The 57,671-nt window shown below is 52.2% G+C and carries 49 protein-coding genes and 1 pseudogene (1 of these 50 running past the window's edge); 20 read left to right on the top strand and 30 right to left on the bottom strand.

The window, feature by feature from the left end; all coding sequences use genetic code 11:
* Both BIY29_RS10270 and galR read right to left on the bottom strand, forming a co-directional pair.
* On the bottom strand, window positions 1-55 hold the start of the coding sequence (locus BIY29_RS10270; protein WP_121575040.1) for a NupC/NupG family nucleoside CNT transporter. The gene continues 1,136 nt to the left of window position 1, outside the view; 55 of the gene's 1,191 nt are visible here — the first part of the coding sequence; the start codon lies at window positions 53-55; its stop codon lies off the left edge, out of view.
* Between the two features lie 617 nt (window positions 56-672).
* On the bottom strand, window positions 673-1,683 hold the full coding sequence (gene galR / locus BIY29_RS10265; RefSeq protein ID WP_121575030.1) for an HTH-type transcriptional regulator GalR: 1,011 nt from the start codon (window positions 1,681-1,683) through the stop codon (window positions 673-675).
* A 252-nt stretch (window positions 1,684-1,935) separates the two neighbouring features.
* On the opposite strand from galR, the gene galT reads away from it, so the two are divergent.
* Both galT and galK read left to right on the top strand, forming a co-directional pair.
* On the top strand, window positions 1,936-2,985 hold the full coding sequence (gene galT, locus BIY29_RS10260; protein ID WP_121575029.1) for a galactose-1-phosphate uridylyltransferase: 1,050 nt from the start codon (window positions 1,936-1,938) through the stop codon (window positions 2,983-2,985).
* A gap of 10 nt (window positions 2,986-2,995) precedes the next feature.
* Complete coding sequence (galK, locus tag BIY29_RS10255; protein ID WP_121575028.1) at window positions 2,996-4,171, top strand: galactokinase; 1,176 nt, start codon at window positions 2,996-2,998, stop codon at window positions 4,169-4,171.
* 21 nt (window positions 4,172-4,192) lie between these two features.
* On the opposite strand, the gene mgtE is transcribed toward galK, so the two are convergent.
* The 4 genes from mgtE to ppk1 form a co-directional block, all read right to left on the bottom strand.
* Window positions 4,193-5,617, bottom strand: coding sequence for a magnesium transporter (gene mgtE / locus BIY29_RS10250; RefSeq protein ID WP_121575039.1), 1,425 nt, complete (start codon window positions 5,615-5,617; stop codon window positions 4,193-4,195).
* A 235-nt stretch (window positions 5,618-5,852) separates the two neighbouring features.
* A complete protein-coding gene (locus tag BIY29_RS10245) occupies window positions 5,853-6,068 on the bottom strand; it encodes a YfgG family protein (protein WP_121575027.1) in 216 nt (71 codons plus the stop codon).
* A 225-nt stretch (window positions 6,069-6,293) separates the two neighbouring features.
* On the bottom strand, window positions 6,294-7,829 hold the full coding sequence (ppx, locus tag BIY29_RS10240) for an exopolyphosphatase (RefSeq protein WP_121575026.1): 1,536 nt from the start codon (window positions 7,827-7,829) through the stop codon (window positions 6,294-6,296).
* The gene (gene ppk1, locus BIY29_RS10235) at window positions 7,829-9,901 is read right to left on the bottom strand and encodes a polyphosphate kinase 1 (protein ID WP_121575025.1); all 2,073 of its coding nucleotides are present in this window, start codon (window positions 9,899-9,901) and stop codon (window positions 7,829-7,831) included. The genes ppx and ppk1 overlap by 1 nt, the downstream gene beginning before the upstream one ends.
* A 188-nt stretch (window positions 9,902-10,089) precedes the next feature.
* Here ppk1 and BIY29_RS10230 point away from each other — a divergent pair, with 188 nt between their 5' ends.
* From BIY29_RS10230 to BIY29_RS10215, 4 genes are all read left to right on the top strand, one after another.
* Window positions 10,090-12,258 (top strand): ABC transporter permease subunit, encoded by a 2,169-nt coding sequence (locus BIY29_RS10230; protein WP_121575024.1) that lies wholly within the window; start codon window positions 10,090-10,092, stop codon window positions 12,256-12,258.
* Window positions 12,255-13,937 carry a phosphate ABC transporter permease PstA gene (gene pstA, locus BIY29_RS10225; RefSeq protein ID WP_121575023.1) on the top strand — a complete coding sequence of 561 codons (1,683 nt, stop codon included), beginning with the start codon at window positions 12,255-12,257 and terminating at the stop codon, window positions 13,935-13,937. The genes BIY29_RS10230 and pstA overlap by 4 nt, the downstream gene beginning before the upstream one ends.
* Before the next feature lie 24 nt (window positions 13,938-13,961).
* Complete coding sequence (gene pstB, locus BIY29_RS10220; RefSeq protein WP_420808415.1) at window positions 13,962-14,768, top strand: phosphate ABC transporter ATP-binding protein PstB; 807 nt, start codon at window positions 13,962-13,964, stop codon at window positions 14,766-14,768.
* 132 nt (window positions 14,769-14,900) lie between these two features.
* Complete coding sequence (locus BIY29_RS10215) at window positions 14,901-15,338, top strand: helix-turn-helix domain-containing protein (protein ID WP_121575038.1); 438 nt, start codon at window positions 14,901-14,903, stop codon at window positions 15,336-15,338.
* A gap of 123 nt (window positions 15,339-15,461) precedes the next feature.
* Here BIY29_RS10215 and BIY29_RS10210 read toward each other — a convergent pair whose 3' ends face one another.
* The 6 genes from BIY29_RS10210 to ppiB all read right to left on the bottom strand — a co-directional run bounded on the left by BIY29_RS10210 (window position 15,462) and on the right by ppiB (window position 21,749).
* Window positions 15,462-16,829: an L-serine ammonia-lyase gene (locus BIY29_RS10210; protein WP_121575021.1), complete on the bottom strand. Its 1,368-nt coding sequence runs from the start codon at window positions 16,827-16,829 to the stop codon at window positions 15,462-15,464.
* 79 nt (window positions 16,830-16,908) lie between these two features.
* Window positions 16,909-18,192, bottom strand: coding sequence for an HAAAP family serine/threonine permease (locus tag BIY29_RS10205; RefSeq protein ID WP_121575020.1), 1,284 nt, complete (start codon window positions 18,190-18,192; stop codon window positions 16,909-16,911).
* A gap of 587 nt (window positions 18,193-18,779) precedes the next feature.
* Window positions 18,780-19,850 carry a 5-(carboxyamino)imidazole ribonucleotide synthase gene (purK, locus tag BIY29_RS10200; RefSeq protein WP_121575019.1) on the bottom strand — a complete coding sequence of 357 codons (1,071 nt, stop codon included), beginning with the start codon at window positions 19,848-19,850 and terminating at the stop codon, window positions 18,780-18,782.
* Window positions 19,847-20,356, bottom strand: coding sequence for a 5-(carboxyamino)imidazole ribonucleotide mutase (purE, locus tag BIY29_RS10195; RefSeq protein WP_121575018.1), 510 nt, complete (start codon window positions 20,354-20,356; stop codon window positions 19,847-19,849). Before purE ends, purK begins: the two co-directional genes overlap by 4 nt.
* Before the next feature lie 165 nt (window positions 20,357-20,521).
* Complete coding sequence (gene lpxH / locus BIY29_RS10190; RefSeq protein WP_121575017.1) at window positions 20,522-21,244, bottom strand: UDP-2,3-diacylglucosamine diphosphatase; 723 nt, start codon at window positions 21,242-21,244, stop codon at window positions 20,522-20,524.
* Window positions 21,245-21,254: 10 nt separating this feature from the next.
* A complete protein-coding gene (gene ppiB, locus BIY29_RS10185) occupies window positions 21,255-21,749 on the bottom strand; it encodes a peptidylprolyl isomerase B (protein WP_121575016.1) in 495 nt (164 codons plus the stop codon).
* A 293-nt stretch (window positions 21,750-22,042) separates the two neighbouring features.
* Between ppiB and BIY29_RS10180 the strand changes: the two are divergent.
* Window positions 22,043-22,445, top strand: a pseudogene (locus tag BIY29_RS10180) (DoxX family protein).
* Between the two features lie 238 nt (window positions 22,446-22,683).
* Window positions 22,684-24,069, top strand: a complete 1,386-nt coding sequence (gene cysS / locus BIY29_RS10175; protein WP_121575015.1) for a cysteine--tRNA ligase — start codon at window positions 22,684-22,686, stop codon at window positions 24,067-24,069.
* A 154-nt stretch (window positions 24,070-24,223) separates the two neighbouring features.
* Here the strand turns inward: cysS and fdhF are convergent, their stop codons facing one another.
* Together fdhF and BIY29_RS10165 are read right to left on the bottom strand one after the other, a co-directional pair.
* A complete protein-coding gene (fdhF, locus tag BIY29_RS10170; RefSeq protein ID WP_121575014.1) occupies window positions 24,224-26,374 on the bottom strand; it encodes a formate dehydrogenase subunit alpha in 2,151 nt (716 codons plus the stop codon).
* 39 nt (window positions 26,375-26,413) lie between these two features.
* Window positions 26,414-26,956 (bottom strand): 4Fe-4S dicluster domain-containing protein, encoded by a 543-nt coding sequence (locus tag BIY29_RS10165; RefSeq protein ID WP_121575013.1) that lies wholly within the window; start codon window positions 26,954-26,956, stop codon window positions 26,414-26,416.
* Window positions 26,957-27,298: 342 nt separating this feature from the next.
* On the opposite strand from BIY29_RS10165, the gene BIY29_RS10160 reads away from it, so the two are divergent.
* Window positions 27,299-28,024 carry a lipopolysaccharide core heptose(II) kinase RfaY gene (locus BIY29_RS10160; RefSeq protein WP_121575012.1) on the top strand — a complete coding sequence of 242 codons (726 nt, stop codon included), beginning with the start codon at window positions 27,299-27,301 and terminating at the stop codon, window positions 28,022-28,024.
* A gap of 341 nt (window positions 28,025-28,365) precedes the next feature.
* A complete protein-coding gene (locus BIY29_RS10155) occupies window positions 28,366-30,048 on the top strand; it encodes a methyl-accepting chemotaxis protein (protein WP_121575011.1) in 1,683 nt (560 codons plus the stop codon).
* Window positions 30,049-30,107: 59 nt separating this feature from the next.
* On the opposite strand, the gene hycI is transcribed toward BIY29_RS10155, so the two are convergent.
* The 11 genes from hycI to BIY29_RS10100 all read right to left on the bottom strand — a co-directional run bounded on the left by hycI (window position 30,108) and on the right by BIY29_RS10100 (window position 41,506).
* Window positions 30,108-30,602 (bottom strand): hydrogenase maturation peptidase HycI, encoded by a 495-nt coding sequence (gene hycI / locus BIY29_RS10150; protein ID WP_121575010.1) that lies wholly within the window; start codon window positions 30,600-30,602, stop codon window positions 30,108-30,110.
* The gene (locus BIY29_RS10145; RefSeq protein WP_121575009.1) at window positions 30,595-30,999 is read right to left on the bottom strand and encodes a formate hydrogenlyase maturation HycH family protein; all 405 of its coding nucleotides are present in this window, start codon (window positions 30,997-30,999) and stop codon (window positions 30,595-30,597) included. The genes hycI and BIY29_RS10145 overlap by 8 nt, the downstream gene beginning before the upstream one ends.
* Entirely contained in the window at window positions 30,996-31,787 is a 792-nt protein-coding gene (locus tag BIY29_RS10140) for an NADH-quinone oxidoreductase subunit B family protein (protein ID WP_121575008.1), read from the bottom strand. Before BIY29_RS10140 ends, BIY29_RS10145 begins: the two co-directional genes overlap by 4 nt.
* Window positions 31,784-32,359, bottom strand: coding sequence for a hydrogenase 4 subunit H (gene hyfH / locus BIY29_RS10135; protein WP_121575007.1), 576 nt, complete (start codon window positions 32,357-32,359; stop codon window positions 31,784-31,786). The genes BIY29_RS10140 and hyfH overlap by 4 nt, the downstream gene beginning before the upstream one ends.
* 11 nt (window positions 32,360-32,370) lie before the next feature.
* Window positions 32,371-34,071 (bottom strand): hydrogenase large subunit, encoded by a 1,701-nt coding sequence (locus BIY29_RS10130; protein WP_170158915.1) that lies wholly within the window; start codon window positions 34,069-34,071, stop codon window positions 32,371-32,373.
* 31 nt (window positions 34,072-34,102) lie between these two features.
* The gene (locus tag BIY29_RS10125; RefSeq protein WP_121575005.1) at window positions 34,103-35,734 is read right to left on the bottom strand and encodes a hydrogenase 4 subunit F; all 1,632 of its coding nucleotides are present in this window, start codon (window positions 35,732-35,734) and stop codon (window positions 34,103-34,105) included.
* Between the two features lie 5 nt (window positions 35,735-35,739).
* Complete coding sequence (gene hyfE, locus BIY29_RS10120) at window positions 35,740-36,390, bottom strand: hydrogenase 4 membrane subunit (RefSeq protein ID WP_121575004.1); 651 nt, start codon at window positions 36,388-36,390, stop codon at window positions 35,740-35,742.
* A gap of 12 nt (window positions 36,391-36,402) precedes the next feature.
* A complete protein-coding gene (locus tag BIY29_RS10115) occupies window positions 36,403-37,857 on the bottom strand; it encodes a hydrogenase 4 subunit D (protein WP_121575003.1) in 1,455 nt (484 codons plus the stop codon).
* A gap of 16 nt (window positions 37,858-37,873) precedes the next feature.
* On the bottom strand, window positions 37,874-38,743 hold the full coding sequence (locus BIY29_RS10110) for a respiratory chain complex I subunit 1 family protein (RefSeq protein ID WP_240630077.1): 870 nt from the start codon (window positions 38,741-38,743) through the stop codon (window positions 37,874-37,876).
* 121 nt (window positions 38,744-38,864) lie between these two features.
* Entirely contained in the window at window positions 38,865-40,883 is a 2,019-nt protein-coding gene (gene hyfB, locus BIY29_RS10105; RefSeq protein ID WP_121575001.1) for a hydrogenase 4 subunit B, read from the bottom strand.
* On the bottom strand, window positions 40,880-41,506 hold the full coding sequence (locus tag BIY29_RS10100; protein ID WP_121575000.1) for a 4Fe-4S dicluster domain-containing protein: 627 nt from the start codon (window positions 41,504-41,506) through the stop codon (window positions 40,880-40,882). The genes hyfB and BIY29_RS10100 overlap by 4 nt, the downstream gene beginning before the upstream one ends.
* Window positions 41,507-41,891: 385 nt before the next feature.
* On the opposite strand from BIY29_RS10100, the gene hybG reads away from it, so the two are divergent.
* From hybG to BIY29_RS10060, 8 genes are all read left to right on the top strand, one after another.
* Complete coding sequence (gene hybG, locus BIY29_RS10095) at window positions 41,892-42,161, top strand: hydrogenase maturation factor HybG (protein ID WP_121575037.1); 270 nt, start codon at window positions 41,892-41,894, stop codon at window positions 42,159-42,161.
* An 84-nt stretch (window positions 42,162-42,245) separates the two neighbouring features.
* Window positions 42,246-44,156 (top strand): FTR1 family iron permease, encoded by a 1,911-nt coding sequence (locus BIY29_RS10090; protein ID WP_121574999.1) that lies wholly within the window; start codon window positions 42,246-42,248, stop codon window positions 44,154-44,156.
* Between the two features lie 68 nt (window positions 44,157-44,224).
* Entirely contained in the window at window positions 44,225-44,752 is a 528-nt protein-coding gene (locus BIY29_RS10085; RefSeq protein ID WP_121574998.1) for an iron transporter, read from the top strand.
* Window positions 44,753-44,862: 110 nt separating this feature from the next.
* Window positions 44,863-46,260: a Fe-S-containing protein gene (locus tag BIY29_RS10080; RefSeq protein WP_121574997.1), complete on the top strand. Its 1,398-nt coding sequence runs from the start codon at window positions 44,863-44,865 to the stop codon at window positions 46,258-46,260.
* A gap of 2 nt (window positions 46,261-46,262) precedes the next feature.
* The gene (locus BIY29_RS10075; RefSeq protein WP_121574996.1) at window positions 46,263-47,552 is read left to right on the top strand and encodes an ABC transporter permease; all 1,290 of its coding nucleotides are present in this window, start codon (window positions 46,263-46,265) and stop codon (window positions 47,550-47,552) included.
* 16 nt (window positions 47,553-47,568) lie between these two features.
* Window positions 47,569-48,681: an ABC transporter permease gene (locus BIY29_RS10070; protein ID WP_205680326.1), complete on the top strand. Its 1,113-nt coding sequence runs from the start codon at window positions 47,569-47,571 to the stop codon at window positions 48,679-48,681.
* 2 nt (window positions 48,682-48,683) lie between these two features.
* A complete protein-coding gene (locus BIY29_RS10065) occupies window positions 48,684-49,400 on the top strand; it encodes an ABC transporter ATP-binding protein (RefSeq protein WP_121574995.1) in 717 nt (238 codons plus the stop codon).
* Window positions 49,387-49,893, top strand: coding sequence for a TlpA family protein disulfide reductase (locus BIY29_RS10060; RefSeq protein ID WP_121574994.1), 507 nt, complete (start codon window positions 49,387-49,389; stop codon window positions 49,891-49,893). Before BIY29_RS10065 ends, BIY29_RS10060 begins: the two co-directional genes overlap by 14 nt.
* Before the next feature lie 18 nt (window positions 49,894-49,911).
* Here BIY29_RS10060 and BIY29_RS10055 read toward each other — a convergent pair whose 3' ends face one another.
* The gene (locus tag BIY29_RS10055) at window positions 49,912-50,889 is read right to left on the bottom strand and encodes a DMT family transporter (RefSeq protein WP_121574993.1); all 978 of its coding nucleotides are present in this window, start codon (window positions 50,887-50,889) and stop codon (window positions 49,912-49,914) included.
* 388 nt (window positions 50,890-51,277) lie between these two features.
* Between BIY29_RS10055 and cbl the strand changes: the two genes are divergently transcribed.
* On the top strand, window positions 51,278-52,231 hold the full coding sequence (gene cbl, locus BIY29_RS10050; RefSeq protein WP_121574992.1) for an HTH-type transcriptional regulator Cbl: 954 nt from the start codon (window positions 51,278-51,280) through the stop codon (window positions 52,229-52,231).
* An 88-nt stretch (window positions 52,232-52,319) separates the two neighbouring features.
* Here the strand turns inward: cbl and BIY29_RS10045 are convergent, their stop codons facing one another.
* The 4 genes from BIY29_RS10045 to BIY29_RS10030 form a co-directional block, all read right to left on the bottom strand.
* Complete coding sequence (locus BIY29_RS10045; RefSeq protein WP_121574991.1) at window positions 52,320-53,423, bottom strand: iron-containing alcohol dehydrogenase family protein; 1,104 nt, start codon at window positions 53,421-53,423, stop codon at window positions 52,320-52,322.
* A gap of 115 nt (window positions 53,424-53,538) precedes the next feature.
* Window positions 53,539-54,405, bottom strand: a complete 867-nt coding sequence (locus BIY29_RS10040) for an ABC transporter permease (RefSeq protein ID WP_121574990.1) — start codon at window positions 54,403-54,405, stop codon at window positions 53,539-53,541.
* Window positions 54,365-55,231, bottom strand: coding sequence for an ABC transporter ATP-binding protein (locus BIY29_RS10035; RefSeq protein ID WP_121574989.1), 867 nt, complete (start codon window positions 55,229-55,231; stop codon window positions 54,365-54,367). The genes BIY29_RS10040 and BIY29_RS10035 overlap by 41 nt, the downstream gene beginning before the upstream one ends.
* A 114-nt stretch (window positions 55,232-55,345) precedes the next feature.
* Window positions 55,346-56,365, bottom strand: a complete 1,020-nt coding sequence (locus BIY29_RS10030) for an ABC transporter substrate-binding protein (RefSeq protein ID WP_240630074.1) — start codon at window positions 56,363-56,365, stop codon at window positions 55,346-55,348.
* A 318-nt stretch (window positions 56,366-56,683) separates the two neighbouring features.
* On the opposite strand from BIY29_RS10030, the gene BIY29_RS10025 reads away from it, so the two are divergent.
* Window positions 56,684-57,671: malate/lactate/ureidoglycolate dehydrogenase (locus tag BIY29_RS10025; protein WP_121574988.1), on the top strand; the 988-nt coding region annotated here is incomplete at its 3' end.

Below are 57,671 nucleotides of genomic sequence, written 5' to 3'. Positions count from 1 at the left end.
ACGCCAGAACCGCAACAACAACCAACGCTAACGCAAATTGCGCAATATGTGACAGGGACATGAGTGCTCCAAATATGAGGCTGGCCAAGTTTTCCACGTCATTCTATGTAACAAGCGCACTAAAAATGAGATGAAGAACACAAAAGCGCAATTATATCTTGGAATAATGCCTAAACTAAATGGCGCATCTTGTTATTTCCCCCTTTTATCCATTCATTATTTTGATACCACCTTTTAACGGCGGTATTTTCATCAATGGGTATTTGGGGGGACGCATGATTTTGCCAGGCGTAGTCCTGGTATATATAAAAACGCCTTTCATTGCGCCGTCCGGCGGGCCACGTTAGCTGAATAATATTCGCCTCTATATACGAATAATGTTCATATTCGCTTCTATGTGCGAATTTTTTCTTTCCTATCGTTGCCTGAGGGCGATAAAAAATGAAGGCACGAATCAGCGTTATTACCGGTGATCTGGTAGATTCCCGGCGGGGTGACACCGTGCAATGGATGGCTTACATCTGCGGCGAGTATGCTGTGTAATCGGTTTCACTGGCGGCAGGAAAATGATGGATGATAAAAGACGGTATGGCGGAGTAAGGGAAGTACAAGAAAGCAACCAGATGAATCAATGCCGCGCCCGACGTGTCGGGCGGAGGAAAGATAAAAGCGTCATTTTTTTGGAGCCGGGGGGCTGACGGAGTGACGGCGAACCAGCGTCGGGCTGAACATATTTGTCGTTTCTTTTAATGGCTTACCATGAGACAAGGCTATGGCCAGTTCGGCCGCCTGTATCGCCATGGCTGAAACGGGGTAATGCACCGTGGTGAGGCGGGGACGAAGATAACGGGCGATCAACACATCATCAAACCCAACTACCGACATATCCTGAGGGACATGAATACTGTTATCGCTGAGAACAGACAGCGCGCCCGCCGCCATAGGGTCATTGTAACAAACGATGGCCGTCATACCGCCGCCGCGGCTCAGTAGTTCGGTCATGGCCGATTCGCCACCCACTTCATCCGGGGATGCTCGGGCAATCAGTCTCTCATTGACCGACAGTCCGTATTCATTCAATGCATCAATGTAGCCTTGCAGACGATCGAACGCGTCAGAAATCGGGTGATTCGAGCAGAGAAAACCGATCTTCTTATGGCCTTCCTGAATCAGGTGCCGGGTCGCCAGCCAGGAGCCATAGCGGTCGTCCAGCGCCACACAGCGGGTTTCATAGCCCGGCAGCGTGCGGTTAATCAGCACCATATCGGGAATGTGGCTCATCAACGCGGCCAGATCCTGATCTGAAATCATTTTGGCATGAACCACCAGCCCGGCGCAGCGGTGACGAATTAACTGCTCAATCGCTTTTTTCTCTTGTTCAGCATTATGGTAACCGTTGCCGATGAGTAAAAAATTTCCTGTCGCCTGGGCTATTTGCTCCACCGATTTCACCATCGTTCCGAAGAAAGGATCGGAAACATCGGCAACCACCAGACCCAGCGTTTCCGCACTCTGATGAGCAAGGGCTCTGGCGTTGGCATTAGGATGATACTGCAATTCAGCCATTGCCTTATGCACGGCTTTACGTGACGCACTGCTGGCTTTAGGCGAATCGTTGATGACTCGTGAAACCGTCGCGACCGATACACCTGACAAACGAGCGACATCCTTTATTGTAGCCATGTAGGGTTCCTGAAAACGGTGTTACTGAGTGACACAAAAGTTTTATGTTTTCTCGGTTAACGTATGGGTTATTTAGATTCATAAATCTACAGGTTTTCTGCAAATGTTACCTATTCATCCTTTCATCAGCGCTATGCAGACGGCGCTTATGTGATCGATATCACTATCAAGGATAACGGAGCGCTTCCCAAAGGTCATCTTGCGGTTTAGATTTAGGGTAACCGGTTACACTAAAATAGTAAGCTGAAAAAAATGACCCCTATACTATTTGAACCAACAGAGCATCCGCACCGCCGTTTCAACCCGCTGAAAGGGGAATGGGTGCTGGTTTCCCCGCATCGGGCCAGGCGACCGTGGCAAGGACAAAAGGAAGAACCCGACCACGATACGCCGCCATCGCATGATCCAACCTGTTATCTGTGTGCCGGTAATAAGCGCATTACCGGGGATGTGAATCCGTCATATCAGGGAACCTTTGTGTTCACCAATGACTTTTCAGCACTGATGGAAGATACCCCGGCGGTATCGCCCAGTGCAGATCCGCTGTTTCGGATACAAAGCGCCAGAGGGATCAGCCGGGTGATCTGTTTTTCGCCCGATCATAGCAAGAGCCTGCCTGAATTGCCGTTGTCCACGCTGAAAATGGTGATCGACACCTGGAGTGAGCAGACTTCGGATTTGGGGCAACGCTACCCCTGGATACAGGTTTTTGAAAACAAAGGCGCCATGATGGGGTGTTCCAATCCACACCCGCATGGGCAGGTATGGGCCAACGATTTTTTACCGAATGAAATACAGCGTGAAGACCGCGAACAGCAGGCCTATTTTGAACGTTATGGTGCTTCTTTACTGCTTGATTATGTGCAGCGTGAGCAGGCGGACGGTAGCCGGTTGGTAGTGGAAACCGAGCATTGGCTGGCCGTGGTGCCCTATTGGGCATCCTGGCCGTTTGAAACACTGCTGTTGCCAAAGTTTGCCGTCCGGCAGTTGCCGCAACTGAGTGATCCTCAACGCGAAGATTTGGCTCTGGCCCTGAAAAAATTGACCAGCCGTTACGACAACCTGTTTCGCTGTTCGTTTCCCTATTCTATGGGGTGGCATGGTGCGCCGTTTAACGGTGAAGAGAATCCCCATTGGCAACTGCACGCCCACTTCTATCCGCCGCTACTACGCTCTGCCAGCGTTCGCAAGTTTATGGTTGGTTACGAAATGTTGGCGGAAGCCCAGCGTGACCTGACGGCAGAGCAGGCCGCCGAACGCCTGCGGGGCGTCAGTGATATCCATTTTCTTGAGCAAATTTGAGGGCATTTTTATGAGCCGTATTGATGACTTGCGACAGTCTGCCGGGTCGATATTTAAAGGTGAATTTGGCTACGCGCCGCAGGCAGCGATTCAATCACCGGGACGGGTGAATCTGATCGGTGAGCACACCGACTATAACGATGGTTTTGTCTTACCCTGTGCTATTGATTACCAGACGGTGATCAGCGCTGCGACCCGGCAAGACAGTCTGGTTCGGGTGGTGGCGGCAAATTTCGACAACCAGCAGGATGAGTTTGATCTGACGAAGGCGATTGAACCGCACCCTGAATACGCCTGGGCCAACTATGTGCGCGGCACGGTAACGTTTTTGCTGGCGCGTGGGTTGCCTCTCAGCGGTATGAACATGGTGATTTCGGGCAATGTGCCGTCTGGCGCGGGGTTAAGCTCATCGGCCTCCCTTGAGGTTGCTATCGGACAAACCTTCAAGACGCTTAATCGTCTGGATATCAGCCAGTTGGATTTGGCGCTCGTCGGCCAGCAGGCCGAGAATGACTTTGTCGGCTGTCGCTGCGGCATCATGGATCAGTTTATTGCGGCGCAGGGTCAAGCAGGTCACGCGTTGTTGATTGATTGCCGATCACTGGAGGGACGTGCGGTGCGTATGCTGGCAGGGTTCGATATCTTGATTGTGAATTCCAATGTTCGCCGGGGGCTGGTGGACAGTGAGTACAATATTCGCCGTCTTCAGTGTGAAGCGGCGGCACGCCATTTTGGCGTCAAGGCGTTGCGCGATCTTTCATTGCCACAGTTTGAAGCGGGCATGGCGGGATTGGATTCGCTGGTGGTAAGGCGCGCCCGCCACGTCATTACGGAAAACAGCCGTACGCTGGAAGCGGCGGATGCCCTTGCCCGGCAGGATGCCAAGCGCCTGTTTACCCTGATGGCCGAGTCTCATGTTTCGATGCGTGACGATTTCGAGATCACTGTTGCTCAGATTGATACGCTGGTGGACCTGATCCAGACATACGTGGGTGAGCAAGGCGGCGCCAGAATGACGGGCGGCGGCTTTGGCGGTTGCGTGGTGTCTTTGATCCCTACCGCGCTAACCGACAACGTTTGCCGGATGCTTGAACGTGAATACCCGGTCCGCAGCGGATTGCAGCCGTCAATATATCTCTGTCAACCGTCCGATGGCGCAGGGCAACTGAACGACCAGATCCTGTAGGTGGGCGCAACAACTGGCTGACTACGGCAGCAAAAACAGCGTCGCCAGCCCCAGGAAGATAAAAAATCCGCCGGTATCGGTGATGGAAGTAATCATCACGCTGGAACCAATGGCGGGATCGCGGCCAAACTGTACCATGACCAGCGGGATCAACACCCCCATCAGCGCCGCCAGCAGCAGGTTCAGCAGTATGGCCAGCATCATGACGCCGCCCATCGCCGGGCTGCCATACAGCGCGAAGGTGATAAGGCCCATAACGGTGCCCCATATCAGGCCGTTGACCAGCGCCACCCCCAGTTCTTTCAACAGCAGATAGGATTTCCTGCCGTGTTCCAACTGATGTAACGCCAGCGCACGTACAATCATGGTAATGGTCTGGTTGCCGGTATTCCCGCCAATTCCCGCCACTATCGGCATCAGGGTGGCCAGCGCGACCAGGTGTGACAGCGTATTTTCGAACAGACCGATGACGCGTGACGCGATCAGCGCAGTACATAGGTTGATAGCCAGCCAGGCCCAGCGGTTACGCACAGCTTTATAGACCGGCGCATAGACATCTTCAGAGGGCGTTAACCCGCCGGAACGACGCAGATGGTTATCGCTTTCTTTATTGACGACATTCACGATATCTTCCACCGTCAGGCGGCCCATTAACTTGCCTTTGCTGTCGACCACGGCGGCGGAGATCAGATTATAACGTTCAAAAGCGCCCGCGGCGTCTGCTACCTGATCTTCCGGCTGAAACATCGTTGGCTGTTTATCCATAATGGCTGCCACCGACGTTCCCGGCGCATTAAGCAATATGTCGGCCAGAGATAGCTCCCCAATCAGCGTGTTTTTGCGATCGGTGACGAACAGCTTATCGGTGGAGTCAGGAATGACTTTTCGATAGCGCAGGTAACGTTGTACGGTGGCGAGGGTAACATCAGCACGTATCGTGATGAGTTTGAAATCCATGATGTGGCCGATGCAATCTTCGTCATAATTGATCGCCCCACGCAACTGTGCCCGTTGTTTCGGCTCCAGCGAGGTCAGTATCCGGCCCAGCAGATGGCGGGGCAGCAATCGGGAAAGCTGGGCCTGTTCGTCAACGTCCAACACGCGAACCGCTTTCAGAATCTCTTTATCCCGCATATCGCTAATGAGATCGTCTGAAATGCTGTCGGAGACTTCGATCAGCACGCGTCCACGCTTACTGATGGGGATCAGCCGCCAGAGCGCCAGACGTTCATCATGAGGCAGTGACTCCAGCAGATCGGCCAGGTCGGCAGCGTGCAGATCGGTGATTAACTGGCTGATTTCAGCGGTCTGGTCGAGCAGGTTTTTCTTGCCTGTTTCGCTATCACGTGGTTGCGTGTTAATAATGTCGGCAACCAATTCCTTGTTTTCTAAAAGTAAAAGAGAAATACGACGCCTAATGGCGGTGAGTGTTTTGACATTCGACATGGGTTTCTTATGCTCGATATGGTTTCGTTCCCGCAGTGTTTTATCCTGATGATGCGTAACGACTTGGTGCTGGATGTCCATCACTCAACATAGCGCAAAATCAGTGAATTAAGAATAGGACGGTTTACGGAACAATGCCCGAGTGTGTTGAAAAGAGGGAATAAAATACGACAAAACACCTATGACCTGGAATCAACGGCATAAAATAGACGGCAATAAAAATAATAAGCCAGCGCTATTCTTTCTTATTGATCTGCACATCGGATGCGGTGAGGGATTGCTCAACAAGCTGTAGCTGTTTGTTCTGATGATAGGCAAATGCGCTAATTGTGGAGTAGGCGAAACGGCCTAAGAGGATAATAAAACTGATCAGTAAAACGGCACGGGCAATGCGTGAACTACTTCGTCGCGGGCGCATTGATAATCGTCGTTTATGGGTAAGCGTGGACATTACCGTAAAATCTCCTGTGGAAGCGAACATTCGCTGTTGTTTATTTAGGCACAAGCGTCAGGGTAGGTCAATCTATCGGGATGAAAAAGATGAAATGCGGAGGCCGTTTTCGCACCATCAGTAAAAGAATTGCGTCTTTTTTCAATCGGCGCCAGCGTCCGTGATGGGGTCGGTAAGCCGATAACGGGGAGGCGTTATATTTCCTCAGCGTTATCGGCACAGGGATCAGGCTTTCTCTTCTTCGATATTCAGTTTCCAGCCCGTGACATCATGCCAGTACTCCTGCTCCCGCTCTAAATCGAGCTGAACAAGGGTATTCTGGGCGAAAAAGCCCTGTGGGAATACCAGCGTCCACTGATTATCGTCAGTGAGCAACCGCAGTGTTGCGGGGGATGTGGTGGCCTGCCGCTGATTATTCAGCAGGGTGGCAAGGCGCAATAGCTGAACCATAGGTAAATACTGTTTCTTTTTGAACAGGTTCAGACGCGGAAACTCTTCCAGCCTGATGGCCTTGCGATGTAAACGCACTATCAGGGCAAGCAGCAACTGTTGTTCCTGATTGAAACCGGGCAGGTTGGTGTTTTGCAGAATATAGGCCGAGTGGCGGTGCATACCGCTGTGGTTTATCCCCAGCCCGACCTCATGCAGCATAGAGGCCCAATTCAGAATCGCTTCAAGCTGCGGGTGAACCAGATTGGGATTTTTCTCTGCCCATTGGGCATACAGCAACGCGGTGGTTTCCCGCACCCGGCGAGCCTGTTCGCGATCGATATTGTAATGGCTGGCAAGGCTTAGGGCAGTGCGGATACGGATATCCTGATGGCGGAAACGCCCTTCCATTTCATACAACACCCCTTCACGCAGCGCACCGTCAGACAGGCGAAGTTCTTTGATCGCCAGCACATCGAAAATGCCGCACAGAATCGCGACGCCGGGTACCAGCACCGACTGCCTGTCTTCCGGCAGCCCCGGCAGACTCAGCGATTTGAAAGACTTAAACCGCAGAATTTGCTCGCGCAACATTTCCAGGCGTTCCGGGGTAATCAGGCCATCTTTCTCACCCATTTCCACCAGAATTTCATGGGTGGCTTTAATGGTGCCGGACGCCCCCAGTGCATATTTCCAGCCGTAGATACGGTATTCCCAGGCCAGTGTTTCCAGTTTCTGGGCCGCAGCCAGCCGGGCGCGTTTAAAATTGATCTCGCTGATTTCGCCATTGGGAAAAAACTGCTGGGCGAAGCTGACGCAGCCCATACGGCGGCTTTCGACCAGCATCGGCTCAAAGTCTTCACCGATAACCAGCTCGGTGGAGCCGCCGCCAATGTCGATCACCAGCTTACGGCCCTTTTCCGGCTGCGTGTGCTCTACCCCCATGAAAATTAAGCGTGCCTCTTCATGACCGGAAATGATTTCAATCGGATAGGGAATGATTTCAGCCGCCCGGCGCAGAAACTCCTCTGCGTTGACCGCCTGACGCAGAGCATGGGTGCCGACAATGGAGACGTTCGGCGCAGAGAACCCCTGTAACCGTTCAGCAAACAACGCCAGGCAACTCAAACCACGCTCCATTGATTCTTCACTGAGCATGTTGCGGCTGTCCAGTCCGTCTGCCAGATGAACACGCTGCTTTAAACGACTAAGCACCTGAAGCGCGCCGTTTACCACACGGGCTATCACCATATGAAAGCTATTGGACCCCAGGTCGACAGCGGCGAATTCCTGGGGTTTTACTACTTCGTCATCTTTGTTGATTAGTGGCATTATTCAGGTCTATCTCCGGGTTGCTCAAGCACCTTGATATAATCATAAATGGCATTTTGCGCACGTACTTTACGGCGGTTGCCGCGCAATACATAACGATTACTCAGCTCTTTATCGATCACGCGGGCTTTCACGGTATCGCTGAACAGAATATCAAGAATGTCCAGAATGCGATTTTTCAAAATGGGATCGAGCACTTCGACCGCGACTTCAATACGATAATCAATGTTACGCGTCATCCAGTCGGCAGATGAGAGGTAGACTTTCTTGTCCCCCCCGTTATGGAAGACATATACACGGTCATGCTCCAGATAGCGATCGACGATACTCATTACCTGAATATTTTCACTGATCCCCGGTAAATTAGGGATCAGTGAGCACATTCCACGAACTAACAGATTGATTTTCACGCCAGCGGCAGAGGCTTGATACAGTTTGTCCGCCAGCCCTTTATCCACCAGATTATTTACCTTAAGCGTAATTCCTGCATCAATATTAGCCAGCGCATTCTCGATTTCTTTGTCAATCAACTCATAAAGCCTATCGCGCGAGTTCTGGGGCGAAACCAACAGGTACTCAAAGGACACGGGGCGATAGGGGTTTTCAATAAAATTAAACACCCGGCGTACTTCATTGGTAATACGTTCATCCGCAGTAATCAACGAGTAGTCGGTATAGAGCCGGGCCGTTTTTTCATTGAAGTTGCCGGTGCCGATGTGGGCATAACGCACGATGTCGTTCCCTTCCCGGCGGGAAATTAAAAAGAGTTTGGCGTGAATTTTCAGCCCCGGCACCGAGAAAATCACATGGACGCCGGCTTCGGTCAGCCGTTTGGCCCATTGGATGTTGGCCTCTTCGTCAAAACGTGCCTGTAACTCCACCACCACGGTGACTTTTTTGCCGTTGTGCGCCGCATGGATCATCGAGGTGATGATGCGCGAATCTTTGGCTACACGGTAAATATTGATTTTGATCGCCAGCACGTTGGGATCAAAAGAGGCCTGACGCAGCAGTTCCAGTACATGTTCGAACGTGTGGTAGGGGTAGTAAAGCAATACATCACGATCACGGATGGCATCGAAACCATTGCGGAAATTGTTGAACCAGGCGTGACGCAGGCGCGGCAGCGCCTTATTGACCAGATTGGCTCTACCCACGTTCGGGAAGCTGATGAAGTCTTTAAAGTTATGGTAACGGCCACCGGGTATCACGGAGTCGTAAGAGGAAATCCCCAGTTTTTCCTGCAATATGGTGACCATCGCATCCGGCATATCACGCTGATAAACAAACCGCACCGGCTCCGCCGTTAAGCGCTGCTTCAGACTGGAAGACATCAGTTCCAACAAGCTGGATTCCATTTCGGTTACCAGATCGTACTCGGCATCACGCGTCATTTTCATCGAGTAGGCGTTAAGGGCGTCGTAATCAAAAAAGCCTTTGAAGATGTCATTCAGGCAATAGCGCAGGATGTTATCGATCAAAATCATGGTTTTGCGGCGGCGCGGCGCTTCTGCCGGCAGGTTAACAAAACGGGGAACCTTGTCTGAGGGAATTTCCAGCAGTGCGTAATTAATCTCGTCGCCATGAATAATTTCGACCGCCAGATAGGTGTAGTTATCTTTCAGGAACTGCACCAGGTTGGTGTCGCGCAGGATAAGTATCGGCGTGATATGCGGACGTAAATGCTGTTTAAAATATTCCCTCAGCCAATCCTGCTGGTTTGGGGAAACCTGACGTTCATTAACCAGAAAAATCTGGTTACGCGCCATTTCAAGCAGTAACTCATTATAAAGATTATCGAATATCTGGTCGGTTTTCAGGACGCGCGCCTGAATTTTTCCCAGAAGGTAGCGTAAGTTGCCGTCTAAACCTTGCTCTTCATTAATTAGAATACGTCTTTTCAGATCGGCAAAACGGACCTTGTAAAACTCATCGAGATTGCTGGAATAGATGCCAAGAAAACGCATCCGTTCGATCAGAGGATTGCTTTTGTCTGCGGCTTCCTGGAGTACCCGTTCATTAAAGGATAACCAACTTAACTCTTTTTCAATGTAGAGTTTGTCCTGACTCATTGTTACTCCGTTAAACTAGTGTGCTGAAGGTTTATCCAATATCCAACAACATTATGGCGCGTTAATGACGATAAAATCCAATCTGCAGACGGACTTACCATTGTCATATTATGGACGTAAAGGCAACATATGCTACCCGCGTTCCTTACGGGAATAATAAATGAAACCTCCCTGACGGCGAAAGAGCAATGGAAAATACAGGCAACAGATTACAGTATCGAGATCGCTGGCGGGCATTGATGGATCGCCTGACGCACCGCATTGTGGCGGGCAGCGGTTTACTGGTACTGATGGCGTTGTTATTGATTTTCTTCTATCTGCTGTATGTGGTGACGCCGCTTTTCCTTTCTCCCTCCATCAGCGAACAGAAGGCGGTGCCGCTGAATGCCGTTGCCCCGGCGCTGGCGGTTGGCATCAGCGATAACGGTCAGGTGGGTTTTCGTATTGACAGGCAAGGCTATGGCGAATTTATTTCACTTTCTTCCGGCCAGCCTGAAGCGCGCATTCCGCTTGCGCCATCCGTAGGCTTGCTGGCGGAAACTCACCGCGATCGTCAGATTTATGCGCTTAGTCAGGCTGACGGCAGAATCAGCATTGTACAGCCGCTGATGCAGCCGACCGGTAATCTTCCCCCGCAATGGCAATACCCTTTTGGCGAACAACCGCTGTCGTTAGGATTGCCTGCGCAACCCTTGCGCCGTATGGCGGTGGCGGCGGTGGCGGAAAAACGGCTGATAGTGGCTGTCGTCACACAGGATCACCGGCTGATCGTCAGCGAGATAGGGCAGAGTGGCGTACAGCAAAAGGCACGGGTCGATCTCCCTGAAAAGGCGGTTGACCAGCTACTGCTAACGCCCGATGGGCGGCAGATTTATCTCCTCAATGGTAGGGAACTCAGCGTGTGGCAGTCAGATGCCCAGACATGGATACGGCGGGAAACCGTGTCGTTGGCCGGGCGGGGATCGTTACATTTAGCCTTGCTGTCTGGTGGCCGCTCACTCCTGGTTCAATCTGCCGACGGACACATTAGCCAGTGGTTTGACGTGCCGACTGCAAAGGGGATGCGGCTGACGGAGATCCGACAATTCCCGCCGGTTGCCGAGTCAATCGCCTTGTTAGCCAGTGAGGAGCGGCGGAGGGTGTTTGCCACCCTGACGCCTCAGGGTGATTTGTCCCTGTTCGCCAGTAAACAATCGGGCGCGTTGTTGAGCAAAAAATTACCGCAAAATGCGCAGTTGCTGGCATTTTCACCGCGTGGCTCCGCCATGCTGGTAGAAACGGAAAAAAGCTGGCAGGTGTATAACGTGGATAATCCCTACCCGGATATCGGCGGGCAGGGGCTATGGCAAAAGCTGTGGTATGAAAATTACCCTGAACCCGGATATGTCTGGCAGTCTGCGTCAGCGGATGACAACTATCAGGCAAAGTTCAGCATGATGCCGTTGATGCTGGGAACGCTAAAAGCGGCGGTTTACGCAATGCTTTTTGCCACGCCGCTGGCTCTATCTGCCGCCGTTTATACCGCCTGTTTCATGTCACCGGCTTTGCGAGGCTGGATCAAGCCTGTGCTGGAAATTATGGGGGCCTTGCCGACGGTGGTCATCGGGCTTATTGCCGCGATCTGGCTGGCGCCCTATTTCGCTACCTATCTGTCCGCCGTTTTAGTTATGCCGGTATTATGGATGTTGGCCGTGCTCGGCAGCGGCTGGTTGGTGGAATGTTTGCCTGCCAACTGGCGCAGCCGTTTTCCTGCGGGTTGGGATGCGCTGTTTTTATTGCCCAGCATCTTGCTGACCCTGATGGCGGGTTGCTGGCTGGCGCCGATACTGGAAGTGTGGGCGCTGGGTCAGCCTTTGTATCAATGGCTGGGGGATGATTTTGTGCAGCGTAATACGCTGGTGGTTGGTGTGGCATTAGGTTTCGCCTTGATCCCGCTGATTTTTTCTCTGGCGGAAGACGCCTTGTTCAATGTCCCTTCCCGTTTAAGCCAGGGGTCGCTGGCATTGGGGGCAACGCCGTGGCAAACCCTGTGGCGGGTGGTGTTGCCTTCGGCGAGCGCCGGGATATTCGCTGCGCTGATGCTGAGTTTTGGTCGCGCAGTAGGGGAAACCATGATCGTTTTAATGGCGACGGGCAATACGCCGATTATGGATGCAGGGTTGCTACAGGGGTTGCGCTCGATGGCCGCCAATATTGCCATTGAAATGCCGGAAGCCGCGATCAATAGCGGCCACTACCGGGTATTGTTTCTGACTGCTCTAACGTTATTTGTCTTCACTTTTGTGGTGAATACATTGGCTGAAGCCATTTGCCAGCGTCTGCGCCAACGTTATCGTGATGAAGGGGAGAATGCGTGAGGCGTTGGTTCCGCTCAGGAAGGCCGTGGGTGTGGCTGACGGCATCATCCATTAGCATCAGCCTGCTGGCGATGCTGGCTATTTTCGTTCTGCTGGCCGGTCAGGGGATGCGCTATTTGTGGCCGCAACCGGTGTGGTTCATTACTCTGAAACAAGAAGCTTTGAAAAATGAGGTGTTACCGCATAAGGCAGAGGAAAGCCGTGTGTTGATCGGCGAGATTTATAATGAGCAAACGTTGTCGGCACAACAGCTCAGGGACGCCGGTCTGTTGTCGCCCTTATCAAAAGATGAATCTGTCACCCGTTACCTGATCAAAACGGGTCAGCGCGAAATCTATGGGCAGAGTTTTCGTACTCTGCTATCCCGCGATATTGCCCACCTCAGCAAACCCGCCGATATTCTGGTACTTAAGCACGTGAATAATGGCACCGCATATGGTTATCTGGCAGGAATGCTGGAAGACGGTCAACCGTTGCTGGCTGATAATTTGCCCGCAACATTACAGCGCCGGGTAATGCAGGTTCAGGGATTGCTGAGGATGGCTCAGGACATCCGGCTGGGCGAAATGGCAAAAATCAATCAGCAGTTTGAAGCGTTGCGTCTGGAAGAGAAAAGGCGACAGCAGTCAAACACGCTGGACAGTCGAACACAGGCGCACATTCAGGCCGAACGAACCAAACTGCAACGACATTTTGATGAACTGTCACAGCAGTTAACCATACTTAATCAGGAAATTAACCGCGATACGCTTCAACTGCGCGATGCGAACGGCGCCCTCCACCTGTTGCCACTCAAAGACATTGAACAGGCCTGGTATCCCAATGTAATGAGTCTGAGCCAGAAAATCAGGCATTGGGGCGGGCAGGTCAGATATCTGCTGGCGCACTACGCACCTGACAGCAATAGTGCCGGGCATTTGTTTCCGGCGATTTTCGGCACGGTACTGATGGTGGTGCTGATGTCGATCATCGTTATGCCGCTTGGTGTCGTGGCGGCGGTGTATTTACATGAGTATGCGGGTAAAAATGCGCTGACGCGTTGGGTCAGAATTGCCGTGGCCAATCTGGCGGGCGTGCCATCGATTGTCTATGGCGTATTTGGTCTGGGATTTTTCGTTTATCTGATAGGCGCCACGCTGGATGAGTTTTTTTATGCCGAAGCGTTGCCAAATCCGACGTTTGGCACACCGGGTTTACTGTGGGCGTCGTTGACGTTGGCGTTACTGACGCTGCCGGTGGTGATAGTCGCCACAGAAGAGGGATTATCAAGCATCCCCCTGTCGGTGCGCTATGGTTCGCTGGCGCTGGGGGCTACCAAAGCTGAAACGTTATGGCATGTGGTGCTGCCAATGGCGGTGCCGGCCATGATGACCGGGCTGATCCTTGCCGTTGCGCGGGCGGCGGGGGAAACCGCGCCGCTGATGCTGGTGGGCGTGGTGAAATCTGTCCCGGTGCTGCCGGTTGATGATGTTTTCCCTTATCTTCACCTGGAGCGAAAATTTATGCATCTGGGATTCCAGATTTACGATCTGGCGTTTCAGAGCCCGGATGTTGAGGCGGTACGGCCACTGGTCTGTATCACCGCCCTGTTGTTGGTGTTGATTGTTGCGGGGCTGAATCTTGCGGCGATTGGCATTCGCCATGTGCTGCGTGAAAAATATCGTAAGCTGTTACTTTGAATGTAGGATGAAGTCATGGGTTTTATGAGAAAGGAGGAGGCGTTACCGGCTATGGATGCACAGCCGTTTAGTGAGGAACAGACAGCGCTGGCCGTGAAGCATCTGAATTTGTATTACGGTGATAAACAGGCGCTGAATGATATTTCCCTGTGTATTGCCAAAAATCAGGTTACGGCGTTGATTGGTCCATCCGGCTGCGGTAAATCGACGTTGCTGCGTTGCTTTAACCGCATGAACGATCTGGTGGATAACTGCCGTACCGAAGGGAATATCTGGCTGGATGGGATGTCGATCACCGATCCACAACTGGATGTGGCTATGCTACGCCGACGGGTGGGAATGGTTTTCCAGCGTCCTAATCCTTTTCCCAAGTCGATTTATGACAATGTTATTTATGGCCTGAGACTACAGGGTTTACGGGACAGGCGTTTACTGGATGATGCGGTGGAACAGGCGTTGCGCGCTGCGGCGTTGTGGCACGAAGTAAAAGATCGGTTAAGTGACAACGCGCTGACGCTTTCCAGCGGCCAGCAGCAGCGATTGGTGATTGCCCGGGCGATTGCCATCAAGCCGGAAGTGCTGTTGCTCGATGAACCCACCTCAGCGCTGGATCCCATTTCAACGCTGGTTATTGAAGAGTTGATCGGCACGCTGAAGCACTATTTTACGTTGGTGCTGGTGACGCATAACATGCAGCAGGCGGCGCGCGTCTCTGATTACACGGCGTTCATCCATCAGGGTAAGTTAATAGAATACAATCTCACGGATGATTTATTTACCTCCCCCACTCAACGGCGAACAGAAGATTACATTACTGGCCGTTTCGGTTGAGGTGACCGCCTGTCACCTCGTTTTTATGGGATTGATCAAGGTTCAGAAGACTGGTTATCAATTGTTCGTGCCATAAGAAAAATGGATGATAAACTGCAGGCAGTTTAATGGCACTGGCAAATGGCGGGTAAAATGAGATTTAACACAATGAATGAAAGCGAGATTGTTACCGAACTTTGCCGGAGAATAAAAAACGCTCGAATCCAGCAACGTTTATCTCAGGTTGATCTTGCTGAGCGGGCTGGTTTAGGGATTGCCACCATCAAGCGCGCAGAAATGGGCGAGTCGATAACACTCAGCAGCTTATTGTGTATTTTGCGCGGGCTTAATCGTCTGCATCATTTAGACGGTATTTTATTTGATGCTGAAGTTGAATCATTTAATGCGCAGGTGAGCGGTGAGAAAAAACATACGCCTCTGCGTATCCGCAAGAAAGCGGCTGCCTTTCCTGCTAAAACACTGGCCAAGCATGAAAGTGTGAAAAAACCCGCCACCAGCACCGTCGACTGGTATATCTCAGCCGCTGAAAATAATATTATCTGGTCCTGGCCGGACAGTGAGAAGAAATAATCATTTTAATTCAATGGGTAATATCTTGTTTTGATTTTTATTTATCGGATACTCAAATAAATATCGGTTAATAACCCGGTAAGCTTATTAACCGATAAGCAACGTTAGTACAGCAACAAACCCTTATTCACACAATACGACTTTAATGGCTAACCCACCCCGTGATGTTTCGCGATATTTGGCATTCATATCTTTACCGGTTTCGTACATCGTCTCGATGACTTTATCTAATGAAACGCGTGGTTCGCTGGTACGGCGCATTGCCATTCGGGCAGCGTTAATCGCTTTAACGGATGCGATGGCATTGCGTTCAATACAGGGGACCTGAACCTGGCCGGCAACGGGATCGCATGTCAGCCCCAGATTGTGTTCCATACCGATTTCCGCGGCGATACAAACCTGCACCGGATTCGCGCCGAGTAATTCAGCCAGGCCTGCCGCGGCCATGGAGCAGGCCACACCGACTTCACCCTGGCAACCGACTTCGGCGCCGGAAATGGACGCATTCATTTTATAGAGCAGACCAATGGCCCCGGCAGCTAAAAAGTAACGTAAATAGGATTCAGGGGTAACTGGCTGAATGTAGTGGTCATAATAGGCCAATACGGCAGGGATAATACCGCAGGCGCCGTTTGTTGGTGCGGTTACCACCCGCCCACCGGCTGCGTTTTCTTCAGCGACCGCCATCGCAAACATATTGACCCGATCCATCGCATTCATGGGATCGTTGGAAAAGCGGTCGTTAATGGATAACAGGCGGTGCAGGGCAGAAGCGCGACGAGGTACTCTCAGTGGGCCGGGCAGTACTCCTTCCGTATTGATGCCGCGATGAATGCCGTTTTGCATGGTCTGCCAGACCTCGGCAAAATACTGTTCTATCGCCTCACGACCATGCAGGGCGATTTCGTTTTTCATAACGATCGCGGATAGGGAAAGGCAATTATCCTGGCAATGCTTCAATAATTTTTGTGCGGAAAAGAACGGGAAAGGGACATTTTCTGCCGTCACAATGGTTTTTCCGAAATTCTCCTGATCGACAACAAAGCCGCCGCCAATAGAATAATAGGTTTTACTGTAAATCAGCTCCTGCTGGTGGTACGCACGGATTATCATACCGTTTTCATGCAGCGGAAGGTTTTCCGGTTGAAAACGCAGGGCAGTCGCCAACGGGAAGCTGACTTCATATTGACCGTTTAGCATTGATAATCTGTGCGTTTCTTTTACCTGCTGGATAAAAGCCGGAATACTGTCGATGTCAACGCTACCCGGCAAATTGCCGGCCAATCCCATAATAATGGCGATATCGGTATGGTGGCCTTTGCCCGTCAGAGACAGAGAGCCATAAACGTCAACAACGATTCGTGTTACCGATGAAATAAGCGATTGACTGACCAAATCATCCGTGAACATATTGCCAGCTTTCATTGGACCAACGGTATGTGAACTGGAAGGGCCGATACCAATTTTGAAAATTTCAAATACGCTGACCATAGCGACTTCCTTTAAAAAAACGCCGACAGGCGAAATAACGTTACCGGCGTTGAAATGGATAACTAATGACGTTGGGATTTTAACCGAACAAGCTATAAACGATAGCGGAGATAGCGATCAGGCCCATAATGGTGACGAACACGTTGCTGATATGGCCGCTGTATTTTTTCATCGCCGGGACTTTCTGGATGGCGTACATCGGCATCAGGAACAGCAGACAGGCAATAATCGGGCCGCCCAGGGTTTCAATCATGCCCAGAATGCTTGGGTTCAGCGTGGCTACAATCCAGGTCGTCACCAGCATGAACAACGCGGTAATGCGGTTCAGTTTGGTTCTGGAGAGGGTTTTACCTTTGCTGCGCAGCGATTTCACCATCATGCCATTGAAACCTTCGCCTGCTCCCAGATAATGACCGAGGAAAGATTTGGAAATAGCGATAGTGGCAATAACCGGCGCCAGATAACCCATCATCGGGTTATTAAAGTGATTGGCCAGATAAGACAGAATAGAGATGTTCTGCGCTTTGGCTTCCATCAGTTCAGCAGGAGACAGGCTCAGTACGCAGCTGAACACGAAGAACATCACGGTAATCACCATCATGATATGGCTGTAAGACAGAATGCGGGCGCATTTCTTCTCTGCTTCGTCGCCATACTCTTTACGTTTGGCAACGGCAAAAGAGGAGATAATCGGTGAATGGTTGAATGAGAAAACCATAACCGGGATCGCCAGCCATAAGGTAGCCAGTAAACCATTCCCGGCCACGTTGTCGGCTAAAGAAATATTTTCAAAAACAGAGGTATTCCAGTGTGGCACTAAATACAAGGCCAGCATCATTAAAACAACCACAAAAGGATAAACCAGAATGCTCATTGCTTTAACAATCATGGCTTCACCAAAGCGGACAATAAACATTAATCCCAGGATCAATATTAATGACAGCACTGCTCGCGGAGGAGAAGGTAAATGCATTTGGTGAGTAATAAAGCTATCTACCGTATTGGTAATCGCCACGCTGTAAACCAACAGGATGGGGTAAATTGCAAAAAAATACAGCAATGTGATTAATTTACCAGCACCAACGCCGAAATGTTCTTCAACCACTTCTGTAATATCTTCCCCACCTTTTTTACCAGATAATACAAAACGGCATAGCGCACGGTGAGAAAAATAGGTCATCGGGAAAGCAATAATAGCCATGATAATTAAAGGTATAAGACCGCCGATACCCGCATTTATCGGCAGAAATAACACACCGGCGCCAATGGCTGTACCGTAGAGTCCCAGCATCCAGACCGTATCGCTTTTACGCCAGCCTGAAGTCTGCGCTAATACTTGGCTGTTATCTTGAATTGTGCTCATGCTCGTGTCTCCTTGGTGAACACAGGGTATAAAAATACAGTATCGGCAAGTTGCCGTTACAGGTATAAACGTGAAAAAAACATATAAATTATGTCGACGGATAATACTGTTTGTGTGCGCATTTTATATCTTGTCGGTTAGGGGATAATATTGTTTCGATCACATAAATGAATTTAACTGCATTATTTTAATGAAATTTATGGAAAATTAAAATATCAATAATGATACTTTAATTTTATTATATTCAATGGCTCTTTATTGATATGTTAATTGGTGTAAAACAGACAAAAAATAGCCAAAAATAAAAATATCAAATAATAAAAAATACAAATGACAGAAATAATAAACCTAATTTCAAGGATGTCACGCTGAGATTTTATTTTAACTGTTTATACCCGTCATACTTCAAGCTGCATGTGCGTAGGCTGCACTCAGTCACCCGAATCGCTTACCTGAGTAAGCTCATCGGGATTCCTTCCCTTGCCGCCTTCCTGCAACTCGAATTATTTAGGGTATAGTATCTGTTGCTATTCCGTTAATAAAAAAGATGAACGGGCGGGCATACATCAGGTATGCCTGCCAACGACTCAGACAGGCAGTTTTTCCTGCGCCCACACCAGACCATTTTGGTATTCGTCGGTCAGCATGGTTGCCAGCGATTGTAATGTTTGCCGAAGCTGATCGGTATCCTGTGCATGAATATTCAGATGTCCAACTTTCCGCCCTGGACGCACGTCTTTTTCATACCAGTGCAAATGTACCAGCGGCAGTGACAGCCAGTCCGTGTTGACGTCAGTCCCGATCAGATTGACCATCACCGATGCGTCACTGGCCACCGGTACTGGCATCGGCAGATCTAAAATCGCCCGCAGATGCAATTCAAACTGGCTGATAGACGCGCCATTTTGTGTCCAGTGACCGCTGTTATGTACACGCGGAGCGAGTTCATTAATCAACAGACGATTGCCGACAATGAAACACTCCATAGCCATGACGCCAACGTAGCTCAATTCATTCATAATGGCAGACAGCATTTGTTCTGCCTGTTGCTGCAAATGTGGCGCTGGATGGGGCAGGGCAACGCTGGCGCGCAGAATACCGTCCTGATGCAGATTATGCGTCAGCGGGTAGAAGACGCAGTCCCCGTGAATGTTGCGCGCACCGACCAGCGATACCTCACCGGAAAAATTGATGCCTTGTTCAACTATGCATTCGCCATAGCAGTCTGCGGGTAACGTAGGCTGCTCACCGGCGCGAAAACGCCACTGCCCACGTCCGTCATAACCGCCCACACGCCGCTTAACAATGGCAAGCTCGCCAAGCCGGGTAAAAACCTGCGGCCACTCTTCCTCATTGGCAAGCAGTTGCCAGGGCGCCGTTGCCAGATTTAGCGAATCCAGTAATTGTTTTTGCGTCAGACGATCAGCCAGACGCGGGAAAATATCACGATTAACAAACGCGGTATGGGCCGCCAGTTCACGCGTAAGTGCGGTTTCTGGCCAGCGCTCAATTTCAGCGGTAATGACACTGTTGTGGAAAGGAACCGACTCAGGCTCCGCGTCCAGCCCGACAGGGTAAACCGCGATCCCCAAGGGTTCACCCGCCTGGCGTAACATTCTTCCCAACTGACCATCGCCTAAAACGCAGACCGGTTTCATGCTTCCTCCCGCGGGTCGGGGTTGGATAACACCTCATCAGTCTGGCTTTGCCGCCAGTCAGTCAAACGTGTGGTGATAGCACTATCATGCAATGCCAGAATCTGTGCGGCCAGCAGCGCGGCATTGGCTGCGCCTGCTTTGCCAATGGCCAGCGTGCCTACCGGTATACCGCGAGGCATCTGCACAATCGAATAAAGGCTGTCGATGCCACTCAGCGCGGCGCTTTGTACCGGCACGCCCAATACCGGCACCAGTGTCTTGGCCGCCAACATACCAGGCAAATGCGCTGCCCCGCCTGCGCCCGCAATAATCACCTCAAAACCGTTCTGTGTGGCTTGCTCTGCGAAACTGAACAGCTTATCGGGTGTTCGGTGGGCGGAGACAACTTCCACATGAAAGGGGATATTCAGCGTAGTGAGAATTTCCGCCGCAAACTGCATTGTGGCCCAGTCACTCTTTGAACCCATGACGATGGCGATTTTAGCCGGGGCAGCGTTGGATGACATGCCTGTAAAGCTCCTGTGAATTTACCTGATGGTGGTGTCGCATCGGCCAGTTAGAAGGTGCTCTGGCGTTGAGGGCGTAGAGCATATCACGCCCTTATGGCGAGGAAAACGGTTGCGTAGGGTCGAAAAGTCCCTGCGGCGATAAGCTGCGGGGAAGAAAAGAGATCACAACGGGAAAGAAATCAGCTCGATATCCTGTGCCGTCACCTTGATCATCGAACCTTGCTGATGCCAGGCTCCCAGCACCATGCGCTGCGCGCTGACATTACCCGCAATGATTTGATGAATCGCCGGACGATGAGTGTGTCCGTGGATCATGGTGTGTACCTGATAATGTTGCAGGCGTTCGATAACCTGCTCAGGATTAACATCCATAATGTCCTGCGGTTTATGCTGGTTGGCGTGCTGGCTGGCCGAGCGCATTTTTTCAGCGATACGCAGCCGGAAACGTAAAGGTAAAAGCAGAAAAAGACGCTGTATCAGTGGATGGTGTACCCGGCGACGAAATTTCTGATAGTCAAGATCGTCAGTACACAGCGTGTCGCCATGTAAAATAAGTATCCGCCGACCATAAAGGTCGAGCACATTTTCTGCGGGTAACAGCGTTAGCCCGCTTTGTCTGGCGAAATGCTTGCCGAGCAGAAAGTCGCGATTGCCATGCACGAAATAGCAGGGAATACCTTGCTGATGTAATGCCAGCAAGGCATTGGCGATTGTCGTATGCAGGGGGTGCGGATCGTCATCGCCGATCCAGGCATCAAACAGATCACCCAGAATATAGAGGGCATCCGCCTTCACGGCTTCATGGCGTAAAAAACGCAGAAAACCGGCGGTGATCGCCGGTTCATGAAGACTTAAATGCAGGTCGGCAATAAATAGTGTCGCCATGCTGCCGCAATTATTCGCTAACGGTAACGCCGGTGATCACGACGTCTTCTTTAGGGACATCCTGATGCATACCGCTGCGGCCCGTGGCCACGCCTTTGATTTTATCAACCACGTCCATACCTTCAGTAACTTCAGCAAAAACACAGTAGCCCCAGCCGTCAGCCCGTTCTGAACGGAAGTTCAGGAAATCATTATCTACCAGATTAATAAAGAATTGTGCGGTAGCGGAATGCGGATCGTTAGTACGCGCCATTGCCAGCGTACCGCGAGTGTTTTTCAGGCCGTTGTTGGCTTCATTTTTAATTGCGGCGTTGGTCTCTTTTTGCTGCATACCCGGCGTAAAACCACCGCCCTGGATCATAAACCCATTGATAACACGGTGAAAAATGGTGTTATCGTAAAAACCGCTGCGGCAGTAATTCAGAAAGTTTTCTACGGTGACAGGCGCTTTGTCTGCAAAGGTGTTAATAACGATATCGCCGTGGTTTGTATGAAACGTGATCATAGTAATGAACCCTACATAGCCATAGTAATGGGGAACAATGCTCACCAAATGTGGTGAACAATCAAGAGCGCTCTTATAACATAACTGGCCTGCTGAGTCAGCATAGGCGGGGGCAGAATCGCCAGGTATGGCGTTACTACGTTCAGCATTCAACAAGGCCTCTCAATTATTTAAGTGCGAGGTGAAACATATTTATTACATCAGATCAATGCGTTGAATAAATAGGTACTCTTTGATAATAACTTGGATTAATCTGGGAACAGTTCTTATTTCCCCGGAGGTATAGGTGAATTATGTTGGCGTATATTAATCGAGTATTAGATAAGCCCGATTTTGGCAAGCTATTGCTTCGCTTGTCTTTCAGTATCCTGATGTTGCTTCACGGTTGGCATAAAGTGCAGGGCGGTATCGGCGGCATTGAAAAAATGCTTACTGAAGTGGGGATGCCGGCTTTTGTCGGCTACGGCGTCTACGTCGGTGAAGTGGCGATGCCGGTTCTGATGATTCTGGGCATTTTTACCCGTCCGGCCGCACTGATTTTCTCTTTCACGATGGCGGTTGCCGCCTGGCTGGCAAATCCACACGGTTTATTCACGCTGGCGAAAACCGGCGGCGGTGTTCTTCTTTGCCGGTCTGGCTATCGCCCTGCTTGGCAGTGGTAAATATTCGGTGATGCCTAATCCTCGCTGGCGCTAATTCAGTTCGCTCTCCCTAATAAGGAACTTTGTCAATAGTCTGAAGCCCGGATAATTCCGGGCCTTTTTATGTTTATTCCTTATCGATTATCTGCTTATTCCGCCGTATCAGTCTTGCAATAGCACAGGGTTCAGGTTTCAATACGCCGTTAGGGTTGAAAACCCTTAGCAAATTGATGTTACTCACGCTTACAGCGAACGATGATTCACCTATCCTGCGAATACCATGGAATGCCCTGATGCTAAAGATTTTTAATACGCTGAGTCGCCAAAAAGAGGAATTCAAACCTATCCACGCTGGTCATGTGGGGATGTATGTGTGTGGGATCACCGTTTATGACCTGTGTCATATTGGTCACGGGCGTACTTTCGTTGCATTTGATGTGGTGGCGCGGTATTTACGGTATTTGGGATATTCGCTGAAATACGTACGCAATATTACCGATATTGACGATAAAATCATTAAACGTGCGGCGGAAAAGGGTGAAACCTGCGATCAGCTGACGGCGCGGATGATCGCGGAAATGCATGTCGACTTTGATGCATTAAATATTTTGCGTCCGGATGAGGAGCCACGCGCCACCCATCATATCGCTGAAATCATTGAACTGGTTGAAAAACTGATTGCCAGGCGCCATGCCTATGTCGCGTCCAACGGTGATGTCATGTTCTCCGTTGATACCGCTCCGGGCTATGGTGTGCTGTCGCGTCAGGATCTGGATCAGCTTCAGGCAGGTGCGCGGGTAGAGATTACGGAAGTTAAACGCAACCCGATGGACTTCGTATTGTGGAAAATGTCCAAACCAGGCGAACCACATTGGTCTTCCCCGTGGGGGGAAGGACGTCCCGGCTGGCATATTGAATGTTCGGCAATGAACTGCAAACGGTTGGGTGAACATTTTGATATCCACGGCGGCGGTTCAGATTTAATGTTCCCGCATCATGAAAACGAGATTGCCCAATCCACCAGCGCGCACGACGGCCCCTATGTGAACTATTGGATGCATTCCGGCATGGTGATGGTTGACCGGGAAAAAATGTCAAAATCGCTTAATAACTTCTTCACCGTGCGGGATGTATTGGCCTATTACGATCCTGAAACTGTGCGCTATTTCCTGATGTCGGGTCACTATCGTAGCCAATTGAACTACAGTGAAGAAAACCTGAAGCAGGCTCGTTCAGCGCTGGAGCGTTTATATACGGCGTTACGAGGTACGGACGACAGCGTGGAAGCGAAGGGCGGAGAGTTATTTGAAGCCCGTTTCCGTGAAGCGATGAACGATGATTTCAATACCCCGGAAGCCTACTCCGTTTTGTTCGATATGGCGCGGGATGTGAATCGCCTGAAAGCGGAAGATCCATGTGCGGCCAATCAACTGGCGTCGGCGCTGCGAAATCTGGCAAAAGTACTTGGCTTGCTGGAGCAGGACCCGGAACTGTTCCTGCAAAGCGGTGCGCAGGCAGACGATGATGAAGTTAAAAAAATCGAAGAGTTGATTAAACAGCGCAAGGATGCACGTCAGGCAAAAGACTGGGCGCTGGCGGATGAGGCGCGCGACCGGCTGAATGATATGGGTATTATTCTGGAAGATGGCCCGCATGGGACGGTCTGGCGGCGTAAATAATTTGCCGTGGCGAGGGCTATTTTACCGATCAGACTGTAGGTAAAGTAGTTCGGCGTCTTGTGGTTAATAACCGCCCCCTTGTTTGCTGTCTCTTAGTGCGCATAGGAAAATCGTCACTAAGAGACAGCTATGGGGAGCTATCACGGGAATGGCGCTAATTCACCTCTTCCGCGCTTTTACGCAGATGGGCTTTCAACTGGCTGTATTCATGCTGGACATAATCTTCCGCCCACTGCTGATTCTCGATAGCTTCCAGTTTAACTGCGCAATATTTGTATTCCGGCGTTTTGGAAATGGGATCGAGGTGATCCAGCGTCAGTTCGTTGCAGGCGCCAATCCACCATTGATAGGTCATATAAACCGCACCTTTATTAACCCGCTCACTGACGGCAACACGGGTTATCACTTTGCCGCGGCGTGAGGAAACCCAGGTCAGTTGCTGATCTCTGAGCCCCAGACGTTCAGCATCTTCAGGGTTGACCTGTACGTAACCAGGTTCATCGGCCAGCGTTTGTAAAGCCGTACAGTTCCCGGTCATCGAACGGCAGGAATAATGACCCACTTCTCGTACGGTACACAGCACCAGCGGATAACTTTCATCTACCAACTCCATCGGCGGTCGCCACTCGGTGGCAAACAACAGGCCTTTACCGCCGGGACGGTCGAACTCATTTCCTTTGTATAGCCACGGCGTGCCTGGGCTGTCTTCCGTGGTACACGGCCACGGAACATAACCCAGCCCCGACATTTTTTCGTAGGTTGCGCCGTAGTACAGCGGACATAAATGACGCAGTTCATCCCAGATTTCCTGCGTATTGTTGTAGTGCATCGGATAGCCGAGTGCGGTTGCCATCAGGCTGATGATTTCCCAGTCGGGTTTGACGTCGCCATGAGGTTCAACAGCCTTGTAAAAACGCTGGAAGCCACGGTCGGCGGCGGAGTATACCCCTTCATGCTCACCCCAGGATGTCGCCGGCAGAATAACATCGGCTACCGATGCGGTTTTGGTCATAAAGATATCCTGCACGATCAGCAATTCCAGTTCGCTGAACGCTTCCCGCATCATGGACAGATCCGGTTCGGTTTGTAGCGGATCTTCTCCCATCACATAGTTTGCTTTGATTTTTCCTTCTTTGATTTTGTGTGGCACATCGGTAAGGGAATAGCCGATTTTGTCGGATAAGTCCGCTACACCCCAGGCTTTGGCAAATTTAGCCAGCGTTTCCTTATCGGTAACGGGTTGATAGCCGGGGTACATGTTTGGCAGGGCACCCATATCGCAGGCACCCTGTACGTTGTTTTGACCACGCACCGGGCCGACGCCCACGTTCGGACGCCCCAGATTGCCGGTCATCAACGCCAGCCCGGACAGGCCTTTTACCACGTCGACCCCCTGACCCCATTGAGTCACGCCCATGCCCCATAAAATGGTGGCGGACGGAGCGGCGGCATACATACGCATTGCTTCACGGATCAGCTGTGGCGACAAACCGGTAATGTCTGCAACATATTCCGGGGTATATTTGGCGACGATCCGGCTATATTCCTCAAACCCTTCCGTATGACGGGCCACATAGTCTTTATGGTAGAGGCCTTCATTAATCAGCACGTTGGCAAAGGCGTTGACCAGCGCCATATTGGAGCCATTTTTCAGCGGCAGCCACAGGTCGGCAATGCGGGCGGTTTCAATGTGGCGTGGATCGCACACAATGATTTTTGCGCCGCGCTCTTTGGCTTTCAGGATCCGGCGGGCAACGATGGGGTGGGAGTCGGCGGCGTTATAACCGAATACCAGGATGCATTCCGTATGCTCAATTTCGCAGATGGAGTTACTCATGGCCCCATTGCCCAGCGTGACCTGCAAACCGGCGACGGACGGGCCGTGACACACGCGGGCGCAGCAGTCGACGTTGTTGTTGCCGGTCACCGCACGGGCGAATTTCTGCATGACATAGTTGGTTTCGTTGCCGGGGCCGCGGGAAGAACCGGTGTGCATAATGGATTCCGCGCCATATTTCTCTTTAATGGCTTTCAGGCGGGAACTGGCGAACTCGATAGCGACATCCCAGGACACCGCCTCAAACGGCGCCCCTTTTTGACGCCGAATCAGCGGTTGTTTCAGGCGTGGCGTGAGTAATTTGGTGTCGTTAAGAAAATCCCAACCATAATAACCTTTAAGGCACAACTCACCTTCGTTGGTGACGCCGTTGGCGCCTTCAGCGCCAACCACTTTACCGTTTTCAACCAGCAGGTTAATTTTGCAGCCTGACCCGCAATATGGACAGACAGTGATCACTTTCCGCATGATGATTATTCTCCTTCAGCGTGCCTTGAATGGCACCGTTCAGAACTGCATTCCTGCGGCTTCATCAAGCGCCGCACGCCGTTGTTTTTGTTGGATCATGGCCTGGATATCATCATGGCCTATCATCCGTAATGCCTTCGTTGGACAAAACCCAATACAGGCCGGGCCTGCTGCGCGCCCATCGCAAAGATCACATTTCTGCGCCTCGGCTTTTATACCGTTACCCAGCATCTGATGGTGGCTGATACGGGCAACCGGTTTACTGACCACGGTCATGGCGCCATAAGGACAAGCCACGACACAGGTCTTACAGCCGATACATTTTTTCTGCTGTACCTGAATACATGCATTCGCATGGGTAATGGCGCCATTTGGGCACACATTGGCGCATGGCGCATCCTCACACTGGCGACACTGAATAGTGGTACTGACATTCAGACTTTTGACCACTCTGAGGCGTGGCGAAAAGTGTTCTGGGGATAATGAGGACGTTTTACCGTCGCTGTGAGCCAGCACACAGGCGACTTCGCACGTGCGACAGCCAATACATTTCCTGGAATCTGCAATAACGAACCGGTTCATGACATCGTCTCCGACCTGGGTTCAGGTGAAAAAACCGTTGTGTCGACGTAGCTAAAAAATGACACACCACTTCCCGATAAAGCAGGGTTTATGCCAACAAAAAGTGTGGTTATTTAATTAATTGAATAATAAATACTTTTTCTGTTTGTATCGCGTGATTTCACGGCTTGAATGCCGAGGATGACGACAGAGAAAAGGGGGTTTCGGCAGATTTGACGATAAATATGAGATCAAGCAAATAATCAGAATTATGGCGGCGCCAATGACAATTTATGTCAAAAAACGACTCTTTTGAGGCGTATATTTCGGCCTGTACTACAGATAGTTACGGCAGGGATTATCATGTTAGACACCACCTTTACCATCAACGCTATAGGCAACATAGTCAGAAGAGAAATAAACGGCTTTCATGTTTATGAAAAATCTGGTTGTGGAACTTATGTACAAATTTTAGCTGATTTTCACCAGGGTAAAATCGGTTATAAGTTACTAAATAGCGGTAGCAAAGAGCGTAAAGTCTATCTGGTTGAAGTTAACGGAACGAAGTATGTGCTGAAACGGGAGCGGGAATTAGATCCCCGGCTGGAAAAACGGATATCGCGCTTTATCTATGGCCCTTATTACTCCAGACTTATATACCGTGTGGCAGAGGCGCGTAAACAAGGGTGTACTCGGATTGCGGATATTTATGCCGTTGCGGAGAAGGTCAGACATCGTGAAGCCGTGGAAACCTATATTCTGTCTGAATACATTGAAGGTACGCCGCTGGCCGAATTGCGTGATTTATCTCCTTACAAAGCTGAAATCAAAGCCTGTGTCGAAGAGTTGCATCATCACCGGTTAGCATCCAACGATATTCATCCGGGGAATATTATTTTTACCGACAATGGATTGCGTATTATTGATCTGTCAGATAAAGGTCATCAGGGGATTTGTCAGGCTAATGACGCGTATGCGTTGAAACGCTTTTATAACATCGAGTTGGATATACATACGTTGGCTTATCAGCTGGTTGGAATGCGCAACAAATTCAGAGTCTGGTCCAGAAAAATGCGCAGCAGATCGTAGCATCTGCGCCTGCCTCTTTACTCCTTTCCAGTGGTCAGGCATCCGGATATTCCGGTTTCACAAGTTGATGCGCCTATTACTCTCCATCTTTACCTATTCGTGCCTATACTTTATTTATCTCAAACCAAGAGTGAGAGAGGCGCGTTTACTTTTTTAACCAATCTTTGGGATATCTTCGGTTTTCTGTTGCATGACTTTCGAATCGGGCATTCCGATGCGCCTGTGGGTTCGTTGTCCTGTCGATGTGCAATGTAGGGACGACACAGTAATGATCAAAAAACGAATATCCTCCATGTTTATGTTTGGCGTGGAAGATATTTGATAACTTTATGAGGTTTATTATGATCTTTCTAAAGAATATCAGCATAAGAATTATGGTGCTAATTATTGTGGCGTTCTTGTTGGTCATTTGGGGTATTGCATCGGGCTACAGTCTTTATTCCCTCTATCAAGCCAATGATTTAATTAATAAAAATGAAACGCAGCGAAAAACCTACTCTTATCTGGTGTATGGCAGCGATCAGTATTTCCGGGCTGTTACCCGCATGGAACGAACGATGGATTATTTACAGAATAACGATGCGGAAAATGCGAAGAAGACGCTGGAAATGGCGCAAATAGCGATAAAAAACACTAAAGAGGCGTTGGAAAAATTTAAAACAGCGGAACATATCGGGGTAGAAAACTCGACCCTTAGTTCTATTACCGATAATTGGTCACGGTTAATATCCGTGGCCATTGATCCCATGAATAGCGCGTTACAGCAGAATAATGCGGAGGCGTTTCGTCAGGTATTCCGTGGGGTTTATCCGCCGATCAGTTTGGCTTTTGGTGGGGATCTTAAACAATACACCGATCAAATTACCGCCTCGGAATTTATTCCGGTGGTGAATGAGTACAATATTTATAATCGAAATGCACTGATTGCAGTCATGCTGGTTGGTATCCTGATTTTGTTATTTACGGAATACTATCTGAGAAATTATCTGGTTATACCGATTGGCGTGATTAAATCACATCTGGCGCAATTGACGGCGGGTCGCCTGGGATGCGATCTGGCGGAGTTTGGCCAAAACTGTGCGGGGAGGTTGATTCCTGATATTAAACGGTTGCAGAAAAGTTTACGTGATACCGTCATGACGATTCGTCATAGCGCGATGGAAATTGATCTCGGAACCACCAATATCAGGGATGGCAATGACGATCTTTCCAGCCGGACAGAACAACAAGCTGCCGCATTGCAGCAAACGGCAGCCAGCATGGAGCAGATCAGTTCAACGGTGAAACAAACTGCGGAGAATGTCCATCAGGCGCGAGGACTGGCGCAGGAAGCCTCAGACGCCGCGAAAAAAGGGGGAGAAATCGGCAATAACGTTATGGAAACGATGGATAACATTAGCGCCAGTTCGCGCAAAATTTCTGATATCACCACGGTGATTAATAGTATTGCTTTCCAGACCAATATCCTGGCGCTTAATGCGGCAGTTGAAGCTGCCAGGGCCGGAGAACAGGGCAGAGGATTTGCGGTGGTGGCCGGTGAAGTTCGCAATCTGGCGCAGCGCAGCGCTCAGGCCGCCAGGGAGATCGAAGCGCTGATCGCCGAGTCGGTATCCCGTGTTTCCGACGGGGCGGGACAGGTGAGGCAGTCCAGTGAATCGATGGCGGTCATCATTGCCGCCATTGATCATGTCAACGATCTGATTGGTGAAATCGCCGCCGCTACCGATGAACAAACCCACGGCATCAGCCAGATTAGTCAGGCGATCCATGAAATAGATGGCGTGACGCAGCAGAACGCCGCTCTGGTACTACAGTCGGCAGAAGCTGCCTCTAAATTGGACGAACAGACGAGCGAGCTATCGGCGGCAGTCGATGTTTTCCAGCTTGGGGGTGATGATTGTCTTCCGGGTACAGAACAGTACAACGCCATGAATACGGTTGTGAAACGTCCTGCGGTAATGAGGGGGAGTTCGCCCCTGTTGACGGCCAGCAGCCACAGTAACGACGGTTGGGAAAAATTCTGACAGCCTGTCTCTGTATATTTGGGGATGGTGGATTTTTTGCTCAATGGCATATGACCAGGCTATAGCCTTTGAAAGCCGCCATTTCCCTGCCAGCCCGCCAGCCGCTGATGAATGAGATCCACCGCCTGCTCGACTTCCGCGCTGAGGGGGTAATAGAACGCCACCAGCGCAGGCTGAATACCGATAAAAATTACCTCAGGAATATCTTGCTGCAACTGTTCGATAAGAAAGTTCAGCGGCAGATTATGGGTGTTCATCAACAGGTCTTCGGCAATCCGTTGCGGATCAACAATGCGTATTTCGCCGGGCGCTAAACCCATATCGGCGGCATCCACTACCAATAGTCTTTTAGGCCGCAGGGTGCGCAACCTGTGGGCTGCGTTTTCGGGAATGGCGCCGCCATCAATCACTGACCAGCCAGCGACCGGGTTTTGCGTCATATGTTCGGCCAGCCGCGGCCCGGCGCCATCATCGCCCATCATGCTATTGCCGACGGTCAGCACTATATTTTCATTAGCGACAACCTTTCCGTTATGCTCGATTTGCTCAGTCATCAACTCGTTTCACCATTAAGTAGAGCGCCGTTTCCTGTTCAATGGCCGCCAGATAGTCCAGTAGGGTTTTGGTCCAGTCAGGATAGTTATCCTGCCCGGCAGGCAATGAACCAAAAGCACGCCCCAGTAACTGGGTATGACCGCTGTCAATGGTGATCTCGCCAAATTTCAGTAAGCCTGCCATTTTGCGTTTTGCCTCACCTTCTGCCAATTGCCCGATCCAACGTTGATAGTCTGCCTGCGGGCAGACCAACACCCGCTTCAGGCAGTCGATAACGCCAACGTGGTGACCAATCGCCAATGAGTAATACATCACCTGTTGAGCCTGCTCCGGCACCTTATCTTTGGTGTCGAGAAATTTCTGGCTCAGGGCATAGAAAATCACCTGTGCGCTCATCGATATCTTTCCCCATTCAACAGCGCGAGATAGATCTGCTGTAACCGCCCGACAATCTCATTCAAACGCGGATCGTTATGCTGTTGCAGCCAGTCGGCAATACGCTGATCCAGACCGTCCAACGTTTGATTTTCCAGTCGCGCCAAAAAGGCGTCGCTGATTTCCCTCCCCTGACGATATCCCGCCATGCGCCGGGCTTCCCGTTCCAGCAGAACACGTAGATCCAACGGGAGGTCAGGATGAATCAAAGCGGCCTTTTCATGCTCTGTCTGCTGATGATCGCCGCTGTGCAGTTTCTGCTCCAGAAGGCCAAGCGCGACGGCAAAGCCATAGAGGGTGGCGGCGGGAGTCGGCGGACAGCCGGGAATATAAACGTCTATCGGTACAATGGTATCGCTGCCGCCCCAGACGCAATACAGATCGTGGAAGATCCCGCCGCCGCAGCCGCAGGCGCCGTAAGAGATGCAGATTTTCGGGTCGGGGGCGGATTGGTAGGCGCGTAGCGCCGGTGTTCGCATGGCGCGGGTAACCGCCCCGGTGAACAATAAAATATCGGCATGACGAGGTGAGGCCACCACCTTGATACCAAAGCGTTCGGCGTCGAACAGCGGGGTAATGGCGGCAAAAATTTCTATTTCACAGCCGTTGCAGCCGCCGCAGTCGACGCGGTAAACGTAAGCCGAACGTTTGATATCTTTCAGCAGCGTTTGTTTGAGTTTTTGCGCCGGTTCATCCAATACAATCGGCGTGGGCCGGTAGTGATCGGCGCCAGCAGGCAGGGTGCTCATGGCTTGCTCCCTTTAACAGAAGTGGAAGGCGGGGAAATATACTGGCTCAACATCACATTGCCCTGGTGGTTCATGTTCTGCTTCCGTTTACATTCCGGGCAGGTTTCAAAATGAGGTCGTTGTGATTCAACCGTTTCTTCGGACAAACCAGACTGCATTAACAGCTTCATGGCATAGTCCACCTCTTTTTGCGGGGCAAAAGGGCGGTGACAAACATGGCAGTCCAGCAAGGTAAAGGTGGCTCGCTGGTAAAGGTCTGCCTTACTGCTGACCGCCATTTCAAACTCCTGTGACAGCACGATAGCGCGTGTCGGGCAGACTTCCTCGCAGCGCCCGCAGAAGATACAGCGTCCGAGGAAGAGCTGCCAGGTTCGGGTGCCGCCGGTGACATCGGTTTCCATCGTCAGCGCATTGGCCGGGCATACCATCGTGCAGGCGGCGCAGGCAATACATTGCGTGGCGTCGTATTGTGGTTTGCCGCGAAACCCTGCCGATACCTCCAGCGGTTTAAACGGATATTGCACCGTACAGTGGCTGCCTGCTTTCAGGATGGTTTTAAACAGTTTCAACATGATTCATCCCCCTATTTGAGCGGCGAATATGTACGTTCCAGGCCGTAACGTTCCATTTCTTTATAAGGCACCGTGGTGATTTTCTGTTTGCGCACATCAATAAGCGTAACCCGGTCGGTACAGGAGTAGCAGGGGTCCAGACTGCCGATAATCAGCGGGGCATCGGAAACGGTGTTGCCGCGCAGCATATAGCGCAACACCGGCCAATTGGCGTAGGTGGCGGCGCGACAACGCCAGCGGAACAGTTTCTGGTTGTCGCCAGTCATGCTCCAGTGAATGTCTTCACCGCGTGGCGCTTCCGCAAAGCCCAGCGCAAACTTGTGCGGTTGATAAGTGAAATCTTCGTTAAGCAGCGGGCCTTCCGGCAGGTTGTCCAGACCGTATTCAATCATCGCCATTGAGGTGAACACTTCGCGTACTCGAACCAGTACGCGGGAATAGACGTCGCCCGCATCCAGATGATGTAGTTCCATCGGCAGGTTCAGATAACCCGCATAAGGATGATCGATGCGCATATCCCGCTTGAAGCCGCTGGCGCGGATCATCGGGCCGACCGGGCTGTAATCGCGGGCGACTTGCTTGTCGAGAATACCAATCCCCTGGGTTCGCTGTAGCATATTGGGGGTGTTGAGCAGCATGTCGGAAAGCTGCGCAATGTCGGTGCGCATCTCCCGAATCAGCTTGATGGTTTTTAACCGGTCGTCTTTCAGAATATCGCGGCGGATGCCGCCAATCAGGTTCAGCCCATAGGTTTTACGGGCGCCGGTCAGGATCTCAGCGATAGTCATCGACTTCTCACGGATACGAAAGAACTGCATAAACCCGGTATCGAAACCGGCGAAATGGCTGGAAAGCCCCAGATTCAACAAATGGCTGTGCAGCCTTTCCACTTCCAGCAACAGGCTGCGGATACTGTGCGCTCGCGGCGGTACGACAATCCCTAACGCATTTTCAATGGATGAGGTATACGCAACGCTGTGGGTAAAGCCGCAGATGCCGCACACCCGGTCAGACAGGAAGGTGACTTCGTTATAACCCATACGCGTTTCCGCCAGCTTTTCCATGCCACGATGCACATAGAACAGTCGGTAGTCAGCATCAATAATCTGTTCTCCGTCTACGAACAGGCGGAAATGCCCCGGCTCATCAGAGGTGATGTGTAACGGCCCAATCGGTACGATGCGGGCCTCGCCGCTGGCTTCGCTGATGAACGAGTAAGACTCTTCATCACGGGTGGGGGCAGGGCGCTGGCGATAATCCATAGCGTCTTTACGCAGCGGATAAAGATCGTCCGGCCAGTCGTCCGGCAATACCAGCCGCCGCTCGTCGGGCAAGCCGACCGGGATCAGCCCATACATATCGCGCACTTCACGCTCGCCCCAGACGGCGGCCGGTACGCGGGGCGTGACCGAGGGAAACTCCGGGTTATCCGGGTTGACCAGCGCTTTCACAATCACCCAGCACTTTTCTCCCTCTTCCATTGACAGCACGTAGTAAATGGCGAAATAGCCATTTAGTGAACGTTCATCATTACCAAAGAGTACTGACAACCATCCCCCCTGTTGGTAGTAAAGGCATTCAACGACCTCTGGCAGTGTGTTCAGTTTGACGGTCAGGGTGAGCTGATTCGCTGTCTGCCACTCCTCTTCCAGAATGGCCGCCGGGAACTTTTTTCTGATCTGGGCGGCATAACCGGTGCCGAGTTTGTCCACATGGGATACCTGGCTGGAAACAGGGAGTTCATTAATCACGGTGCATCTCCTGACGGAAAGGGGTTAACACTGAGCGTTCAGCAATGGGTGATACGGGGTTTTTGACGGTCACGGATTCGGGGCGCAGCCAGGACATCTGGCGTCGTCGATCCAGGGATGCGTCGTCGGTTTCCGGGTTTTGAACGATAGTGGTGGCGTTTTCCAGCAGCCGGATGACCGGCTGTGGAATATGTGTCCCCATCACCAGCATCAGGAGCAGCAGCACAACCATCGGCGCGGTGGTCATAACGCCCAGTTCCCCTTTGCTTACCGCCTCCGGGCTACTGCCGAGCACCGTACCGGCAACCATTCTGACTAACCCGGCCAGCACAATGGTCAGCAGTATCAGCAAGCTAATCACCAGCCACAAATACCCGGCGCTGATTCCGGCGCTCACGGTCATGAATTCACTAAGAAAAATATTGAAAGGCGGCATCCCGCCCAGCGCCAGCGCGCCGCCAGCCAGCAACGCCCCGGTGAGCGGGGTGACACGCATGATCCCTTTCACCGCATCCATATCGCGTGTACCGTATTTCAGCAGGACGTTACCGGAACCACAGAACAACAGCGTTTTGGCCAGGCTGTGATTCAGGGTATGCAGCAAGGCGGCGAGAATGCCCAACGGCCCGCCAATCCCCAGCGCTACGGCAATCAGACCCATATTTTCGACGCTGGAATAGGCCAGCAGGCGTTTCATATCGCGCTGAACCAGGATCAGGAAAGCGGCCACCGCCACGGACATCATGCCGAAAACCAGCAGTAACGTGCGGGGAAATTCGGAACCGATGGCAGCGCTGACGATGATGTAATAGCGCACGATGACCAACAGGGCGCAGTTCAGCAATACTGCGGATAACAGCGCGCTGGTGGGGCTTGGGGCTTCGCTGTGCGCGTCCGGCAGCCAGGCGTGCATCGGAAACAGACCGGTTTTAGTGCCAAAGCCAATGATGATGAAGATAAACGCCAGATGCATCAACGTGCTGTCCAGTTCGTCCGCGTGTTTCAGCACTTCCGTCCAGAAGATGGCGTTTCCTGGCTCAACCATGACGCTGGCCGCGTTGGCATACACCAGTACGGTGCCATATAGTCCAAACGCCACCCCTACCGTACAGATAATGATGTATTTCCAGGCGGCTTCCAGCGAAGAGCGCTGCCCGTATAGCCCGACCAAAAAAGCGGAACTCAGCGTGGTGGCTTCAATGGCGGCCCACATTAAAATCAGATTGTTACTGGTGATGACCAGCAGCATGGTGAACAGAAAAAGATGGAAGAAACCATAGTAGTAACACAGTGTTTTAACCGTGATTTCGCCGCTATTCACTTCGTGACGCATATAACCGAGGGAGTAAAGCCCGGTAATAAAGCCGATAATGCCGAGGATCGCCAGAAACAGAGCGCTGAGGCTGTCGAGATGCAGCCAATTATGGACGGACAGAATTTCCCCGTTCTGGTACACCAGCCAGACCAGCGACAGTGAAACAATCAGCAGAACAGTGATCCCCAGCAGATGGATGATGCTCACCAGCATGCGGGCCTGACTGGCGGCGAACCGACATGCGAAAGCAAGCAGCGCGGTAATGAGCGGCGTACCCAGCAGGGTGAGAAGCAGGTCAGTATTGGTCATGTTATTCACCCTTTCAGCGCGGTCAGTTGTTGCACATCCAGCGTGTTGAGCGTGCGGTAGATTTTGCGGGCCATTAATGCCATGACAATCACCGCGAAAATTGCATCGGTCGCAATACCGATTTCCACTAATTCGGGCGCCCGGTTCGCCAGCAGCGCCAGTGTGAGGTGCGCACCGTTTTCCATCAGGCAATAGCCGAATACCTGTTTGAGAATATTGCGCTGGGTGACAATGCACAGCAGACCGATCATAAAGTGCCCCAGCGACACCGCCAGCGCCGGTTTCAGGGTGCTGACCATCGGTAATTTAACCGGTTCCACCACGAAGTAGCACAGCACCACAATGAGCGTTGCCAGCAGCATGATGACTACCGGGCTGACCACGCCGCCATCAGCCTGCGGATCGTCCAGTTTGCGAAACGCCCGGTACATGATCAGGGGAACCAGTATGACTTTGGTAATGAACGCACTCAGCGACCATATATAGAGCTGAGGGGCCTGTAGCAGATCGGCCAGCGAGACAAAAATCAGCACCAGAACCAGAGACTGCAAGGCATATAGCCAGGCTGAAACCGTTGGGCGTCTGGCGGCGATCACCAGCAGGGAAGTAATAATCAGCAACCCGGCCAGGTTATTAATGATAAGGGAACCAGTCATTGTTAATAATCCTCAGTTCAGCCAGATGGAAGCGATCACGCTTGAACATACCGACATGACGATCAGCACGATCAGCACCCCCTGCATTGCCCAGGGAACCGGCGTGGCGGCAGCAATTTCTTCGGATGGCGCTCCCGGCACGGTGCGGCCAAACCAGTAGAGGAACCAGGCAAAACTGGCGACCGACTCAATCAGCGTGATGATAAGCAGAGGCAGTAGCCAGACGTATTCCCGCGACAGCGCAAACCCGGCGGCAAACAGTGGGAACTTGCTGAAGAAACCGTTAAACGGCGGTACGCCGGTAATGGCCAGCGCGGCGACACAGAATCCGACGCCCAGCAGCGGCATTTTCCGCATCATACCTTTAAGTTTTGGCAACATACGGGTTCCGCAACTGTAGCTGAGTGCGCCAGCCACCAGGAAAAACAGGCTTTTGGCGAAAGCATGGTTGAAGATGTAAGCCACACCCGCTTCAAACGCCATACGCGAGCCGAACGTCGCCAGCGACAAGGTAAAAAAGATATAGGAAAGCTGGGTAATGGTGGAGTAGGCCAGTAAGCGCTTCATGTCTTTTTGCGGCAGATACATGATAAAGCCATAAACCAGCGTGATGGTCGCCATCACCAGACCGACGGCGCCAATAATGTGCGGCACCCGATCGGCGGACAAAATCGCCCTGGCGAATATATAGACGCCGACTTTCACCATTGAGGCCGCGTGCAGATAAGCGCTGACCGGCGTTGGCGCTTCCATTGCGTCGGGTAGCCACATATGCAGGGGGATTTGCGCTGATTTCCCCCAGGCGGCGAACAGAATACCGCCAAACACGATGATTTTACCGTCGGTATTCAACTGCGCCAGCGCACTCAGGGCAAACGTACCGGTATTAACAAACAGCCAGGCCGCCGCCAGATACAGCCCGATGGAGGCAATGTGCGTCACCAGCAGGGCTTTCAGCGCTGAACGCAACGACTTGGGTTGCTGGTAGTAACCGATTAATGCCCACGAGCAGCCACCGGTAATTTCAAAAAACAGCAGTTGTCCAAGCAAGGTGGATGACAGTGTTAACCCGGCCATAGCGCCAATAAACACCAACAGAAAGGCATAATAACGGTTAGTGCCTTCATGCGGGTGCTCCCGGTTGCCTGACGTCAGGTAACCGGTGGAATAGATGCTGACCAACAGGCCGAGGAATACCACGGCAAAACCAATCAACAGGCTGATTCTGTCGAACAGAAACCCAAACAGCTCGGTCTGACCATAGCGGTATAAGGTATAGGTCATGTCCTTTTTACCGCCAGCGAAATAGTCATACGCCAGCCATGCCATACCGAGTGTCGTCAGTAGAGCAAACAGGCAGCAAAACCATTTAGCCTGCCGCTGTGGCAGGATGGCGATCAACAGTGCGCCAATGAATGGCAACAGGATGGTCGCAAGGGCAACATTCTCTGTAGTAAACGTCTCCATGATGAATGCTTACTCCTTATAGACCGGTAAGATAAAAAACGAACGCCAGCGCGGCAACGCCGAAGCCTAACCAGGTAACATGCCCGGTCAGCAGAAAGCGCCCGCGCGCCAGGCTGTTCTCAATCAAGGCGGCGACAAAAAACACCCCGGTCAGCTTGATGAGAAACGCGAGCGATCCCCATGCCAGCGCCGCCAGCGTAAAGGTTTCAGCCTTACCAAACGGGATGAAGATAGAAAGAAACAGGGCGGCAACCACCACCTGTTTCAGACTGATGCCCCATTTCACCAGCGCCAGTCCGGCCCCGGAATATTCCGTCAACGGGCCTTCCTGTAATTCCTGTTCGGCTTCCGCCACGTCGAACGGAATTTTTCCCATTTCGATAAAAGCGGCGAAAGCGCAGGCCAGTAGTGCCATCAGGGTGGCGGTAGGGGATAGCCAGGGACGGCTTGCCAGCATAGTGCTGATATTGCCGATGTTGGTGGAGCCAGCAATCAGTGCGACAACCAGCAAAGCCAAAATCAGGATCGGTTCCACCAGAATGCCAAGCGTTAGCTCGCGGCTGGCCCCGATGCCGGCAAAAGAACTGCCGGAGTCCAGACCTGCCAGAGAAAAGAAGAAACGGAACAGGGCAAACAGATAGAGCAGGGTAATAACATCGCCACCTGAGCCGAACGGTGATACCCACGTCACGATAGGCAACGTCATGGCGACCAGCAGCATCGTACCGATCAGGATGTAAGGCATCAGGCGAAAAACTCCGCCTGCGTATTGGGGCGATACATCCTGACGCTTGAGTAGTTTGAAAATGTCACGATAGTCCTGCAACAATCCCGGTCCTCGCCGTGAATGCATTTTGGCGCGGATAACCCGCGCCATACCCGACATCAGCGGGGCAATAGCCAGCAAGCACAATGCCTGAAGGAAGGCACAGACAATCAGGGTGGAGATCGGGGTTACGCCTGCTGTAACCAGGGTTTCTGTGATTGAACTGATCATCATCTTCTCCTCAGACCATCGTCGCCAGCAGCAGGATCACCAGGGCGGCCACCACATACAGACAGTAGAGCCGGAAGTCGCCATGCTGAATCCATTGAACTGCCCGGCTGGCGCGCTGAACCACGTTTACCAGCGGCATGACGAGGCGCGTATCCCAGAACGGTTCTGCCCGCCCGGCGGCCAGCGTGGTTTGTTCCAGCGCGTTTTGCATCATGGGGGCGGGATCCAGTGTTTTGCGTATCCGGTACAAAGGGGCGAACATCACGCGTAACGGCTGGGTAAAACTGGCGGCGGAAGCCGCCATCCGGGCTTCATAGGCATAGCCGCAGGCCCACGGCGTACCATGCTGACGGAAATTCAGACGACCGCCTTTGCAGCCGACATAAAGCAGTAACGGCAGGACCGGCAAGGCCAGCAGCAGAATGAAAATCAACGGCGTAGACAACGTGGTTTGGCCGGGGTTGCCGGGAAAGACCAGTATGCCGTGCGCCACGACTGGCGTGGCGCTTTCCGTCAGGCTGACGGCAACCTGGGTAATTATCGGGGAAACCTCGCTGGCTCCTACGCCAAGCACCACACATAACAGCGCCAGCAGCAGCATGGCGGAGGTCATCGGCCAGGGAACTTCCCGCGCCTGTGCGGCTTTCTCGCTGCGCGGCGCGCCAGAGAAGCTAATCCCATAGACCTTAACGAAGCACATTGCCGCCAGCGCGCCGGTAATCGCCAGCATGACGATGGCGATTGGCGCAACAAGACGAAGGGAAAAGCCGCCCTCGTGGCTGAGGGTAAACAGCGACTGGTAGGTAAACCATTCGCTGACAAAACCGTTTAGCGGCGGCAGGGCGGAAATGGCCATACAGCCGATCAGAAAAGCCAGCGCGGTATAAGGCATCAAACGTGCGAGGCCCCCCATCTTCTCCATATCTTTGGTGTGCAGACGGTAAATCACCGCACCGGCGCCAAGAAACAGTAATCCTTTAAAGATGGCATGATTCAGCAGGTGATACAGCCCGCCCAGCAGGCCCAGTACCGCCAGCAGCGGGTGATGGGTAGCCATGCCGATCATCCCGACACCCACGCCCATCAGGATGATGCCGATATTTTCAACGGTATGGTAAGCCAGTAAACGTTTGAGATCGTGTTCAGCCAGCGCATAGAGGACGCCTAGAACCGACGAAACAGCGCCGAACGCCAGCACCACCACGCCCCACCAGGCTTCAGCGGCGCCCAGCAAGTCGATCCCCACTTTGATGATGCCGAAGATACCGATTTTCACCATCACGCCGGACATTAATGCCGAGGCGTGGGACGGTGCGGCCGGGTGCGCGCGCGGCAGCCAGCCGTGCAGCGGCAGCATCCCGGCTTTGGCGCCAAAACCAAAGAAAGCCAGCAGGAACACCGTGGACGCCTGCGGCGCAGAGAGGGCCGCCTGTCGGAAATCGGCGAAGTCGAGGCTGTTGCTGTAGCGGTATAGCAGAAAGAAAGCGATCATGATCAGCACAGATCCGGCATGGGCGATTAAAAAGTAAAGCAGCCCGGCATTAATCGCCTCTTCATCCTGATCGGAAATCACCAGGAAATAGGAACTGAGCGACATCACTTCAAAGAGAATAATGAAATAGAAAGCGTTATCGGTGACCACCAGCGCCACCATAGAGGCGATAAACAGGTTCATAAAGAACCCCATCGCCCCGGCGCGCCCGCGATATTCCTGTAAATAAGCCAGCGAGTAGAGTGAGGTAACCACCACCAGCAGTGAAATGACCAGTACCATAAAGGCGGCCAGCGCATCCATCCGCAGGGTTAAATGGGCAAAGGCGGCAAATGGCCCTTCAATCGTGGCGGTCAGCCGCTGACCGTTGAGTAATACCGGCAGGGCGGCGGCAATGCCGCACAGTCCGCCGAGGGCGGCGCTGATACCGCTCAACAGAATAGCCAGCGACTCAAACCGGGACAGACACAACGACAGTAATGCGCCAACCGAATAAAGCGTCAGCGCCCATGCCAACCATTCCAGTGACGTCATCATAATTTATGCTCCCGATCGGTCTCGGCGAGGGGGAAAGAGTTATCGCCAGCAGGCCACGTCATGGCGTGTAGGCGCTTTACGGCAGCCGCGCGTTCGAGCTGTCGATCGTCGATAATCAACAGGGCTTTTGTCGGGCAAACGCGAACACATTCCGGCCCCTGATCCTGAAAGGCACACAAATCGCACTTCACGGCCACACTGCGTACCCCGGCATTCCAGGACAGGAAAGGGTTGATGGAGGACATGCTGACCGGCACATCAGAGAGCCTGGATAAAGGAATATGCTGGCGAAAGGTTTCCGGGATGGCCAACGGCTTACTGCCTGATGGTGTAATTGCACCAAAGGGACAGGCAATGGCGCACAGCTTGCAGCCGATGCAGGTGTTTTCGTTTAATACCACCGCCTGATCCTGATGGGTAATGGCATTGACCGGACAGACCCTGGCGCAAGGCGCATCTTCACAATGTCGGCATAACACGGGCGCGGTGCCGGTGATGTCGCGCTCCACCGTCAGCCGCGGATGCGTCTGCAATCCCTGACGGCGGTGTACCTGCGTACAGGCCGCCATGCAGGTATTGCATCCGATACAGCGTTTAGGCTCCGCAATGACGAAGCGGTTCATAGCCATACCCTCCGGGGTGATTCTGCTAAGGTTGGCTCCGTAAAGCATATTTCGTGCCACGTCATAAGATCCGGATGGCAGACCGCGTGAGATAAAGGATTGAGCAGAAAGGACTTATCGAAAATGCTGGTGACGCCGTGGTGCTCGACATTAGTGTCGACAGTAGGTATCCAGAGCGAGTCGACACTTTTGACGACAGCAAAGAAAACGCAAAACCGGAATTTTTGTGGATGAAAAACAGGCGAATTATGTAAATTTAATAGATGTTAATGTAAAGAAACTTCAGTTTGCCCCGGCGTTGGTGATATTATTGCGTTTGATTTTTTTATTTTGGCATAAAAATTGCATAACATCGTTACTGGTTAAATATACGCGAAGAGTCACTATGTGTCTGGGCATTCCGGGAAAGATTATTGAGCTGGCCTCTGCCGAGCGGCAACTTGCATGGGTCGATGTCTGCGGCGTCCGGCGCGAGGTGAACATTGCGCTGGTCACGGATGGGGTGGACAGTAAGCAGCTGATCGGCTGTTGGATATTGGTTCATGTTGGCTTTGCCATGAGCCGTTTGGATGAAGAAGAAGCTCATGCCACGCTCGATGCGTTACGGCAAATGGAAGAGGTGGAACAAGATGTTACATCTTTTTTGCGCCAATAACTCTTTTTCCGTGATGTAAATCAAGACATATCTGCTCATCACGGTGATAATAAGAATAAATATCATTAATGCTGCACTTCGTTTATGTCTATCTGGCAAAAAATTTTCTTTTCGTTGTGTTGGCTAGTCAGTAGTTCTCTGGTTTTAGCCGCGACCGATTACGCCGCTTTCATCCAGGATATCGAATCCAGACTGGATAAAACGGCTCAATTGTATGAGCAGCAGAAGCCGGATGAAGCCCGTACTGAAGTACAGATGGCCTATTTCGAGGTATTCGAAAATCTTGAAGGCCCCATTCGCATCAATATCTCCGCGCAAAAAAGCTATCAATTGGAAGCAACTTTCGGTGAAATCCGGCGCATGATCGGTGAAGGGAAACCGCTGGCTGATGTGCAGGCGAAAGTGTCCTGGCTGAAAGGGGAACTGAACGCCGTTCTGCCCACATTATCAGACGGCCATAAGCTGGTGGCGCAGGAGCAGCATGGCGCTTATGGCAATGACGAGATTGCGCTGTACTGGCAGCAAAGTTTTAAAATTATTGATGACCAACTGGCGCAGGCGGTGAGTGAATATCAGTCCGGCGATTATAAAAAAGCCAGCCAAAGCGTGCAGCAGGCGCACTATCAGGGTTTTAAAAATTCCGAGATGGAAATGTCCGTGCGGCAAAATCGCTCCTCGCAGCAGGCTGCCGCGATTAATCAACAATTCTCTGCGCTGATCGCTTTGGCGAACCAGCCTGATCAGATGAGCGAAGTAGCTTATCGCGTGACAACCCTATTGCAGGATATTGAAGAGCTGTTGCCGGGGTTGCCTACCACGCGTGACACCCAGCCGGTTACGGCAACGCCAGCAGGTGATAACCCAATCAGCGCCAATGACGTGCCGGACGCTAACTGGGCAAAAATATCTGACGATATTAATCAGGCCATTCTTGCTGCAATAGAAACGTATCGGCAGGGTCAGGTCAAACCGGCGATAATCGCCGTGCAGGACACTTACTTTGATCTGTTTGAAGCCACCGGGATGGAAAATAAAGTCGGCTCCCGTGATGCGGCGTTCAAATCGAAGCTGGAAGGGTATTTTACCCGTCTGGTCAGCCTGATGAATGCCGGGCAACCGGTTGAACAATTGCAGATTCAGGCCGAAGCGTTGAAACAGGATCTGATGAATGCCACCACCATGCTGGGTGAGGGCAATGAGACACACTGGAGCCTGTTGATATATAGCCTGCTTATTATCGTGCGTGAAGGTCTGGAAGCGTTACTGATTGTGGCGGCGATTGTCGCCTATCTGGTGAAAAACAATCACCACGATAAGCTACCGCTCATCCGGCAGTCGGTGTATGTCGCGCTGTTATGCAGCGTCGTTACCGCCGTTATTTTCCAATTACTGTTTACCAACTCCGGCGCCAGCCGTGAACTGCTGGAAGGCATTACCATGCTGATTGCCGTGGTGATGCTGTTCTTTATGAGCTACTGGCTGCTGTCAAAAGTGGAAGCCCGGCACTGGAAAGCCTATCTGGAAGGCAAATTGTCCCATTCTTTGAGCAGCGGTTCGATGGTGGGACTATGGCTGACCAGTTTTCTGGCGGTTTACCGGGAAGGGGCGGAAACGGTACTTTTCTACTACGCGCTGGTGGGTGATGCGAACAACCTGGCCGGTCATCTTTCCATTCTGGCGGGGTTTGGCATCGGATGCGTAATTCTGATTATTGCCTACCTGATCATGCGTTTCACTGTGGTTAAACTTCCGCTTAAGCCTTTCTTTATGTTTACCGGCTGTTTCATGTATCTGATGGCGTTTGTCTTTGCCGGTAAAGGGGTGCTTGAACTGATTGAAGGCAAATTGTTTGAACCGACATTGCTGACCGGCGTACCCGAAATCAGCGGGTTGGGTATTTACCCTTATGTGGAGACATTAATACCGCAAGGGATATTGTTAGTCGCCGCCTTGGCAGCGTTTTGGATCATGCGTCGCAGAGCTTCGGCGATCTGATATTGGAAGCAGTGAAAAGCGCTAAAACGAGAAATTGTCTTTACATTGATGATACGAGGATGGGTTTGATGAATATGCAAAAAAGTCTGATCGCTGGGGCGGTAATCACTGGCATTTTCACCGTGCCGGCAGTGTTTGCGTTTGAAGAGTATCCGGCTGGTGAACCAGTGACCATCAATGAGCTGGAGATCGCTGCGGTTTATCTGCAACCGATCGACATGGAACCCCGTGGCATGGGGCTGCCTGCGGCAAAATCGGATATCCATCTGGAAGCGGATATTCACGCGGTTGAAGGTAACAAAAACGGATTTGGCGCCGGTGAGTGGATGCCGAATCTGACTATCGCCTACACCCTGATCAACACCGATACCGGCGCCAAGCAGGAAGGAAATTTTATGCCGATGGTCGCAAGCGATGGCCCGCACTATGGCGCAAACATCAAAATGATGGGCGTGGGCAACTATAAGGTCACCTACCATATCGACCCGCCTTCCAAAGCCGGGATGCACCGTCATACCGACAGTGAAACCGGTGTTGGCCGCTGGTGGAAACCGTTTGATGTCAGCTTTGATTTTAAATACGTCGGCATCAAGTGATCCCCTGTCCGTGATGATTGTTTTATCATCGCGGTAATGTTCACGCCTCTGTCGGTAATACTGTCAATATCGCCATCAGGGGCGTGAGCTTTCTCGCCTGAGTGTGCGTCATGAGTTATTTCTTTGTTACTACGTTACAGGCCTTTCTGCCGGTGGCGTTGTTGTTAGGGTTGAACTGGAGTCACCGTCCCGCGCCTGAAATCAGGCCGTTAGTCTGGACAACCCTGCTGGCATTGATTGCGGGCACGCTAGTCGGTATCCGCCTGCCCAACGGCCAGCAAGTCCAACTCTGGATTACGAGCATCCAGGCGATTGTCCTGGTGCTGTTTCTTATCAGTCAGTTTTTCTCTCATTCACGTATCGGTTATTTATGGCAGACCATATTGGTTGCCGGTGCGGCGGTCCACTGGGGCATCGATCCTAACCTGAGCGCATTGACCACCACGCATGTGGTGAATACCGACTTGCTGCTGAATTTCAGCGCGGTGATGGTGGCTATTGGTTGGCTGGCGTTCAGCGCCGCGCTGTGCGGCATGATTGTACGGCGCATCCGCATGTTGCGCTGGCCGCTGCTCATTTTGCTGGTGGCGTTATTGCTGTTGCCGTTAAGCGGCAACCTGTTGTTGTTATTGATGAAGCTACAAGTGATGGGGCTGACCAAGCCGCGCCTGAGCTATGTGGCGCAGGTCACCAATAGCGCCTATTTGCTGAATTATCTCAGTGCGCTGTTGATGGCGGTGGCGGCGGCCAGCTATCTGGCGACTTTATTGCGCACCCGCCAGCGGATGCAGGCCGAGACCGACCCCATTGCCAGACGCAAGGCCACCGCCGATTATCGCAATGTGCGTCGCACGGTGCTGGCCACCCTGATTGCGCTGCTGGCGATCGTATCGGGTCAGCTTTACTGGGACAAGGTTGCCTCGCAGCCGCCTCGGCTGTCGGAGGCGTTACCGGTGACGCTTGCCGCAGATGGCAAGGTGCATATTCCCATCGAACAGATTCGTGATGGCAAACTGCATCGGTTTGTCTGGATTGCCGATGATGGCAAAGCGGTACGCTTTTTTGTCATTAATCGTTATCCAGATCGGTTGCGGCTGGGCGTGGTGTTCGATGCCTGCCTGCTGTGCGGCGATCAGGGCTATGTGATGGAAGGCAATCAGGTGATCTGCGTGGCCTGCGACGTGCGTATCTTTATTCCTTCCATCGGTAAGGCCGGTGGGTGTAACCCGGTGCCGATCGAAGGCTGGAGCAATGACGAAAATGAGCTGCTGATTAGCGGAACATCACTGGCGGCTGGCGCCAACTATTTTACCACGGTGGTATCGCTGGCCGTTGTCGATCCGGTGGATGGTTCCACACTCACCAACGTGAAGGCTGAACATAAGTATCGATACGGCGGTAAAACCTATTTCTTCTCATCGGAAGCGAACTACAACCGTTTCCGCGAAAACCCCGGAAAATTTGTTACCTCAACGGCTGCGGCAGACGATCAAGCGGAAGGGGAATAATTATGTTATGGCGCATGTTACGCCAATCCTGGCGCAGAAATGTCCGGCGTAAATCGCTGGCGGTATTGACGGTCTTTTTGGCGGCGGGGCTGATTTCGGCCCTGTTGGCGGTATCTATCGATATCGGCGACAAAATGGCGCGTGAATTGAAATCCTATGGCGCGAATATCCTGATTGAACCGGCGGGACAAGCGGCGTTACCGGCTTTGTTTGGTGAACGCAGCAATCCGCTGGAAGGGCAGGATTTTCTGGATGAGGCGGAACTGCCTAACATCAAAGATATTTTCTGGCGCAACAATATCGTCGGATTTGCGCCGTTGCTGAGTGGCGACGCCGAGATTAACGGACAGCCGGTTGCGGTATTGGGCACCTTTTTCTCTCAACCCGTCGCGGTGCCGGACGAAGAAGATTATCGCACCGGGCAGATAACCGTCAGTCCCTACTGGCAGGTTGTGGGTCAATGGCCGCAGGAGCCGGTTTCCGCAGCAAGAAGCGCTGAGACGCTGGCAGGAAAACAACTGGCACAGCAGAATGGCTGGCAGGTTGGCAGTCAGCTACAACTGCATGGCCCGAAAGGGGCAGCCACGGTGCGGGTAAGCGGCATTCTGACCAGCGGCGGGGATGAAGAAAACCGTTTAGTGATGCCGCTGGCGCTGGCGCAGCAATTGCTGGGGCTGGAAGGAAAAATACAGGCGATTCGTGTTTCCGCGCTGACGGTGCCGGAGAATGATCTGTCACGCCGGGCGCGTGAAAATCTGGAAGCGCTGAATGCCGAAGAATATGATCTCTGGTACTGCACCGCTTATGTCTCGTCGATCGCGCACCAGTTGGAGGAGGCCATTTCCGGTTCGGTAGTTCGTCCTATCTGGCAGGTGGCGGCGTCGGAGGGCGTGGTGATCGATAAAATCCAATTGTTGCTGGCCGTGGTCACTTTTGCGGCACTGATTGCCGCCGCTATGGGGATCGCCTCACTGATGACCAGTACCATTATGGAAAGAGCCAAAGAGATTGGCTTGATGAAAGCGTTGGGTGCGCGGCAGTGGCAGATTATGTTGCTGTTTTATCTGGAAGCGGCATTGAGCGGTTTGCTGGGCGGTATTGCCGGTTGTGTGGCGGGCTGGGGGCTGGCGAAAGCCATTGGCCTGATGTTATTTGGGGTCCCACTCAGTTTTGCCTGGATTGTTATCCCCTGCGTGCTGATGATTTCGATGCTGATCGCCGTGATTGGCACCTGGTTTCCGGCCCGGCGTATTGCCAGACTGTATCCGGTGGAGGTGCTGTATGGCCGCTAATGCCTGGATGAATGGAATGTTCTGGCGGCTGGTGATCCGCGCATTACGGCTACGGATGCAGCGGGTCAGCGTCGTATTCGCCGCCCTGACGGTAGGCGCGGCGATTGTCACCGCCATGTCCGCCGTCTATTTCGATATTAATGCCAAGATGAGCCAGGAACTGCGTACCTTTGGCGCGAACTTTTACATCGGTCCGGCGCGTGGAAATTCGCTGCCCCAGCCGACTTTTCAGCAGATTGTTGATCATGCGCCAGCCGGGCTAATCAATGCCGCCAGCCCATATCTCTATGGCATGGCGCGGACCGAACTGGAGAAAGTGGTGCTGATGGGCGTGTGGTTTGAATCATTACGCCCACTCGCGCCGTATTGGCAGGTGAAGGGAAACTGGATCGGCGTCAGCTTTGACGATCGCAATGCGATGATAGGCGTCAAGCTGGCGGAACGGCTGAACGTTAAAGTCGGTGACGACATTACGCTGGTTGGCGATGGCAGCAAGCAGCGTTTGCAGATTAAAGGCATAGTGGAATCTGGCGATGCCACGGACAACATGCTGATCGTAAATCTGGATCTGGCGCAGAAGTGGCTGGATAAAGAGGGAACGGTCAGTAATGCGCTGTTCAGCGTCAGCAACGATCTGGGGCAGGTGGATCAATTTGCCGGGCGATTACAGCAGCAATATCCACAACTGGAAATTCGGCCGATCCTAAAGGTTTCCGCCTCCGAAGGCCAGGTGTTGAATAAGATCAAAGGGCTGATGGGACTGGTTTCGGCAGTAATACTGGTGCTGTCCTCGCTGTGCGTTAATACCACTCTGATGGCGATTGTCGGTGAGCGCGCCCGTGAGTTTGCCTTACAGAAAGCGTTGGGCGCCAGTGGGCGGGATATTGTCTATCAGATGCTGGCGGAAACCGGCATCATTGCTTTGGCCGCGGTGGTGTGTGGTTCATTGCTGGGTTATCTGCTGGCCCAGATACTGGGAATGGCGGTGTTCAACGCGACGATCTCGCTGCGGGTCCCCGTCTTCCCGCTGACGCTGGCGCTCTCTCTGTTGGTCGCGGCAGTCGCGGCCATTGTTCCCACCCGACGAGCGATTTATGTCGAACCGGCCAACGTGTTAAAAGGAGAGTGACGATGTCCTCATCAATAAATATTCAGGGCGCGGGGCAGACACCAGAAGCGGTGATTGAAACGCGTCGGCTATATAAACGCTTTGGACAGGTTACCGCGCTGGAGAATATTAATATTCGCATTGCCCGTGGCGAGTTTGTGGCCATTATGGGGGCATCGGGATCGGGCAAAACCACCCTGATGAATATCCTCACCTGTCTGGATACGGTCAGTGAGGGTCAGGTTTTGCTGGATGGTATTGATGCCGCAGCGCTGGATGAGGAAGGGCGGCGAAAATTCCGGGCGGATAAAATCGGGCTGGTGTTCCAGCAATTCCACCTGATCCCCTTTTTGACTGCATTGGAAAACATCATGCTGGCCCAGCATTATCACAGTATCGTGGATGAAACCGCCGCAAAGCGGGTACTGGAACAAGTGGGGCTGGAACACCGCATCGACCATTTACCCAGCCAGCTTTCCGGCGGTGAGCAGCAGCGGGTGTGTATTGCCCGTGCGCTGGTGAACGAGCCGCCGGTCATCTTTGCCGATGAACCGACCGGCAATCTGGATGAAGAAAATGAACAGCGGGTACTGGATCTGCTGAAAGGCTTACACCATCAGGGCCGCACCATTGTAATGGTGACGCACAATCCTGAACTGGGAAAATTTGCCGATCGCATTATTCGTTTGCAGCACGGTAAATATTTCGGTGAGGAGGTTAATCATCATGCTGTGGCGTAAGGGGTTAACCCTCTCTTGCCTGCTGGCAATGCTGGTGTTGTCTGGCGGCTGCAAGGAAGAACAGGTGAGTGTCGGGGCGAAAGCGCCTGCGCTGGCCGCGTATGATTTAACCGGTCAACAGGTTGATCTGACCCGCTGGCAGGGGAAACGCGTTTACCTGAATTTCTGGTCTTCTGGCTGTGGTGGCTGTCTGGCAGAAATGGCCACGCTGGAAACGCTCAATAAGCGCTATGGCGATAACGTGGTGGTGGTGGCGGTCAATACCGACCCGGACGGCGTGGATATTTCCCCGCTATTGGAGCAGCAAAAGATCAGCTACCCGGTTATCCGCGACCAACTGGGGATCACCAAAGAACGTTATCAGGTTATCGGCACCCCCACGTCGTTTATCATTGACGGCGACGGTAAGGTGATGGCACAGCACCAGGGCGCAAGAGATGAACAGCAATTAACCGTGCTGTTTGAGCAACTTGCCGGTGGGGGAGGCCGCTAACATACAATATACAGCGACTTACTTCCCTGCTGATGGCGAAACCACCACCGGCACCACCAGCGGTTTGGGTTTGATTCTCATCGCATAAATCACGCCAATTACCAGACAGCCTACGCCGCCTAGCGTCAGCATCGGCGGCCAGCTTTGCCGCAGCATAAAGGCGTAACTGAGCGCCGCCAGCGTTTCGAATACAATCAGCGGACCGAGCAGCACAGTTGGCAAACGCTGGCTGGCTTCATTCCAGCAGAGCGTGCCCAGCCAGGAGCAAAACAGACCGATGGCAACCATCAGTGAAATGAATACCGCAGGGCGCGGGCCAAACGGCAGGGCGAACGCCTCACGGCTGAAAGCAAGATGACCGCACACCAACATATATCCCAGCAAGGCTAAAGGCAGCGTGACAACGCCCTGTGCGGTCGCCCAGGTGATCGGGTTTTGATCGGTATGTTCACGCAGCCAGCGGGCATTACGCAACGGATACCAGGTCCAGCAGATCACTGACACCAACGCCAGCATGATGCCGCTAACATAGCGCCAGGCGTCCAGCGTTATCGATAAGGATTTCAATTCGGCGATATTCACACAGACAAGCCCTGCGACGATCAGCGCCAGCGCCGGTATCAACTGACGCCACAAAACCCGGCCCTCCCGTTGGGAGTAGAGCAGATTCGCCGTTACGGCAATCACCACCGGTAATGTGCCAATAATCATGGTTGAAACGGGCGCACTGGTGCGCTGAATGGCGCTGGCTAGAAAAAAGTAGTAGAGCAGGTTGCCAACGGTGGTTAATTTGGCGGCTTCCCACCAGTCCTGGCGGGTTAACCGACGTAGCCGACGTCGGTCAAGCCAGGCCAGCGGCAAGGCGATCAGGCCGAACGCCAGGTAGCGGCCTGTTGATTGCAGTGCGGCTGGGTATTCAGGCACCAACAGGGGGCCGACAAACACTAATCCCCACATTAATCCAGCGCAAAGGGCAAAGAGGATACCGGTTAGCATGATGAAACCTGTTTTTTCACTATATACCCGTCATCTTTCAAGTTGCAGGTGTGTAGGCTCCTGACCATTCGTTCAGTTGCCGCCTTGCGGCGGGCAGAACCGCCCACCATAAATTCATGGGTATGATTCGTTAGATCTGGAGATTATAACCAATACCAAAAAGAAGTATCGTTCAATGGATGTCTAAATTGTTTATTTTCACTGGTTTTTTAATTGATTGAATTCAGTGGAGTTATTGTTTTGTTCGCGTTTCTTCCTTTCAGAAAGATTCAGGTTAACTGTTCTTAGTATAAAAAAATATAATCAAATCCATTTCCTTATTTGTCCCGGACACCATTCCTTCGTATCAATGGTACACATGAATGTTGCAATAGTGATGGAGTGAAGGGTGAATTTTCAGCAATTGAAGATTATTCGTGAATCAGCACGGTGTAATTACAATCTGACCGAAGTGGCGAATACCCTGTTTACCTCTCAATCTGGAGTGAGTCGCCATATCCGTGAGCTGGAAGAAGAACTGGGGATTGAAATATTTGTCCGTCGTGGTAAACGTCTGCTGGGAATGACCGAACCGGGTAAAGAGTTGCTGATTGTGGCAGAACGTATCCTGAATGATGCCAGCAATATCCGTCGGTTAGCTAACGTATTTACTAACAATGATACCGGGCAACTGGTGATTGCCACCACCCATACTCAGGCGCGTTATAGCTTGCCGCAAGTGATCAAGGCGTTCCGCGCACTTTATCCGCAGGTGCGTCTGGTGCTGAATCAAGGCACGCCTGACGAGATTGTGGCGATGCTGCATTCTGGGGAAGCCGATATTGGCATTGCCAGTGAACGGCTGATTAATGATCCCTCGCTGGCGGCTTTCCCCTATTACCGCTGGCACCATTCGATTGTCGTGCCGGAGGATCATCCACTGGCTCAGGAGCCAGTGGTGACGTTGGATATGCTTAACGCGGCGCCGTTGATTACCTATCGTCAGGGTATTACCGGGCGTTCCCGTGTGGACCGGGCCTTTCAGGCTGCGGGCATGTCGCCGGAGATTACCTTGAGCGCCCAGGATTCCGATGTCATCAAAACCTACGTGGAATTGGGGCTGGGAGTCGGTATTCTGGCTGATAAGGCTTACGATCCACTGCGTGATAAAGGGCTGGTGAGGCTGAATGCTGAACATCTGTTTGAGGCGAACACCGTGTGGCTGGGGTTAAAAAAGAACCAGTTACAGCGTAACTATGCCTGGAAGTTTATCCAATTGTGTAACACCGAGCTGTCTCTGGCTGAGATTAAAGATAAGGTGTTTGCCGAGAACGACGAGAATGTGATTGATTACCAAATCTGATCGCTTTCCTTGATTTCTAACCGATTGAGCAGCCAGATAAATTCTGTCTTACCACCTTTTCCCCGGAAAAATTTCCGGGGAAAAGGGATCAGGCCGCCTGGTGATCAGCCGCGAATCCTGCTAGCTGTTGTGTGGCCCATAGCGCATTTTTAATGCGCTCAGGCTCTACAGAGAACGGCAGTAATGCGGCGATGTGGGGTTTGATTTTTACGTTTTTGGCGATCTCCTCAATCTGCGCAGGCCGATCGTCAAGACCGAGTAAAGTCAGCGTTAATGGGCTACCGTAACGCAGAAGCTGTAATAGCAGTTCTTCTCTATCGCTGGCATTGTCATACTCAAGGATCGCCTGAGCCGCCAGTCCGAACCCTACTTTTTCCCCGTGTAACCAGTGATGCAGTTCCGGCAAACGGGTCATGCTGTTGTGAATGGCATGAGCGACGCCAATGCGCGGTACGTCGTCTTTCATACTGTTGGCAATCCCGGCCAGTGCTATCACCGCATCAATGACTTTGCGCAATGCTGGCGTAACCTGCTTTTGCTGGTTATCGGCAAGGGCCTGTACGCCATAGGTATTAAACGTATCCACCGCCAGTCTGGCGGCCTGCGCTTTTAACGCCAGCGCCAGCCCCTCATCGCCATTGCGCAGGTAAGGCAGAAATTCGTACCACTTTGCCAGTGCATCTACGATACCGGCTTTCAGGTAACGCGGGTCGCTTTGTGCTATCACATTGTTGTCAACCAATACCCATACTGGAAGCCGCTTCAGCGCCAAAGGCCCCTGATGCGCCCCCGTATCCCCGTAGATCACGCTGATGGGCGACCAGGCTGCACAGGTGGCGGCAATGGTAGGTACGGTAATCACCGGCAACTGCCCCAAATATTCTCCGGTAGCTTTTGCCGCATCCAGTACCCGGCCACCGCCGATGCCCAGAATCAATTCCGCGCCATGTTTCCGTGCCTGACTAACCAGCGTATCAATGGCCGCCTGCGTACAGTCGCCCGGCAGATATTCAATCCGCCAGGCGAGACCGTGTTGAACCAGGCTGTGTTCAACCTTTTCAGCAGTGGCCTGCCAGGCTTGCGGACTGGTAATGATCAGCAGGGTTTTGGCGAAAGGCGTAATATATTCACCAACATTATCGATAATGCCATCACGGTTCAGATAGGTTTGTGGTGCTTGAATTGCAATCATGTCACGGTAGCTCCTGCCGTTAGAAAAACACAACATCCGGTAATAATAGTGAAGAGTCTGCGGTCATAAGAACAGTTCCAGCACTGCATGGATGAAATTGCTCTATCACAGGGGTTTACCGCTGCATTCCCCAGCGTTTTACCGTTATTTTTTCAATAGTGGCAAAAATCAGACCTTCCACCAATAAACCAATAATGATAACGGATGCCAGACCGGCGAAAACACGGTCGGTGTAGAGTTCATTGCGGTTCTGAAAAATATACCAACCCAGACCGCCCCCACCGCTTGATGCCCCGAAAACCAGCTCGGCGGCAATCAGTGTACGCCAGGCGAACGCCCAGCCGATTTTCAGACCGGACAGAATGGAGGGGAGTGCGGCGGGAATTAAAATAGCGGTGACGTAGCGCCGGCCTTTTAACCCATAGTTCCGCCCGGTCATCCGCAGCGTTTCCGACACGCCGAGAAAGCCAGAGTAGGTATTCAGCGCCATCGGCCACATCACGGAGTGGACAAGCACAAAGATCAGGCTCTTTTCTCCCAGGCCAAACCACAGCAGCGCCAGCGGTAGCAGGGCAATGGCGGGTAACGGGTTGAACATAGAGGTTAATGTCGCCAGCAGGTCACGCCCGGTACGGGTTGAAACCGCCAGCGCGCTAAGTCCCAGCGCCAGCAGGCTGCCGATGATATAGCCCTTGAGCAGTGTACCGAGCGAAATAATCACTTTTTCCGGCAGTTCACCGCTGGCGAGATCGGCGCTAAAGGCATGAAAAGTTTGCAGAAAGCCGGGAAACATCAAATCGTTTTTCTGCCAGCGGGCGGCAACTTCCCAAAGCACAATCAGCGCCAGTAAAATGACCAACTTGCGCACCCATGCCTGGTTCCACAACCGGGTTGTCAGGGGCAGCGGCTGTGCCAGTGTGAAATCGGTAAGCGGCGTCAGCTCACGCTGATACTCGGGCCGGACGGGCGGTTGGATGCTCATAATGTTTACCCTGATGCGTTGCGGCTGGCGTGGATATAGTGCCTTCAGCCGGAAAGAGAAGATGGTGTATACGTTGGGCCGTCGCCTGAAAAGCCTCGCTGCCCTGGTCAGCCATGACAAACTGGTGGCAGTTGATTTCAGCACGAACCCGTCCCGGATGTGGGGAGAGCAGCAGCACGCGACTGCCAACAATTAAGGCTTCCTCAATGGAGTGAGTGACAAACAGCAGCGTAAACCGAACCTCTTCCCACAAGAGCAGCAACTCTTCCTGCATTTTACGGCGGGTCAGCGCATCCAGTGCGGCGAACGGCTCATCCATTAATAATACTTTGGGCTGCATGACCAGCGCTCTGGCGATCGCTACCCGCTGCTTCATCCCACCGGACAGCGTATGCGGATAGGCGTCGGCAAACTTCACCAACCCGACTTTCTCAAGAAAATACATTGCCCTGTCCCGTGCTTCGCTGCGAGTGGCCTTACGGCTGGCTACCAGCGGGAACAGCGTGTTTTCCAGCACGGTTTTCCACGGCGGCAACTGATCAAACTCCTGAAACACCATGATGCGGTCTGGGCCTGGCTGAGTGACGGTTTCACCATCCAGACGGATCTCGCCATTCACCGGCGGCAAGAATCCGCCAATCGACTTCAGCAGACTGGACTTACCGCATCCAGACGGCCCCAGCAGCACGAAACGGTCGGCGGGAAACACGTCAAAACTGACGTCATGCGTTGCCCGTACCAGGCTGCGCCGGGTGCGGTATTCCAGCCCGACGCCGTCTATCTGCAATAGCGGCTGCGCTGAGGTGTCGTTATTAGGGTTACCCATAAATCCTCCTGTGAGTGATTATCTGGTCATTCGGTGACGTTTGCCGGTGGCGCAGGTTAAATACGGGCAACCAAATTGGTTTGGTTACCCTCGGCAAGACGATGATCCCGGTTGTTAGCTGCCCGGCTGGTCATGGATCTCACTAAAGAAGTAATCTTTCCAGGAGTCTGCTTTGTTTTTCAGCACCCCAAGCTGATGTAATTTTTCGGCATAAATATAGGTGCGCTGGGGGATGACGGTGAAGTCGATTTCAGGATCTTCCACAATGCGTTTAACCAGCGCCGGGTCGAGCCGTGATTTTTCTACCCGGATATAGGTTTCAGCCGCGGCGGCCTTATCGGCTTTGATAATTTCAGCGGCTTCTGCCAACGCATGGTAAAAAGCGCGATAGGTTTTGGGGTTCTCATCGTGAAATTTCTGGGTGGTGTACAGCACGTTGAATGTTGCCGGGCCGCCTAACACATCATAAGAGCTGAGAATTTTATGCACGTTCTTATGCTCCAGCGCTTGATACTGGAAAGGAGGGCTGGAGAAGTGAGCATTGATTTCAGAACCGCCGGCAATCAGCGCCGCGCTGGCGTCGGGATGGGGCAGACTCACGCTGATTTTGTCAAAGCGTTTAAAGTCGTCCACGCCGTATTGTTTGGCGGTTTCAATCTGCAACGTGCGGGACTGGAATCCCACGCCGGCCGCCGGTACGGCAATACGATCCTTATCGCTTAAATCACCAATGGTTTTCACCGCCGGATTATTACTCAGCAGGTAATTGGGCATCGATCCCAGCGAGGCAATAGCTTTGACATTTTGGCGCCCGCGGGTGCGATCCCACACCGTCAGCATCGGCGGTACACCGGCTGACGCGACATCCAACGCGCCGGACAGCAGTGCTTCATTGATGGCGGTGGCGCCGGAAAGCGTGCGCCAGTCTACCTTGATATCAAGCCCCTGTTGTTTACCGTGTTTCTCGATCAAATTTTGATCGCGCACCACATCCAGGATCAGATAACCGATACCAAACTGCTGGGCTATGCTGATGTTCCCTTCCGCACCTGCGCCAAAGGAGGCTAACGTGAAAGCCAGCGTCGCCGTGAGGGTTAAGCGACGGAGTGTGTTATTTTTGGGAGGATTATTCATTTTCTTCTCTTTTTTAGCAAAACATCATTTTTATTTGAACTACCCGCAAAGCAGCTAAATAAATTGAATTTGATTCTGATACGTCTGGTTTAAGGCAACAATCTTGTTGCATCCTATTTTCTTCTGTATTTATTACTAAAGTCCTTTTTGGAATAACTTAGAGTAAATGTTTTACTTCTTATCGAAAATCAATTCAATATCAGATGGCGATTGCTTTAGCACATTATTTGCTATCGATAGTTTTATTTCTCAGTTAGGTATAAAAATGCCAGCGTTATAGTGTTGCCTACATTATTTAATCAGTATTCAGAGGCGATTATGCCGGTATTTAGTCACCATTTTTTACGCGATTATTTGCGCTCGCAATTAGTGAATATTGAGGTCGATGACGGTGTAGCCGGGATCGTGGCGGATAATTTGGTGGAGTCGAGTCTTAAGGGGCATGATTCACACGGCGTCAGTATGCTGCCTCGTTATATCGCGGCCATCAGGGAGGGCGGGTTATCTCCCGATGCCAATGCTGAAAAAACCCTGGATTTCGGGTCGCTGATTTCCTTTGACGGCCAGCAGGGATTCGGTCAGGTGGTTGCCAGACAGGCGTTAACGGAAGGGATTACGCGTGCTCAGGCTCATGGCGTCGCGGTCGTCAGTCTTGCGGATGCCCACCATTTGGGGCGCATTGGCGCCTGGGCTGAACAAGCGGCTGAAGCCGGGCTGGTTTCGCTGCACTTCGCCAATGTCCATTCTACAGTGGTGTTACCGTGGCAGGGGGAGCGGCCACGGTTCGGTACTAATCCTTTCTGTGTGGGTGTGCCGGTAGCGGGGGGCGATCCGGTGATTCTGGATTTCGCCACCAGCGTGATTGCCGGTAATAAAGCGCGTATTGCCTGGAACGAAGGTAAACAATTGCCCCCCGGCTGCATTGTCGATAGTCAGGGGAACCCAACGGTCGATCCGCGCTGGCTGATGGAGCAACCGCTGGGAGCGCTCCTGCCGTTTGGTCAGCACAAAGGGGCGGGGTTATCGCTTATCTGCTCGTTGCTGGGGGCCGCCTTGACCGGCGGCAGAACGGAACGCACGGTAAAAGGAGAAAAGAAACAGATTATTAATAGTATGCTGTCTATTCTGATTGACCCTCAACGATTAGGCGGCGCTGAAACTTATCAGCAGGAAATCCCCGCTTTATTAGCCTGGGTTCGTCAGTCACGTGATGACGGGGAGTTATTATTGCCGGGCGATCCGGAAAAACAAAAATATCGGCAGCGTATTGAAGAAGGTATTTTCGTTGATGATACCAGTTGGAAAC

It is taken from the genome of Brenneria alni (assembly GCF_003666245.1).
Lineage (GTDB): Bacteria > Pseudomonadota > Gammaproteobacteria > Enterobacterales > Enterobacteriaceae > Brenneria > Brenneria alni.
Note: the sequence above shows the minus strand (reverse complement) of the source record. Positions and strands in the feature narration are given on the sequence as shown.

Coding starts and splice junctions, on each gene's coding strand:
- hybG (WP_121575037.1), top strand. CDS start 41,892: ATGTGTCTGGGCATTCCGGGAAAGATTATTGAGCTGGCCTCTGCCGAG.
- BIY29_RS10230 (WP_121575024.1), top strand. CDS start 10,090: ATGGAAAATACAGGCAACAGATTACAGTATCGAGATCGCTGGCGGGCA.
- hyfH (WP_121575007.1), bottom strand. CDS start 32,359: ATGTTGAAACTGTTTAAAACCATCCTGAAAGCAGGCAGCCACTGTACG.
- hycI (WP_121575010.1), bottom strand. CDS start 30,602: ATGACTGAGCAAATCGAGCATAACGGAAAGGTTGTCGCTAATGAAAAT.
- BIY29_RS10065 (WP_121574995.1), top strand. CDS start 48,684: ATGTCCTCATCAATAAATATTCAGGGCGCGGGGCAGACACCAGAAGCG.
- galR (WP_121575030.1), bottom strand. CDS start 1,683: ATGGCTACAATAAAGGATGTCGCTCGTTTGTCAGGTGTATCGGTCGCG.
- BIY29_RS10090 (WP_121574999.1), top strand. CDS start 42,246: ATGTCTATCTGGCAAAAAATTTTCTTTTCGTTGTGTTGGCTAGTCAGT.
- pstB (WP_420808415.1), top strand. CDS start 13,962: ATGAGAAAGGAGGAGGCGTTACCGGCTATGGATGCACAGCCGTTTAGT.
- BIY29_RS10165 (WP_121575013.1), bottom strand. CDS start 26,956: ATGAACCGGTTCGTTATTGCAGATTCCAGGAAATGTATTGGCTGTCGC.
- BIY29_RS10030 (WP_240630074.1), bottom strand. CDS start 56,365: ATGAATAATCCTCCCAAAAATAACACACTCCGTCGCTTAACCCTCACG.
- BIY29_RS10060 (WP_121574994.1), top strand. CDS start 49,387: ATGCTGTGGCGTAAGGGGTTAACCCTCTCTTGCCTGCTGGCAATGCTG.
- BIY29_RS10245 (WP_121575027.1), bottom strand. CDS start 6,068: ATGTCCACGCTTACCCATAAACGACGATTATCAATGCGCCCGCGACGA.
- mgtE (WP_121575039.1), bottom strand. CDS start 5,617: ATGTCGAATGTCAAAACACTCACCGCCATTAGGCGTCGTATTTCTCTT.
- BIY29_RS10045 (WP_121574991.1), bottom strand. CDS start 53,423: ATGATTGCAATTCAAGCACCACAAACCTATCTGAACCGTGATGGCATT.
- hyfE (WP_121575004.1), bottom strand. CDS start 36,390: ATGACTGGTTCCCTTATCATTAATAACCTGGCCGGGTTGCTGATTATT.
- BIY29_RS10140 (WP_121575008.1), bottom strand. CDS start 31,787: ATGAGCACCCTGCCTGCTGGCGCCGATCACTACCGGCCCACGCCGATT.
- hyfB (WP_121575001.1), bottom strand. CDS start 40,883: ATGATGACGTCACTGGAATGGTTGGCATGGGCGCTGACGCTTTATTCG.
- BIY29_RS10210 (WP_121575021.1), bottom strand. CDS start 16,829: ATGGTCAGCGTATTTGAAATTTTCAAAATTGGTATCGGCCCTTCCAGT.
- purK (WP_121575019.1), bottom strand. CDS start 19,850: ATGAAACCGGTCTGCGTTTTAGGCGATGGTCAGTTGGGAAGAATGTTA.
- BIY29_RS10110 (WP_240630077.1), bottom strand. CDS start 38,743: ATGTCGGGTATGGCGCGGGTTATCCGCGCCAAAATGCATTCACGGCGA.
- lpxH (WP_121575017.1), bottom strand. CDS start 21,244: ATGGCGACACTATTTATTGCCGACCTGCATTTAAGTCTTCATGAACCG.
- BIY29_RS10160 (WP_121575012.1), top strand. CDS start 27,299: ATGTTAGACACCACCTTTACCATCAACGCTATAGGCAACATAGTCAGA.
- galK (WP_121575028.1), top strand. CDS start 2,996: ATGAGCCGTATTGATGACTTGCGACAGTCTGCCGGGTCGATATTTAAA.
- BIY29_RS10055 (WP_121574993.1), bottom strand. CDS start 50,889: ATGCTAACCGGTATCCTCTTTGCCCTTTGCGCTGGATTAATGTGGGGA.
- BIY29_RS10070 (WP_205680326.1), top strand. CDS start 47,569: ATGTTCTGGCGGCTGGTGATCCGCGCATTACGGCTACGGATGCAGCGG.
- ppiB (WP_121575016.1), bottom strand. CDS start 21,749: ATGATCACGTTTCATACAAACCACGGCGATATCGTTATTAACACCTTT.
- cysS (WP_121575015.1), top strand. CDS start 22,684: ATGCTAAAGATTTTTAATACGCTGAGTCGCCAAAAAGAGGAATTCAAA.
- ppk1 (WP_121575025.1), bottom strand. CDS start 9,901: ATGAGTCAGGACAAACTCTACATTGAAAAAGAGTTAAGTTGGTTATCC.
- BIY29_RS10115 (WP_121575003.1), bottom strand. CDS start 37,857: ATGGAGACGTTTACTACAGAGAATGTTGCCCTTGCGACCATCCTGTTG.
- BIY29_RS10075 (WP_121574996.1), top strand. CDS start 46,263: ATGTTATGGCGCATGTTACGCCAATCCTGGCGCAGAAATGTCCGGCGT.
- ppx (WP_121575026.1), bottom strand. CDS start 7,829: ATGCCACTAATCAACAAAGATGACGAAGTAGTAAAACCCCAGGAATTC.
- BIY29_RS10035 (WP_121574989.1), bottom strand. CDS start 55,231: ATGGGTAACCCTAATAACGACACCTCAGCGCAGCCGCTATTGCAGATA.
- BIY29_RS10215 (WP_121575038.1), top strand. CDS start 14,901: ATGAGATTTAACACAATGAATGAAAGCGAGATTGTTACCGAACTTTGC.
- purE (WP_121575018.1), bottom strand. CDS start 20,356: ATGTCATCCAACGCTGCCCCGGCTAAAATCGCCATCGTCATGGGTTCA.
- fdhF (WP_121575014.1), bottom strand. CDS start 26,374: ATGCGGAAAGTGATCACTGTCTGTCCATATTGCGGGTCAGGCTGCAAA.
- BIY29_RS10155 (WP_121575011.1), top strand. CDS start 28,366: ATGATCTTTCTAAAGAATATCAGCATAAGAATTATGGTGCTAATTATT.
- BIY29_RS10085 (WP_121574998.1), top strand. CDS start 44,225: ATGAATATGCAAAAAAGTCTGATCGCTGGGGCGGTAATCACTGGCATT.
- BIY29_RS10125 (WP_121575005.1), bottom strand. CDS start 35,734: ATGACCAATACTGACCTGCTTCTCACCCTGCTGGGTACGCCGCTCATT.
- BIY29_RS10145 (WP_121575009.1), bottom strand. CDS start 30,999: ATGAGCGCACAGGTGATTTTCTATGCCCTGAGCCAGAAATTTCTCGAC.
- BIY29_RS10080 (WP_121574997.1), top strand. CDS start 44,863: ATGAGTTATTTCTTTGTTACTACGTTACAGGCCTTTCTGCCGGTGGCG.
- galT (WP_121575029.1), top strand. CDS start 1,936: ATGACCCCTATACTATTTGAACCAACAGAGCATCCGCACCGCCGTTTC.
- BIY29_RS10040 (WP_121574990.1), bottom strand. CDS start 54,405: ATGAGCATCCAACCGCCCGTCCGGCCCGAGTATCAGCGTGAGCTGACG.
- BIY29_RS10205 (WP_121575020.1), bottom strand. CDS start 18,192: ATGAGCACAATTCAAGATAACAGCCAAGTATTAGCGCAGACTTCAGGC.
- BIY29_RS10100 (WP_121575000.1), bottom strand. CDS start 41,506: ATGAACCGCTTCGTCATTGCGGAGCCTAAACGCTGTATCGGATGCAAT.